Consider the following 57,671-nt stretch of genomic DNA (forward strand, 5'->3'; position numbering starts at 1 on the left):
ACGAAATGTCTTGTGAAAAAATAGATGCACCCAAGATTCCTTGCTCTTGTGCTTCTTTCAGCTTGTCTATATCTTCTTGTTTAATTCCGCTATTTGTTGCTTTCCCGCTACCTGCGAGTTTTAACAGTAAATCAATCCACATAACTTATTCCCTTTTCCGTTACAATATAGTAAAGTGCTTTTTGGTAACATGTTAATCGGCGTAATCATGCGGTATATTTAACTTTTTTAGTGTTTTTTGCTGTTTTTTTAACAAAACTTTACAACAATGCTAGTTTTCGTATTTGAAGAAAAGTGTATTTCCCGGTTTTAGTTCAATTTGCCATCCTGTATCAAATATTGAATCTTTTATCATTTCTTTTTTTAAAAAATCTACAGGACTTGTGCTTTCTTTCATGAGCGTAATGTCATGTGGTGAAAACTCTGTTGCCCATCCATTATTGCCTTCTACGCTAAAAGTTGAACGTTCGAAATTTGGTCGCATTTGTTGTTTGTATTTGAGAATAATAGGTTGGGCTAATGTTTGTTTAATTCCATTTGCTTTTTTATATTCGGTTAATTGAAATGAGAAGGTTGCATTTTTGCCGTATTTTTGTGGTTGCACAATGTCAATCATGTTGCCATATAATATCGTTCCTTTTGGCAAAAATAAATCTGTAGGTAAGGTTGCATCTGCTAAGGTCGTTACATTTATATAGGGGGTTGGGGTTTTTGTTGAGATGTAAGATATTGCTTTTACTTTTATTTGCATTGGTTCTGCAAATGCAGGAAGTGTCATCAAAGTTAAAATAGTTAATGCAGTTAATAATTTTTTCATTCTTACCCCTTTTTTGTATTTTAATATATTATGATAAAATATCCTTTATTATTATAAAGGATTTTTTATGTATTTGAAATCACAAATTTCTTATCTTTTGTTATTGCAACATTTTCGAGAAATGACTAATGGAATTTTAGACCATTTTTTTCTTATTGTGACGATGTTCGGTGAGTTTTTGATACCATTGCTTTTTGTTTCGTGCATATATTGGTGTGTAAACAAAAAAGACGGTGTGTTTTTGTTGTTCACTGTTGCTATTTCGTTTTGGATAACCCAAATGTTGAAAATGACCGCTTGCATATATCGTCCTTGGATTTTGAATTCTGAAGTGCATCCGATAAAGTCTGCTATGAAAATGGCATATGGGTACTCTTTCCCAAGTGGACATACTGCCAACTCTATGGCTGTTTGGGGTGGTTATGCTTTTTTGAAATGGGATAAAAAAGTAATAAGAAATATATTTTTTGCTATGGTTGTTTTGGTTGCTTTTTCTCGTAATTATATCGGGGTTCACACTCCTCAAGATGTTATCGTTTCAATAATTGTGGGTGTCGGGGTTTGGTTTATTGCAAAATATTTAATAAATTGGATAAATAATGGCAAAAATCGTGATGTTATAGCTTATTGTGTAGCGATGGCTCTTACTTGTTTATATGAAAGATATGTTTTGGTTAAAAATTTTCCGATAGATTATTTGAATGGCAAAATCCTAGTTGACCCTGCATGGATTAAAGATGGCTCTTTTGTTTGCTTTGGATATTTGCTCGGATTTTTTACGGGGTGGATTGTTGAAAGAAAATTTATAAATTTTGTGCCTGAAAACGGAACTGTTTTACGTAAGATTTTTAGATTTTTAACAGGTGCTTTGGTTATTGGACTTGTACTCGGAGTTGGCGAAAAGTATTTAATAGATATTTTGGGCTACGCAAAGGCAACTTGCTTTTTATTGATGTTTTTAGGACTTTTTATAACAGCAATTTATCCGTTTATAATTAAAAAAATGAATTTATAAATTAAGATAGATAAAACAGACACGCAACCTTACCTGCTATTATAGTGTGCCATTTGGCAAGAGCTTAAGTCCTTGAACTTCTTTTGGAAGATTTTTAAAATAGATTTTATTCGGTTTTGAATTGTGCTGCTTGAGTATTTGCTTACTCTTGAAGATATTTGCTCCATTTTCAAGAAAATACCTCAACAAAAAGAAAATCAATCATTACACTTAACCATAGTTGTAAAATCAAATAATCACAAGCTTTTATATTCTAAATTTAAATCATTTATTTCAACAAATTTTTTATATACATAAGGAATCTCAAAATGCTTTTCGCTCATACCTTCAATTGTTTCTAATGAATAGTCTTCAATAAATGAGTTATCAAGTTTAACCGTATATTTACCCGGTTTTATTCCTGAAAAATAATAGCTTCCGTCATTATTAACAGTAGTATAAGCTATTTCATTGCCGTCATTATCATCAACAACAATTATAAAGTCTTTTATAGGCAAATCCCTATCGAAATCATCTTTGATAACTAATTTGCCGGTTATATTTCCGACAGAACTTTCAATCGGAATTTCAATATTAGTATTTTTTTCAGCATCTATTTTTACAATATTTGATTCTTTACACTCCTTTGAAAGAGATAGTATAGTAGGAAGCGATTCCGTATCAACGCTTATTTGATATACACCTTGATTAATTGCCTGTACAGGAATAGTACCTTTTGAATTTGTATATATAATCTCATTTTTCCAACTACATTTTATTGGAACACCTTTAACTTTTACATCACTTTTATCAAATTTACCATTTTCATTTTTGTCTAAATAAGCCACGACATTAACAAACCCCTTATTCCTATCAGTAATTCCAACTGAGCGTAAGCCATTTAAAACAGCAAAATTATCATTAACCGAAAGGTTAATCGAATGTCGATTGCTCCCCGGAATGAACATATTATCAACCATATAGCCATTAAGCTTGCTATATTGATAATTCAAAAAATATGTCCTTCCTGACTTAGTCGAATAGCCTAATTTCACGAGATACTCAAACCCGGGGATATCACCTGTATAACGATAACCTGTACCAATAGATAAATTGATTCTTTTTAACATTGGAAATGTATATTCGATTCTTGCTATTTGATAATCATTAATAAAATTATTTCCACCGATTTTCACGCCTTCATTCGCAATTTGAAGACCGCCTTTTCCACTGGGAATCTGCCAATTTAATTTTGTATATTGCATTTTATATTCTGAAGATGTGTCAGAGTAAGACGATTGGGGGATAAAAGATTCAGTCTTTAAATTGCTGACATTTTGCCCAATTGTAAGATACAAATTTCTGCCAATATTCTTATTATACTCAACGTTGTAATATGTGTTATTTACCATTGTTGTATCATTTTCACCTTGGCGAATATTTGTATTGATATTTACGTTTCCATATTTACTCAAAGAAAGAGAATATCTAAAATTCAATTCATTGAATTTCATAATTCCATTTTCGAATTTATGATTCAAATTAGAATAATAATGGTTAAGACTAAATCCGATATTTCCGACTTTTGTATCACCTGAAGCATTTATCCCAACTCCAAGTCTGTCTGTCACAGTACCAAACTCCGTTGCTGCAAGATAAAATGAAGGAGAATAATTGTATGCTCTTGCATTAATTTCATATTTTTCAGTTTTAAATCGTGGCGAAATTTCTGCTTTATAACCTGCACCTAATTGAGATATCGATTTATCATTACTAGCACTGAGTGCTAAGGTTGAAAAAAGTGAAAGATTTTTATTAAAACGATATTCTGCATCTGTTGAACAAGTTACTCCTTCCAAATTGTTAGAATTAATATAAGTACCGGAATACAAACTAGGTGCCTTTGAATAAGACATTCCCCAAATATTATAATCAGGTGCTTTCACTATTTTGTCAGCTGTTATTTTGTTTTCAATTTGTAACTTATCTGTAATAACCCTTGTATCACTTAGTCCAATAACTAATTTCTTAGCATTTGCGGCATATAAAGCCCCATTTTCAGCCCACAACCTATTATTAAAGCCGTTTGCACCAATTAAAAAAACATTCTTGGGCTTTCTTTTTTTGAACCTATAATCAGATGTATCATATTTTTCATCAAAAAATGTGTTTTTTTCACCAGTTTCTTTTTCTTCCTCAAGTTTTATACTTAATAAATTTTTAGGAAGATGTGCCTCTTTTAAAGAATAGTAGCCGTTATAAGTATTTAAAGATTCTAAAAAATCACCATTTACGTAGACATTTACGATACTTCCGGCGGATACATATCCGTTTTTATCTTCTATTTTTTTTTCATTTTCATTGTAATTTTTAATATTTATGCCAAACGTATTTTCACCAATTGAGTTTTCAGCCCCAATTCCAGAAACTTTTCCTACTTGATAATAATTGTTTTTATACTCATTTTCATACCTTAATCCTAACCCTCCAAAAGAGAATAGCTTATCAGTGTAATTAAAAGTGTTATAATCAATGGTATATTTACCGCCATAAGCTTGCCCATTCATAGCTATTTGAGTGTTATTATTAAACATGAAATTGGAATTCATTTGGTTATATAACATTTGTGCATACGAATCTGAAGTCGTATTATTATTAAATGAAACCCTATCAAGAGAGATTTTTCTCTTTTCATCAGGCAAGACAATTTGCGTATAGCCTTTAATTTGTTTAGAATTACCTGATGAATCTATTAATTCTTCTTTTTTTAAAGCTGATAAATTTCGTTCAGTCGTTGCCTCTACCGATAAATCATCAGATTTTGGATTAAAAGCGACTCCAAAAAGGTCGCCTAAAACTTGAGGAGGGACAAAAATCTCATCTTTTATATCTGCCATTATTCCGGATTTTAAATAATAATTTTTAGCAGTGGAAATAACTTTGTTGTCGAGTTTAATATTGCTAAGAGAAACGACCCCTTTTTGGTGGTCAGGAGTTTCAAAACAGATTTCATTAGCCCCATGATTAACTTTAAAGGGGATATCAAACAAAACTGCCATTTGTTTAAAAGGAAGATAAATTTGAGAATTTGGAAGATACAAGATTTCAACATCAAAAGTATCTTGGTCATTAATGACAATATAAGAAATTGTATTTTCGGGATTGGCACAAGCCGCAAATACTGGCAAAGAAAATAAACCTATTAAAAATAGGATTAGTAATTTAATCAAACTTTTTATCATTAATTTTTAAATCTATTTATATTGATAATTAATCAAACTTTTACAATTCATATGCTGAAACAGTAACTATTGCCTGATAAGTACCTGCTGAATCGCTACCAAAAAGATAAGTTCCAGAAGCAGGAGCTCCGGAAATGTTGAGTCTCACGCTCCCATTCAAAACTCCTCCACCAGTCTTAGCTATTGAAAAATATTTTCCAGAGCCAAAGGGACTTCTTGCATTTGAAAAAGTCATAGTTAAAGACCCTGTATTGGGACCGGTTGTAACAGGATAAGAAATAACATTCGGATTAGAAGAGGCTGAAGCACCTGAGTGTTGTGCTGAAATTATACTAGAATCAGAAGGGATAAATCCCATCGAAGTATTTGCAAAGGTAAGGCAAGGGACCCCGTCAATTTCACAAAATGCCGTTCTGGTCGTTTTGCCTTGTACAGATGCCGTCATTCCTATTTTCGCACAGTTACAATTACTTTTTAGCGAAAATTGAGGACTCACAAGTGTCATATTTCCACTATTACAATCGATAGATGTAACTTCTTTTGAATTTAATGCTTTTATCTGAATACTTGATGAAACATTAACTTTTAAAGTTGCGGAGATATTAGTAGCCCCAAAAGAACAAGGAGCTACTAATTCAACCAATATCAAAGATAAAATAATATATTTTGTAAACTTCATAATTCGCCACTTACAATGAAACGGAACTGAGTGTTACAATGGATTGATAATTTCCAGCCAAATCAGTTTCATATCCCCACGTTCCTGCTCTATTCGTAGTAGCTAAAGCAACTGTAAAAGGTATTCCTGTTGAAGAAGTTATTATCGTTGGAGCAAATGTGTATTGACCTTTGGTATTCTCAAATGAAGTTGGCGACACTACTGCAGAATTATAATTAAACTCACTGATGCCAAATGCTATTGCATTAGGATTACTTCCCGGAGAAGGTGCTGGAGTGATAGACTTACAATTTGTTACAGCTGATGTGTTTGCTTGATTAGTTCCTGTATTTGTTAAAACTATATAATTATTTGATGCTCCATCTTGAAAAAAAGAATTTGCAGAGCCATTACTACATATATTCTTTGCTGAAAGATACAATTTTACTGTTTTATCATTCGTTTTTACTGAATAACTTGCAATTGGTGCAGCGCTTGAAAATTTACCTGTTTGGCAATCCAAATTACCTGAAACCAATGGTGCAGTAGCTGTAATACAAATACAAGATGGCATTACTGCTTGAACCGTACAATCTGCACTCTTTGAACACCCACTACTACTGCTACTTTCCTCGGCATAGCTCATTGTTGCAGTTGAAATCATTGTTGCTACTAATAGCAACCCAGTTAAACTTTTTAATCTCATTTAATTAATTCCTCCCTTAATTTTAAGATTATTTAATAAATAATTGTTATATATAATAACTATTGATAGTTTTCTATTTTTTGAGCGGTTGTATTTTTCTCTGTTGTTATATTGTCTTGGTTTATTTGAGAAGTTTTAACCGAACTGACCTCAAATATTTGTTCTTTGTACATCTTTCTCAATTTATTTTTTCCATCTTGATAAGAAATTGTTAATCGTAAATTATATTTTCCGGCGGAAGTTATGTCTTTCAAAGGTATTTCGCCCGAATTAAAATAGTTACTTGATTGAGCCAACACCATCGGATTAAGATTATATTCAGAGACCAATTGACCGTCTTTTATTATCTGAGCCTTGCCTGAACATCTTATTCTACTGTTTCCCTTTGATGATAATTTAACATTGTAAGTTAGATTCTTATCACCATTATTTTTAATAGATAAATCATCAAAATTAGCGGCTCTAGCTATATTTCCTTTATCAAAATAAATCGGAACACCTATTCTTGTTTTTACAATTAATTTTGTTGTCATATTTGGATTAGGATTTGATAATAAAAGTTCTTTTGTTGCCACATCCTCAAAGAACACAACCATTCTTGATTCTCCAACAGGAAGCTGTTTTAGATTTGTAACTGTAATTCTTACTTTTTGAGGCTTCCCGTCTTTTAGAGTAAATTCATTAGGAACATATTTTGCATTTCGAATTAACGAATCAGGTGAATCTTTCAAATCTATAATATTCATATCGCCTTTTTCTGAAATTCTAAAAAACTCCGGATAAATTTTGTATCTGACGGTTTCATTTTTGTCAGCTTCCACGTTTATCGAAGCTGTCACAAAATCATTTCTACTATTATTAGATTTCAATTCTACGAATAAAGGACTTACTTTTATGGAAGCATCGGCCATTGAACTAAATTGCATAAGACAAATTAAAGATAAAAATATATTTTTTATGTTCATTTTATTTCCTCTACTGCTTTTCTATCTGATAATTTATATGCTTATCGTAAGTTCCACTTTGAGGGGCTACCGTTGCAGATTTCTTTGAAATTCTATACCTAACGGTAATGGGTTTTTCTACAAGATTATTGTTCGAGTCAATTGTGGAAGTACCTGATGCAATTTTGTATTTTTGGTTCAACGTAATTGGTTGAGAATTTTGATACAACGTAACTCCAGAACTAGCTGCTGTTGATAAATCATAATAACTATCACAAGTATCTCCGGAATAATCAGAAGATGTTATCAAATATAAGTTCCAAGGCATATTGGCTTTTATTTTTAAAACAGTATCCAAGTCATTGTATTTTATAAATGAAGGATTAAAAATATCAGCTTCCTCAATTTTAATTTGAGGATTAACTGTTGAGGCTGTAATTTCTAAGACCTCATTACTATTCAAGACTAAATTATAATCGATACTAGCTGTTTGCTCATTCCCACTTACTATAACGATTCTGATTGGAACTGTATGAATTCCTGCGGTATATGAGCCATATCCATTTATTTGCATTTGCATAGTCTTTATATTGGAAGTATTTGTTGTCAAAAAATCAACAAAATAAGATGTATTTATATTTGTGACATTTGTCCACCCTCCGAAAGATGGTCTATATAAAGATATATTAGTCGTAGGAATAGCAACAGGCCCGCTAATTGTTGAATTTGGAAACAAAACGTAATAAGAATATCTATTATTCAAAGTCCCTGTCGTTAAAGTAATTGGAATCGACAAATTTAAAGTAGTCCCGCTCATAGTTTGAACTATTCCTGCTGTATTCAGACTTATTCCATCTGCTTGTGCGGGCAAATTTGTCATTATATATATCATTATTAAAGGTAATATCAATTTCTTAAACATTAATTTCCTCAATCTCAAAAGCAACTTAAACGATTTCTAAAATAAATTAATTAGCAACTTGTATAATCTAAAAATATATTCTTGATTTTCACCATTTAGATATATAGAAAAACCTATTTCATTGATAGACTCAGTTGTAGAGGAGTAAAGTAGGAAATGAAACATTATTATATAAAAATATTTTTCATATTATATGTATTAAGTTTTGGAACATTTGTTTTTGCACAAGATGAAAATAACGCAGCCGTAACAGTACAGGGTGCTCTTGATGAGAAGTTCGGTTTTGACAAAATATTATATTCAGAATTTAATATCCCATTCAATTCGGGAGATAAAATCCCCCATGTTGCAATAAATAAAGATAAAAGCAATCCTTACAGGTATAAGATAACTTACGATAGTGTTAAATTTAAATACAAAGTAAATACACCAATGTCAATAAAGGTAATACCTACATTTGACAGTTTAGAACATACAACAACTCATTACACTTTTGACCCTGGTGATTTATCTATAACTCCGAGTTACGACATCATAAATGCCACACCGGGGGGAGATAATACATCTCAAATTTTTAACCCAATTGTATATACAAAGAATGGTGTAAATACTGGTGTTTACAATGGAGTAATGACTATAACGGCGGTCGGAATATGATAAATAAAAATTATTTATGTAGCTTTATATTAATATTATCTTGTTTTTTTCATTCTAATTATGGATTTTGCAGTTCAAGTTGTGGTGAAGATGGAAATTATATCCCTGAAATTTTTCTTGATGAATCTGTAATTCCACCAACTCCAACGCCGACACCTACTCCCGATGATGATAAAAAAATAATCCCACCGGAATTGCAGTCGGGGTAGGAGCAGGTTCTGCAGCCATAGTTGCAGCAGGAGGTGCTGCTTTAGCACCATTTCTATTACCGGGGATGATTCTCGGTTGTGCTGCCGGTATTGACTGTCCAATCGAAGCAATTAGTCTTTGCGATGCAAAAATAATTAATGATTTGAAAGCTTGTACAAATCAAACTAAATATATATTAAAAGCAATTGAAGAAAATTGTATTCACAATCCTTGTACATCTAAATATGTACTGATTGTTGATACAAAAATTACCCCCGGAAATTATAATATTGTAACTTTTGAACTTCCTAAAGAAATTCTAAACAACACAAAAACAATGTCTGTAAAAATAACTCAAATATCAGATGCTTTTAAAATATACAGAGAAAGACCTGAAATAAATTCAAAACTTTATATAGGCACCACACAAAATGAATTGGAAAAGCTATATAAACATCAACGATACTGGGGTAATAGGAAAAATATTGGAGAAATAAAACTTTCAAAGATAAGCATACAACCCGAAAAAGGTATAATAATTGAAGTTGGGGAAATGGATTTTTCAAAACAAGAGATTCCAAAAACAGCGACCATTGTTACTACGTACAATAAATTCGGTAGAAAAAGCATGCTTCCTAAAGGTGTAAAATCACGAAGTATAAGATACGCAATACTTATTGAACTAAGTAATTTACCAAAAACAAATCTAATAAAATAAAAATGGTTAAACTGCTTCTTTTTCAAAGAAACATCAAGTCATTCATCTAAATCTCAACGCTAAAGACTAGCCTCAATTAGCCTAAATGTGGCACTCTTGCCACTCAAACTCCCATCAAAAGGTCCTAGAAAGGTTATAGTTATAGCAAGCACAAACAAAAAAGACCCTTAAAAAGGGTCAATTTGTAAATGGCGGGAACGACGCTGTTACAATCGAACTTTCTCGAAATCCTGTAAATAATGTTGCTTATTGCATTTTAAACTTTTTACAGAGCAAAGAATCAAACAAAATTCTTTATATTTTGAAACATAAAAAAATTGCATAAAAAAATCCCCACTCTTTCGAGTGAGGAAAATGAACATTAAAACAATGGCATTATGCCAAGAATAGTTCTTTTTCTGCGTGCCGTCTTTTGACAAGTCCGGGGAGAATTTTATTTCCTGCATACACCCATCTGTCAAATTGACTTGCTGCACTTTTATAATTTTTTGAATTAAGCATTTTCAATAATGTTGAACTTGCAAGATTACCATATCCGATATTGTATTCGAGGCAAACAAGTGCATCAAATTGATTTTGATTTAATGAAACTTTAACAAGTTTTGATACATTATTTTCATGGATTATTAAATCTTCTTTTAATAATCTATCTGCATCGGCTTGAGTTATTACATCGTCCATGTGAACTTTGTTAGTATGACCATATCCGATTGTTGCAATTCCTGCAGGGCATTTATATGCTTTAAGTCTGCAGCCCTCAAAATTTTTTATTAATTTTATACCTTTTTCTGTAATCTTCATTCTAGCTCCTTTTTGATTAAGATGTCTAATTTTTTGTTTATTGATTTCATCATTCCAGTTAGGTTGTCGTGCTGCATGTTGCAATATTTACACTCAACATAATTCTGTAATTCCGTTCTAATCAAATCTTTAATTGCTAATCTTGCGAATATCCAACCAATGCCACCAGAACCAAATATTGAAATAATCAACACTTGCCAATCTATTTGCCAGTTCATATTATCCCTCCATACTTATAATTTCGTTCACTTCTAAATAATTTTGGAAGTGAGCAGGAGTGATGCAATAAGCAGGTAAATTGTAGAACTTGCAAATTGTAGGATAACAAAGAGCGATATATTCACTACAAATCAAACCTTGTCTATCTTTTTGTTTTCCGTTATTTCTGAATATAGATGCTCTCAATAGACTTTTTATATCTCCGATTCCGTAAGGCATTCCGATATAATGTTCTAAATTTTCAAAATCAATATCAAGTGGGAATGCTTTAAATTCATTTAAAGATTTCTCCTCGATATGATTCCAGATATTTAATTTGTATCTTCGCACTCCCTCTGGAACTCCAAGGGCTTTATATCCTTTTGCGTGAGATTCATATATCCACCAAGAGTTAAGTCTGTAAACAAAGGCAAGTGTGTGTGTTGGTATATCTTTTGAGTTAGGTGCATAGCATTTTGAGAATCTGCGAATCTCTTTTGCTATGATACTATTCTGACCATATTGCAGACCAAGATATATTCTGCTTTTATCAAGATTTTCGAAATCAATCACCTTGCACCTCCCCATGTCTTTTTAAATATGCTTTTGATTTTTTATTAAGTTTGTCTTGCAGTTTTTTATTTAGTTTTTTGAAAACTTTTGCACTTTGTTCGGCAATTTGGTTTTTGACATCATCCGTAAGTGCAGGCATTCCATAAGTTGCAGCATAAGCAGAAACTGCATTTACAACTGCAAGTGCTGCTGCTTTGCGTAAATCATCGGCATTTTTAAATTCATCAAATCCTTTTAAAATGTCATTTGCTAAAAAAGTTTTTAATTTTTCTTCACGACAATCATCAATTTTAATATATATTGTTTTAAGCTTGTTGATAATTCTTCCCATACATTTCCCCTTTCAGCTTTTAAATAAGCCTTTAATACGTTCTCAATCGGTCTATTCATGAGAACTCCTAATAAACTATTTCTATTTGTTCAAGTGCATCTATTGTTGCAGCTGCATTTATGTTTGTTTTGTAACCTACAAACTTTGTATCAAGTTCAGCGACAAGAGTTGTGAACTCAAAATATAATGCTTGAACTTGTGCTTGTGTCATTGCAGGAACTGCAGTCCCATCAGCAAGCCTCAATTTTCCTGCAGGGATTCCTGTTGGTAAATCTTTCAATGCCATCAAGCAAAAAATAAAATCATATGTTGGAGTTTTAATTGAAAAATCTCCAATGCTTGTTGTAATAGTTTTTTTTGCAGCAAGTGTATTTTCATTTTCTTCCTGGACTAAAATTTTAAAATCATCAAGCAGTTTAGCTTTATATTCTTCTGTATCAAGAATGTCATATCTGTAATCATTTGATAACAAAACTTCTTTATAGGTATATTTACCATCTGATTCTGTTATATCTTTTCTCAAATAAATACCACTTTGAGTTGTTATTGCATCAACTTCAAGTGGTTCTACAAGACTTTCTACATTTCTCCAATTTAATTTCATTTTTAATCTCCTTACGTTTGTCATAATTACTCACGATTTTTTTACAGTTTCCAAAGTTCACAAGTTTACACACAACATCTTTAAAGATTCTGTATGAATCTGTATGCTTGTAATATCCTTTGTAACAAAGTGCTTGCCTTGCAGAATGAACATCAATAACTTTTAATTTTGAAACCTTGACAAATTTACGCATTGATTTCAAAAAAGTTTTTCTGCGAATCGTTGTTTTATCTCTGTAAAATTTAAAGCCCATAAAATCAATGGGTCTGCCACATCTTTTACCATTTTTATCAATATAATCAAATCTGAATACTTGATGATTAGATTTCAATTTTAAATCTATTGCAGCAAGATATTTTGATATTTCAAACATTGTTTTGTGCAATTCTTTTTTATTTCTTCCAAACATTATAAAATCATCAACATAGCGAACGTAGCATTTTATATGCATTTTTTCTTTTAGAAAATGGTCTAACCCCTGCAGATAAAAGTTTGCAAAATATTGTGATGTGTAAAAACCGATAGGCAAACCGACATTAATCATTTTGCCTTTATATTCAACCATATTGCAATCAAGAATCATATTTATTACCCAGAGCATATTTTCATCTCTGATAATTGATTTGAACATTTCTTTTAATCTTCCAATATCAACTGATTCAAAGAAATGATAAATATCACCTTTTGCTGCATATTTAATTTTATCCGGATTTCTTTTTATGTATTTGACAATATATTTTTTGCCATAAACACCACCTCGACGTGCTATCGAACCGCAAGACCATTCATACATACCTTTCATTATTATTGGCAACAGAACTTGTATTACTGCCCATTGTAAAATCAAATCATACACGTAATATGGTTTTACAATTATTCTTTTCTTTTGTTCAATGCCATCGTTTATATCTTCGCCTTTGTGTTTTGGCATAACAAATTTTTTAGATTTTAAAAGATATTGTAGTCTGCGAATAACTTTGTCTTTGTGTGCGACTGCACGTCTTATTTTACTTCTGTCGAGTTTGTGTTCAGATGAATTGATAACAGCTTTTTCTAAATTTTCATAACTGATAAGTTTTTCAAATAGAGGTTTTTGTATGTTTTCATTAGTTTCTTAAATACCTCACCGTCTTTCACCCTACATTCATATGCTACTAAACAGTGCCTCTTGTTCGGTTTATTTTCACCAAGGGGTGAGGAAAGTAGCTGCCATTAGAAATTTTTATTTTTAAGAAATGGACGAGCCGATATTCCAGTTCGCATTCGAGGCAGCATTATTCAAGTTAGAGCAAGACACTCCACAAATAGCACCGTTGTTCGAATTACCTCCACGAATAGCAACCATAGCGACAACTAAATCCCTAATTTTTTTTATCATTTAAAAGTTCTTCTGGGGGAGAAATCCCCCAAACCCCCTTAAAGAGGTTTGTAGGAAACGGACGAGCCGATATCCCAGTACGCAAACGAGGCAGCAACATGCAAGGAAGAGCAAGACACTCCACAAATAGCACCGTCGCGCGAAGCACCTCCACGAAGAGCAACCACAGCTCCTGCATTGTTATACCACATACCATCACATTCATTTGTGCTACTTGAACCAGAAACAACAGTAGGGAATGTTCCGACATCATCAACTGTTTGCATTTGTGAAATATATCCTCCAGATGTTCCAGATAGTGTTGGTAATTCAGTTAATGCAATATAACCCTCACCAGTAAAGTTAAAATCAGACACGCTTGAACCGTCAGAAGTTCCCTGGCATCGTTTCACCTTTTGAACTCCATCGACCATAACCCAACCGAGAACACGTTCCCATTGAGAAGCCCATCTGTTTTCCATTCCAAGGAATTTAACTCCAACAGATGTTGAAGTTGAACCAAAGAAATAGCCTTTGTCGTCCATTGTTCCAGAAACAAGACAAGCTGCAACTGAATTACCACCATCAGATTTACCTTGACCTAAAGCCGATTGAGAATCTGTTGTTTTATATAATAGATGAAATAAATCTCTAATCATTTCCCAAGATTCACTCGTAATCATATCATGACCTGCACCGTTAGCTTGGCAATATGTTCTTTCGCTTTGTGCAGTTTGACCGCTCATTGGAGTAAGTCCACCACTCATTGAACGGGCTTTTCCACTTACAAGAGAACCTCTATAAATCGGCAAATATACATATTCTCTCAATGTTCCGTCTGATTTTACAAAATCCCCATATGGTTTGTAATTATCATTTACTTTTACGTTTGAAATATCTACGAGTTCATTCCCACTTGCATCTTTTCTTTTCCACCTATACATCAATTTAATACGCATAAATGCATTCATTGGTTTTGATGTATCTGTTACATCGGAAGTTGTTCCATCTTCTTTTTTCTTGTAATTGTTTTTATCCAAAAAATATGCAACTTCACCACAATTTGCACTATCAGTGTTATAAACCATACAAGGAGTAAGTCTGTCTTTTAATAAGAATGGTGCATCTTTCCAATCCCCCTCATTGTTTATACCAGAGGTAAAGTTCATTTTCATTTCTTCGTAATGTTCGTTTGAACCTCTGTAAATAATTTTTTTAGATGGAACAGATTCAGCTTTGATTTTTGTAAATGAATAAATCCAAGCCCCAAATTTGTTATCATCATGTAAAGAATAAACACCGTTGATGGAACAAGGGAAAGCCCTGTATTTATAATCTTTAGTGTTGTCAACCTCGTCTATATATGGAGTTTCTGCATATTGATTTCTTACATCGGAAGTTATTACAACATCGCCATCAAAAGGAGATTCGGGATAAGAATTTTCTTTTCTTACAATGACTGTATTATCCCAGTTACAATAAACATTATTTTCATAAGCTGAATCATCTGGGTCAACCCAATAAAGTTCAAATCCCTCATCAACTTTTTTTATTTCTTTATGTTTAATTTGCATCGGTGCAATGCCGCCAAAATCGTTTCTAAATTCGTGTTTTATGCCGTTTGTATCGAAATAAAACAATCTGCCATTTTCCATATAAATGCCAAGTGCTTGAATGTTTGTTTTTGTAGCATTGCCAAGATTTGTGATTGCAGTTTGTTGATTAGTTGACAATGTTTCTATTGCAGCTTTTTCTGTTGCTACAGTTGAAACAACTTCATTATATTTTGAAACAGTATTATTGTAAGTTGTTTCTGCATTAGCCTCTGCAGTTTCTGCGTTTGTTTCTGCCGTTTCTGCAGCAGTCGCAGATGTAGCAGCAGATGTTGCAGAATTTTGAGCAGCAAGTGCCTTTGTATTGATTATTTCTAGTAAAGCATCTGGAGTTGCAGATGAACCCTCTTGAACTTTAATTGCTCTATCTGTTTTTCTTGATAGTATTTGACATATTCTTGTCAATTTATCGAATGATAATTCCATTGATTTTAAATTCATTTTTGAAGATGTGCCAAACTCTGATTCTTGACTGATAGGTAAAGTAAGGCAAATTGATATTTTTTCTGCATCACCTGCACCTTGAGATGATTCAGCTTTTAAAATCGGATATGTCGAACCTGCAAGAGGGAATGTGATATAACTACCATTTTCATTACCTACGGCATGGATTGAATAATCTGTGTCTTTTGTTAATATCGTTTGAACTCCGTCTTTATCGGTATGATATACAACGATTTGATTTTCATTTTCAATATAGAAATTAAAATCAAATATTGTTGTGCTATCGTTACCTGAATAGGTATTGACTGGTGTAATTTCTGGTATCATTTTTATCTCCTTTATTCTTCATCGCCTGTAACTCTTTTTGCTCTGTAATCGGTATAACCACCTACTTTTAACAGACCTTTTTCCACTTTTCCTTGAGCAATATCACCAATACCTGCTACTGCATTTCCGATTGTAGAAATCGGTATTCCTGTTATTGCCTCACTAAACAACGCAATAGCAGTAAATATATCAATAGGTGTTATTTCTCCACTTTTAATATGTCTTGCTATCTTATTGGTTTTTACTGCTGCAGTTGAGAACCAATCGCCACTTGACAACATATCGCCGTTGAATCCTGTAAATATTGCATTGATGAATGAACCTGCAATCGGTATGAATGTAAATCCACCTATACAACTTCTCCAAACATCTTTGAAAATATCTTCCGGGTCTCCAGAACCCATAAAAGTTCTGATTGATAATGACGATGCCATATTAAAAATTAGAGGAAATATATATAAATACAACCCACAAAGTTTTGCCATATCCATACCTGTTTGTTTGTTAGGGTTTTGCTTAAATCTTATAACTGAATTGTATGCAGTTCTAAAATATTGCCAAGGTGTGTTTTGATAAGCAAAAAACATCTTTATTAGTGGATGTTTTGCTGCATTTCTTTGCATATTTGACAACGTGGATGGTATGCTCGATTGTTGGTCGTTTACTGTTTTTTCAATAAATATCTGAAAGGCTTGTTCTTTTGAATATCCCTTTTTCATCAAAATATCTATGTATGGCTTGCCACCAAGAATGATTGCACCAATATCACCATATCTTATTGGTGCAGAAAATATCTCATCAAACAAATTTATTTTTGCAAATATTTTTGTTTCAAGTTGAGTTTTTAAAGCATCTGTTGAACCACCTCTTGAATATCTGTCTTTTAGATAATCATTTGACAACATGAACTCAATATTCTTTTTCCATTCTTGAGGAGAGAATGTTTGTTTCGCAAATTCCTTTAACCATTCTGCAGTTGAAACATATTCATCACCTACTCCATAGTTCATGAAAGATAAGACCTGTTTTAATCCGACTTGAGGTTTTGCAAAAATTTGTGATTTAATTACATTATTCATGATCGTGTTATATTCTTTTTCTGCCTCTGAAATCATAGATACTTGACCACCATAAAGGTTTCCTGCTATTTGATTTTTAAATTCGTGTTGAACTTTTTCGCCCCAGATATTTGTTATCTTCTTTTGCAAATCTGAATCATTTCCGAATACTCTATTCATTAGGTCAAGTTGTTTACCCATGATAATTAAGGTGTTTGCATTTTCCATGTGGGAGAAAAGAACTTCAAGAGGGTTTGCAGGTGCTATTCTTACACCTGCCCCTGCAGTTCTTTGCTTTTGGAATTTTTGAGTAGAAAGTTGTTGAACATAATCATTGAATGGTTCATATATTTTTTCGTTGTTTGTTTCAGATTTTCGAGGAAAATAACCTTGGCATTTGCCAAGTTCTGTATGATATTTTTCAATATGATATTTGTTCAATCCATCATAATATTTTTCTGCAGTGAGTTGCAGAATATCACCCATTAATTTTTCTTGAGGTGTTAGATTATCAAGTAATTGTTCAAATTCAAATCTATCAAATTGACCTTTTGGAGGTGTTGATTCATCTCCCATGTTGGTTAGCATATCATATGAAGTAGGGTTTTTTGCTTGAATATAATAATAAAGCACTTGCATTTTTGATAAGCTTACAGGCTCATCATCCCATTCTTTATATGCAGCATCTCCATCTGGTCGTATTTGTATTGTTTGTTCTGTATAAGTTTTTCCAGTTGCTTTATCTTCTGTTGTTATTCTGTATGTGCCATTGACTTTATCTGGAGTGTATCTTTGTCTGATTTTAAATTCTGGTTTTGTCATATCAATGAACATATTGTATAATTTGATGTTTTTAGTTGCACCCTCAAATCCAAACAATTCGGCAATTTTATTCAAAAGTTCATCTCTATCTTTTCCGACTTTGGCATCTTTTTGAGCATATAAATAATCAAGACTGAATTTATTTTTTACAGTCTTGTTGAATATCATTTCTAATGAACTGTTTAGATTGAAGAATTTTGAGTATTCAACTTCTATTTTTGAAACTTTTCCTCGATGTTCATTAAGTGCTTTTGCACATTCATCAACTAGATTAATTTGTTGCATTTTTCGTTCGTAGTCAATATTATCTCTGGCAACTTTTGCAGTGAATTTTGCCTGTTGAATTCTTTGAAGTAGGTTTGACAAGAATTCTGTTGAATTGTAATATGAACCATTTGCTCTGAATTCAATATACATTTTTTCTATTGATTCATAATAATCATCTGTATTTACACCATCTGCAACATATGAAATTGCAACCTCATCATTTACTTGTGCATCATACATATCTTGTACTTGTTCAAGTGGCATTTTTGCAATGGCTCTTAATCTTTCAAAAAGTTTATTCGCAGGAAATGTATATTTTGTTCGTTTTATTCCGTTTTTCCATTCGTGAATTGTTTGCTTAACTTCTCTATCAATATCGTTAGCCATCTTTTTACGTTCAGTTACGGCATCTAAAGTTTCAGCATAATCCATAACAAAATCAAGATTACGTTCAATTTCTCTAAAAGAATTATAATCTTTAAGAGAACTGAATATTTTTTCTTTGTCATATTCAGTCATAAAATCAAGACGTTTTAAAACTGCTCTGGCGAATTCAGCAAATTGTGTTGAATAATCTCCATAGCCTTTTAGCTTTGCAGCATATATTTTTAAATCTTCTTTCGCTTGTTGAAATTTAGAAAGATTTTCATATCTGTCAATTTCGTTTGTTTCTGATTCCCATCTTTTTAAATAATCTTCTTGAAGAAAATCTGGAATGGTTTCAACCCAATCCCAGAACGCAATCATAGAAATAGTTCTATCATGGTTTTCTTTATAAGAATCTATGATGTAATCATATTCATATGATAATCTTGTTATATCTTCATCAGAGAATTGTTCTTCATCTTCTCCCCAATAAAGATATTTTTTATCCATAATGACATCATACGCAGCTTGTGCAAGTTCATAATCTGCACCAGTTTCAGCATTGTCATAACTTACTCCGGGGTCGCTAAAAAACTCACCCCATTCTGGCAAAAAACCGTTACCAGAAGAATATGGGTCATCAATATTATTTACTCTTTCTTGAATATTTTCAGCTTGTTTTGTAAGGGATTTTGATTTCTTTGCACCTAAAGTCATTTGCAAATATTTTCGGTCTAAACCAAGCCCTGTTGCAAGAATATCATATGCGGTATCTCTATATCTGATTTGTGCATCAGTCAAAGTTTGAGGCTTGATAAAATGTTCTTTTACTTCCTCATCATAATTTATTTTCAGTGCAGCATTATTTCTTGCTTTGCTTATTAAATCTTCTGCAAGTTCTTTCTGGTTTGTATATGATTTATCTCCAAGAAGTTCGTCAAAAACTTTTTTTGTTTCATCATCAAGCTCTAATTCTTGCTGCATATCTCCAATGGTTATGCTTTTGTAAACATCGTGTAACCAATTCCTAAAATTTTCAAAGGCTTTTTTAAGAGAATATGTTGGAGCTTTACCGCTCATAACATATGCCTCAAAACCTCTTGCGAATTTTTCTTGTTGTTGCCGTGTGTATTCTTTGCCGTTGAATCTTAACCATTTGTTTAATGTGTTCAAGTGGGATGCAGATTTTGCATCAACCTTTGCAAGTTGATTCAAGGTCATCAAATATACATGGGCAAATTCGTGCAGCAAAGTTGACTTATCAGCTTTGTTTTTCAAAAGTACGATAAGATTTTCTTTTACTGTTCCATCAAATTCTGTGCGTTGAGTTGAAAAACCTCTGGCATTGTCTATGTCGTTTTTGTCTTGAAAATATATTTTATCTTCTGAATCTTTTATCCCTTGCAACATTTCTTTAATTGTTATCGTATTAGGGTTGAAATTTGGAGTTACATCGTTTATACTGTTATCAGATGCCGATTTCATAAGGTTGCCCTGTTCTACAGGTGAAGTACTGGAAATCGGTGTCTTTTTGTCTATAATGACATCATAAACATTTGCAGATTTTATATTGAACAAATTTTCTTTTTCGTTGTTTTCTGCAGAAATTCTGATTGTATATATCATATTATTTATTTTTACTGGAACATAAAATCTGAAATAATTATCTACATTCGGCTTTCCGTTAGGGTCATTATTAGGTTCACTATCAATCAGAACTGCATTTTCAAGCAGCTTTGTTATACTATCTACTGCCGTTATTCTTGCAGCTTTGTTTTTTATTTCAACTTTACTTGAGCCTGCAATGTGGTCTGGAACTAATACGTCATTTTTGCCAACTCTTTTTGAACGTGCAATAAATTTAAAGATAGCTTTTTTGTCTTTAGATTTAATTGCCGTTTTTCCAACTAAAGACCAAATGTAATTTTTCAAGTCTTTTTTTGTTAAATTTTGAGCAGCAGAAAAATTTGATGTCAAATCAACAACATCAATTTTTTGATTCGGATTAATACCTGCAATCATTGCAGATTGATAATAAGTTTTCAAAATATTTACGGCTTTATCATCAAAAACAACATAACATTCACCATCGACTTTGCCATCATATTTTATACCTTTAATATTACTCTCGTTCAATTCCATAGATGCATCTTGATAACTTCCTGCATCTTCTGATAAATATTGATATATTTCTTTGCCTGTTTGATTATTATCAATAGCACTTTTTAAACGTGGATAATCATCTGCGAGTTCTTTCAAATTTGTTTTAACATTTTCAGATTGTTCGCTAAATGTTTTATCTTCATCAAGCATCAAATTATCTTCTGGTATGTCAACCTCAAATAATTGCCCCTCATCAATTTCAATTCCATCTATATTTATGCTATCAATTTCATAATCAATAACATTCTTGAAATTATCTGCTTCTTTTTCCCACCATTGTGGATTGTTAGAAATTTTTGCTTGATTTCTAAATTCATTTTCTTTTTCTTTATAAAATTTGATAGTATCTTTTTTGCCATATTTTTTCAATCTATAAAGCAATGTAAAAAAGTTGCCGTCCTCATTTGTGTAAATTTCACCTTTATAATTGACCTTTGCCTCATTTTTCGTAAGGCTTTTTCTATATATCTCTGATACTTCTTTATTGCCCGCAAAATATAACCCCCAACCATGAGCTTGAGCACCCTCTCCAGTTCCGATATTTTCTGTAGAAAATTCATCAAACTTGTGAGGTGTTCCATGATATGCTGATTGATAATAAACGTTGTTATCATATTCTTTATTTGAACGTGCAAGATATTCATCTATTGTTCCGGATTTTTCTGCCTTGATAGGATTAAAATCTATTGTCCTTTCAATTCCATTATTATCGGTCAATTTTATTGCAGCAGAATTAAGCATATTGAACGCATCATCTTCACGCATAGAACCTGAATATTGTATCAATACATCTAAATCAGAACTTTCTTTGTTAGTTCCTTTTGTGTAACTGCCGTATAATTTCAAATCTTCGAGGTTGAACTCATCTTCTGAAACGGAATTCTCTGATAAAATGCTTTTAACATCGCCTAAAAACATTGATTCCATTTCTTCTTTAGAAGAACCAAAATCTTTTGAAATATTATTGTTATCAAGTTGATAATAGATATTAGGATTTTCACTGTCAAAAGTTCCTTGATTGTTTACAGATTTTATTTGTTCGGGGTTAAATACTACATATTCAGAATGGCTGCCATCAACTATTACTCCGTCATAACCAAGTTCTTTTAAATTATTTGTGAATTGCTCTGTATTTTCAGAGATATAAAATAACGCATTATCAGCTACGGTTGCCCCACCAATATCCGAATAATCATTGCTAGAACCACATAGCTTTTTAATTTCTTCTATGCTAGTTTTATTATTTACAACAAAAGGATTTTTTAAATTCAAATAATAAGAACTAACATTATTACCATATTCATTTGAATATTCAATCTCTTTCGTAAAATAAAAACCTTTTCCAAAAAATGACTTATGATTTTTTTCTATTTTAGATTTATCAAAAGTATCAAATTCAGCATTTGTTCCGTGGTAAACCGCTAACGGCTTACCACTTTTATCAACAACCTTTGAATCACCAAACCAATTTTTGAAGTATTTGCTATCTGTGCCTTTTTCTTGCCATTCTTTTGCTGCATCTGCCTCTTGTCCTTTTTCTGCCCCTGCAGTTTCGATTGCATCTTGATTATATTGAACTCCACCTTTTAAGAATTTTTTAGCAGAATCTACGTCCATTGATTGGATATTTAATTTCATCAAGTCCTCAATATCGTCAATACTTTTGCCAGTAATGCGAGCCATTGAAACCATTGCTTGTGTCATTATTTCTGATTCTGATTTTGCAACTTCTTTTTCTCTGCCAACATTCAAAGATTGAGTAAATAATCTGTTTCTTAATGTAGCAATCTTTTGAGAATCTGCGGCACTGATTCTTTGATTTTCGTTTTCTTTAAAATTCTTTAAAGCATTTCTGATTTCAAGTTCAGATGCAGAATTAAAAAACTCATCACTTGTTGCACTATCAATTCCGTTCGCCTCGAATTTTTCTCGCAAAATTTGTTCAGCAAGAGATTGAGAACCCATAATTCTTACAAGACCTTGGTCAAGATAAAATTCTTCTGGAGAGTACAATCTTTTATTTGCCCTATCTGCAAGTTTGTGTAATTCTCTTTTTTGTGATTGTTTTTCAAATTCTTTAGCAGTTTTTGATGCAGAACCCATAACTGCATGAGTTCCTGCACTTGTTGCAGCAAAAGACAATGCCTCGCTTGCCCATTGACTTGGGTCATTAGCATACAAGACATTATTTAAAAATCCATCAATATTATATTCTTCAAGACCATTTATGCCGAATGTTTGGCATAAAAATCTGTTTAAGAGTTCTTCTCCCATTTCTTCGACTACGCCGTCATAGCCGTATTTCTTTAAGACTTCACCTGCAGGTCTACCGAATTGAGATGAAACAAGTTTATCAAAACTTTTGAAAAAACTTTCTGGTAATTTATTTCTAATTGGTTTTGCAAAATATTTTGAAATTGGTGCAAACATCCATCCTGCAGTTTCTGTCATGATATCGAATGTTGTATCACATAGTGCTTTCATTATTGATAGCCCAATATTTTCAGAATCAAGAAAAGTTGCATCTCCTGCATCTGTAACATATACACCAGTTGATAATTGTCTATCGGCAATATTTCTTACAAACTGTTGAGGCATTCTTGTTAAAGCTGCTTTTGCAGAAGTTCCAACAATCTTTGGAGTAGCTTTCAAACCCTCTTTTAATATTGTTTTTGTTCCAAGATTTTTGATGGCATTCGTTGTTCCGGATTTCAAAACATTTTCAAATTCTGTTTTGCCTATTTCTTTCAATGCTGCTTTTGATAATTCTTTTTTTACTCCTGTCATTGTGGATTTTACTGCAGCATCTTTTATTGCTTTTTCTGTTGCAATTTTTGCAGCTTTTTTTGCCCCCATTGTTGATAATGTTTTTGCTAATACCCCAAAACCCATACCCTCTGGCATCGTTGCAATAGCACCTGCAAACTCTCCCATATAAGGGATTGATGACATAAGAATATCAAGTCCACTGCCTGCTATTGTATGACCACCACGAACTTCTAACTCTTTAGTATCCCTAAGAAAATCAACAAGCAATTCTTTTTCTACATCTGAAACTTGCTCACCATTTTTTATTTTACGCAAAGTGTTGGCATTTCTTACTGCTATTGTTGCCTCTGCAGAAGAACCTGCGTATGGAATCATTTCCCATTTCTTCTTTTTTTGCCACGTTTCAGCAATACCCATTTTGCCCATGGATTTCCATCTTTCAATTTCGTCTGGAGTTGCCACATTTAATTGAGAAAACCATTCTGGCATTTTTGAATATTCGTTATATTCATTCATCGCAAAATCTGGAACGGTAGGAATGTTATTTATTGCATTTTGATTCACATTTTTTATTTTTTGTTTTTTGGATTCATTATCTAAATAAATCTCATAGTCTGATTTGATTTCATCTAAATCGCTTTCAATATTTTTATTACTTTGCTCGTAGTGAGCAAAAGTGGGCTGATTGTATTTTTCTTCTAAATATGCCATTGTTTTTGTCCTTATTATTTTTTTGCCGTCATATATGTAGGTCTGTTGATTGCAGGGTGAGAACCATTTCCTTGAGTTGTACCACCAAATCTTGTATCAAGAACAATATCAAGATGGTTCTCATGATTAGTTCCATGCTTCCTGTCGTATTCTCTTAAATCAACTATTTTGGGATTACGGTCTGCATAATTCAATTTAGGAGTTCCACCGAATTTTTTTAATAGAATAGGGTCTGATGTTCCTATTTTAGCAACTTGAGGTAATTTTAATATTTCGGTTGTTGCCATTGTTCTTTTTTCTGGGATTTTATGTTCAGACATTGACACATCAAGTTTATACCCTTTTCCATGTCCACCGGGATTTCCTGCTCTGTATCGTGCACCATCAACATAAGTGAATTTCATTCCCAATCTTCTGCCCAGTTCTGGAAGTGCAACATCAGCAGTATAAGTCAATACTTTTGTTTCACCTTTTTTCGGAATAGTTGCATTTATTTCATATGTGATATTTGTAGTATTATTAATTCGTTCCCAAGCTTTTTGTTTGTATTCATTTTCGATAGAGTTATATATTTTTTTACACATACTGTGTATTTCTTCTTGCTTTGGTTCTCGTTTTTCTTGTTGCTTGAAAATAGTATATTCTTTTGCCAACATGCTATATGCTTGATATTCTTTTTTCTTATCATTGTACAGTTTTGCAAGTTCTTTACTTCTTATGCCGGCACGTCCTAATAATTCTTTTGATTCATCAATATTTTTATTTTTAGCATTAGCATCTTTGTAATTCATTGCATTTATAAAATCACCAATTTGTTTATCGGTTATGTTCTTTACATTAAAAGCAGAACCTTGTCTGCGTTCAATTTCTGACAAAGTTTTTACCAATCCATCTTGAATATCGCTAGAGTGCAATCCACCGGGAGCTTGAGTGCCAAAAGGAATGAAAAACTTTTTTATTGCTTTTTTTAATCCAGCCTCTGGCGTATATTGAACATCTGCACCTGTCCTTTGCATTTCTTTTATTTTCTGATATTGCTCTTTGTTTAACATATAAAGAGCAGGATTTTCTTTTAAAAACTCCTCATGATTAGTTGCTGCCATATCTAGCAAATAGTTATAATCAGCCCAGTTATCGCCTGCTCCATTAAGTTCTTGAGCCGTTTTTAAGTTATTATAAATCTTTATTTTTGCATCAAACGATAAATCTGAACGATTAACTGCAGCCATAACATCACCTATTTGCTGACCGTTATCCAATCGGGTAAACACTTCCTGCATAATCTGATCGCCAACAATTCTATCGTTTTCATCCTTAACGGCTGTATTCTGTCTTTTTAATCTTGTGTATTCTCCTTCTACTGCATTACGAGTTTGAGGATCTTTTATATCATTTATTTTTTTATATGCATCAGCCATTGGCAAGCCTACAAGTGCCGATGCAGTTGTTCTTGCTGTGTATGATAATTGGTTATCTTTTACTGCATTTATAAAATTTGGTAATCTTTCCGGGTTGATTTCAGCTTTGTGTTTGTTTAGATAATCTGTTGCTTTTAATGAACCCTCTGCAAGATATGCTGATAAAACCTCCTCATGAACATTTGATAAGAATTCTTTTTTCTCAAGTGCAACTGTTGCAGCATCTTTGTGCTGAATTTCTGCTTGCCAATCAATCAACTGATAACCTGTTGTAATTTGTTTATCAACATCAGCAGGTGTGTTTCTTGAATTAACGGCAGATGTTACAGCATTTGTTAGTCCGTTTTTTGCCTCTGCGTTAGAATAGTTTATACCCTCTTGAAAATCGTGTCTATTTACTTGTGCTTGAACACGTTCACGCATTCTTTGCATATCTGCTCTGAATCTATTTGCATTTGCAGGGTTTAATCCTGCCGTTGCAATTTTATCATTCATTTCTTTATCAAAGTCTGCAAGAATATTTGCCGATTGACCGTATGCATCTTTACCTTTTTTATAGAAATATCCTTTTTCTTTATCATACAATTTGTCTTGTTCCCATTGTGATTCAAGATTTGATATTTCTACCATTTTTGTTTGGTCAATCATATTCTTTATTTCAAGAACGGCATCACCAGTATTTTGAACTGCAGCAGCAAGTTTATTCCCTGCTTGTGCAATATTGCCACCAAACATATTTATATCAGTTTGCACTTGTTCATATGGAGTGTCAACAGGTTGTGCTTTTACTTCTCTTTGATATTGTGGAACTGTTACCATTAATTCAATCCTCTCGTTTCTCTCAATCTGTAAAATATTTCATAATTTTCTGGAACATTTACGGATTTAAGGATGTTTTTGTCAATTACTGTTTTGTTTATTTCGCTTGATGGAAATCTATATCCGAATTTCTTTAGCCAATTTTTTGCAATATAATTTTCTTTGTGCATAAAGTTGTATGTTAGCCAATATTTTTGGTCGAATTTATTTATTTCAAGTTTTAAATTTTTGAGCAAACATATTTGATGTTTTGTTATTTCTGGAGTTGACAACATCCAGACAACACCTATACCTTGACCCATATCAACAATTCCGCCCATTACTGCAGGGATATTTTGGTTTTTTGTACAACCGATAACAAAATAATCTTTTCTTTCAAAAAGTTCTTTCAAAAAATTTTGTTTAAAATCTACACCTCTTGATTCAATGACTTCGTGCAAATCTTCTGGTCGCAAATTGTCTAAAATATATTCAATCTTTTTTTTTGTTTTTACTTTTCTATATAGCATTTTATCCCTCTAAATTTACAACTGCTGCCAAAGATAGAATTGTAATCGGTAATGGATATGGTTGTTTTATATGAACGGTTGCATCAACTGTTGGAATAGCAAAAGGAGTTGCATCAATACTTGTCGATACTAAAAGTCCAGAATCATTAATACTATCCATGGAACGTGCATTTTGAAATGCTGTACCATTTGCACCTACAATCTGAAAATCTTCTCTTGATTCGTGAATTCGGATTGAAACACTATTAATTATCTTTTTTATACCTTGAGTATTTTCGCCCTCTATATTCAATGTTTCAAGTTCAAATTCGTAAGGTAAACCAACAATAACTTTATTTGCTGCAACTGGTAATGTGATTTTTCCGCCTGCTACGGTCAAATTATTGACGATTCCGCCATCTGCATTGACAATAACTTTTTTACCCTCAAGATGGTTTAATCCAGAAATTTCTGTTGCTGCAGTTGCAAAATCTGCAGATAATCCACAATCAACAAGAAACGCATCTTTTACATTTGTTATAATTCTTGTTGCAAATCTTTCAACATATCTTTTTTCAGAACCATTGATAACTCTTTTTACAATGAAATAGGCAATATCTTCTTGATTTTCTCTTACTACTGCAACTGATTCAAACAATCCGTCCGTTTCGTGTCTGTGCCATCCACACAATTTTTGTTTCTTGTTGTAGGTCAATCCCAAAAGATTTCCATCATTCATAACTACCCAAACCAAACGATAAGGTTCTTTTGCGTAATCAATATATTTAACTTGTTTGCCACTAAACAGATGATTTGCAAATAGGCTTAATTCATCACCATCGTATTTGTCGGACAAATAATCATAGCCTAAATCTCTGACAACACTTCCCCCAGACTGAACAAATATAACCATGCTGCCAGATATTATTGGTTGAACATTAGATGAACCATAGCAACTTTGAATAAGTGCAAGTGGTGATGGGTTTGCCTCGAATACTCCATCAGAACCATTGATTTTCCATTCTGAATTTTGACATAAGACAATCAAATCTTTGAATGGAATCAAGTGTCTGATTTCATTCCCTTGAATATCCGACATGGGAATTGTTATTGCATCAGTTGCAATCAAAGGTCTTGAGATGTTGAAATTATTTGATGTTGCAGTTTGGCTTGCCCATAAAACTTGAGGATTATTTATTGAATTTGCATAAACTTTTCTTTGTTGAAAATAACCGACACATCCGGGGTTGTTTCCATCCTCGAATGGATTTTGTGCAAGTGGTGCTGATTCTTTTAAATCAGGTTCAATATTATCATCATTGAAAGATGTTTCAGTTGATGTTCCGACATAGCCAAAGATACCATTAACTGAACGATAGATGTTATATTCACATGCACCTGCGACTGCATTCCAAGATATTGTAAAGTATTCACTTGTAGTCCAATAAGCCTCTCTGTGTCCTGTAACAGTAACTGTATCTGACCTTACGCTTTCTTCTTTTGTTTTATCATCAACTGCAGTAACAAGATATGTATAACTTCTTGTGTTTGAGGTAGAATCTCCATGCCACGTTGCAGCAATATTTGTAGGTGCAGTTATGCAAGGTTCAAACAAAATATCTTTTAATTCCCAATCATAATGAGAATATCTTGATAATTCTTTCGGTGTGTACGATTGATGAACCAATGTAAGAACATCTCCAGATTGAGTTTTTTTAATCAATGGTAAATCAATAGTTTCATAAGGTGTTTCTATTTCGACAATTTCACCACGTTTTTCAATTTTGTCATTATTTTCATCAATTCCGATAGTTAGTTCAGTTGTATCAATAGAAGTTACTTTACCTTTTGAAAGAGCTTTACTTGAACCATTTTGATATACTTTTGATAGGTTTTCATCTTGGTAGCAAATTATATCTGCTGCTATTGCTGCAGATGTATAAACTACATCATCATTTCCTAATTTATATTTATAATATGTATCATCATTATCATTTGTTCCTGTCGATACATATTCATATGTACCAACGTATGTAATTCCGTAATCGCTTGGGTAAATGATATATCCACCATCTTTGATGAATCTGAAATAATGAGAACCTGCCTCAATTACATATGTTTGCTCAGAATTGAAAGTAAATGGAATCAATCGAGATTCTTTTGAACTATCTTTAATTTCCCCGATAAATTCTAAACCGGGGCGATTTGATACGCATCCCTCTTGATGTACAAATCCATTTTTTAAATTTTTTAACCCTAAAGAATATTGTTCAATATCTGTTCTTGAATATAATACAGGACTTATCTCTCCCCTTGTAAAACTTATTTGTGATACTCTTGTTCCCATTTTTAATACCTACTATCAACGTATGTTGATTCATCTTCGTCTTTGTCTGTACCCTCTGTGGCGTTTTGAACTTTACCTTTAGCAATAAACATTTCATATTTTTTTAACGCATTATTTCCTTTATCCATAGAACCTGTAATAACTTCGCCTGTAAGAGAGGCAAGGAATTGACCAAGTGCCATAACAAATTCTGGAGTGAAATATGTTTCTTGTTCTACAAGTCTTGTGTATTTAAGAATTGCAGGATTTGTATTTGTCAAAATAGTTCTTTCATTGTTTTCGCTTGTTGCAATCAAGAACTTTTTTTCTTTTCCGTTTTCATCCAATAATTTTCTTGCAGAAATACAATCATTCGGATATGCAAATTCATATAGATAGTTTGGATTTGGTGATTTATTTGCCGTAAGTGCAAGATTTTTGTGCCTCATTGCAAAGTTCCAATCATAATCTTTTAAGACTGTATCTCTAGCGAGTTCATATTGGTTATCAAGCAAAATTGCTCTTGTATCGGTTGTTTCATTTCCGTTTTGAATTGGTGCAGATACACCAAGTATATTCAATGTAAGATTGAATATATTTGTTTTTGAATATGCCATTTTTTTAAATTCCTATTTATACCAATATCCCGCAACACTTTTTGCAGAACTGCCAAGACCGTTAAAACCTGTAGCTGCTGCATTCATAATTCCTGCAGAATATGCATTTTTACCTGCAATAGAATCCATTGCAGCTTGATTTGTAAAATTATTTGATTTTTGATAATAAGCTCTAGCCTTTTCCTCGTAGTTATATTGAGTATTCAAAGCATCTAATTCACCCATTGCTGCAGTATCTTCAATCACATCAAGTGGAGTTCCTTGAGTAACATCAAGACCGTTTGCTGCCATTGCAGCTTGTTGAGAACCTACGGCTTGCATTGTTTTTATTCTCTGCATACGAGATTCTTCTATGCCTTGTTGTCTTTGTGCAGCTGCATTATTTTCTGCAATTTTTGCATTATTTGCAGCTACTTGTGTTTGGTAATCATATTGTGCCTGTTGTGCTTTACCTTGCTCAACTGAACTTACAACACCTAATGTCGTACTTGCAGCAGTTGCAGCTAAAGATACAGCTAAGATAATTTCTGATATTCCAAAGTCGCACATTTTTAAATCCTTTCGCTTTTCAATGGGTGAATAATGCTTTACTTTTTATTTCGCATCTGCGATTGCTTTTTCAAGTTCGTCGATTTGTTCCTGTATTGTTTTGTTTTCTGGATCAAAATTAATTTGTTTTTCGATTGCAGTAGTAATTAAAGCATCGAGTTTTCCGATTTTATCGGCATTGTTTTCATCTGGGTCATTATTTTTATCTGGAGTATTTTCTCCGTCTGGGATTTCCCCATCTGCTTTTGGTTCAGTAGGAGGTGCAGGTGTTTTGTCTGCAGCTATTTCTGCCTCTTTTGCTTCGATTTTTTCTTTTAATTTTGGAATACCACATGCTGCAATATTTCCACCTATACCTAATTCTGCACATCGTTGCAATAATTTTTCTTTTTCTACTTTCTGGGTTTTATCTGGAGTATTTTCTCCGTCTGCTAATGTTGCCCAAGATGGTATTTTTTTACCATCAAAATCAACAACCTCTCCGGGTCTGATAATTGTTCCGTTAAAAAATGCTTTGATATTAGCTTTAATTTTCATTAGTTTTCTCCTTTGTCTTTGGTGTGCCGTAAAGGATTTCAGCAACTGACGATGCTCTATCTACTGCAGCTTTTTGTTTATCAAGCATTGGTAGAACGTATTTCATTTTTTCAGTATCAAGTTTTATCTGTTCAGCTTCAATAATTGTTCTTACAGCACTTTCAATATCCCATCTGCCAAATTTTCCAAATTCCTTATCTTCTTGTTTTTTTTCTGGTATTAATTCTTCTGACATTTTTGTTTTCTCCATGGTTAAAAAGGCTGACTAGAAGAACTAATCAGCCTTTTGACTAACTACAAATCTTGATATGATGCATCATCACCTGCGGTAAATCCTGCAGTTACTTTACCTTTTGTTGGTGCAGTTGTGCCTGTTATATCAAAATAACCTTTGAGATACCTTTTACAACCTTTTGGCAAGAAGTTGATAGGAAATCTGTATCCTGCTTTTAAACTGGCTAAGGCAATATCTCCAGATGTATAAATATCTGTATAAGTACCAGATTCTGTTGCACAAGTTTGAAGTTTAAAAGCCATTGATGTAAGGTTATCAAAATCTTCGATTACTTGAGCGAAGAAAGGTTTTGGTGTACCAAATCCTTTATCTCCGGGTGTTCCTTTACCTAAGTCGATTGTGTTTGTTGTTGCTGCATCAGCAGTAATGGCTTGCCCATCACAAAGCAAATTTTCTTTATCTAATTGCATTTTTGTTTCTCCTTTTTTGTTATGTAATAATAGAGGCTTTCAGAGAGGACAGCCTCAAAACTCTATACATTTAGAAGATATTTTATTAAGATATTGCAGATTCTGTGTTAAGAATTTGGTCACAACATTTAATAGGAATACCCAAGAATTTCACAATCGGTTTTCCTGCGAATTCATCAACTGTTAAATTAACATTTGATTTACTCATTGCTTGCAAGTGCAAGTATGTTTCGATTGTTTCGTTTGCATAGATAACCAATTTACCTGTTTTTGCATATCTTTTAACCTTGTGATATGCAGTTACCATCAATTTAATTAAATCTGCAGCACTAGAACCATCAAGATTTGAAACATCAATATTGCAAATACGACAAGTTGAACGATAATCTCTTACCGTCAAACCTAAATCCCATCTAAAATGGTCTCTATAAACTTCATACATTTTTCCGTTTGAATCTGTTGCAGTTTGTTGACCTTTATTTTCGTGTTGCAAACCTGCTTTTGAACCTTTTGGGTATAACATATGTGTATGTAAATCACCCCAAGTTACAAACCAGATTGAAGTATTATCAGAACCAGAACCACCACCATTGATGACCCAATTACCAATAGACTTTCCATCTGTTGATAGTTTGTTATAACGAGATGCCAAACCATCGAATGCAGCAGGGTTTGTTTTCTTGTTGCCGTAGAATAAGTTTTCTTGTACGGTTTGATTCATTGCTTCCAAGAAACCTTGAGATTCGTTCAATCTGAATTGATTTACATCACCGTTCAAATCTGCAAGTGCTTTATCGACTTGTGAGTATACTTCAAGCATACCTGTTGCATCTGTTACTTGTGTGTAATCGCCTTTTGAACAATTAACACCCTCGTAAAATTTTCTGAACTCAACATCTGGCAATCCGTTTCTTACTGTTGTTTTATGAGTTGAACCCTCGTTACATTCTTTTACCACCGCATCCTCAAGCAATACATTTGATTGTGATAACAAATCAATAATTGTGCTTGTTACTTTTCCAGCCTCTGTTTGAGAGTATTTGTCTTTCAAAGTTAAATAAGTATTTCCTACTGTAGCCATTTTAATTCTCCTTTTTTGTTCTTCTACCTACATTTTTATTTCCGATTATTCGTCAGCAGTTGAGCCATAAAGGATTTCTGCAGCAGATTGTTCTTTCCCTGTAGGAAAGTTTGCGTTAGGCAATTTGTCATCATTGCAGAGAGAACCGATACGGTGAAACATTTTAACGATTTCTGGGTGGAAATTAAGCCCAGATTCAGCCAATAAACCTTTTACTGTTTCGTTTGCAAAAGCCTTATAGCCAATATCAGCGACATCAATATAAGCATCCATTTGTGCCTTATCGCCATTTCCGATTTCTTTATCTGTATTCAAAAGTTGTTTATATTGAGCCATTTTATCTTGTTGTATTTGTTGGACAGCCTCAACAACCTTATTTGATTGTTTTCCTACCAACTTAACTGCAAGGTTTACAAACTCATTTGCTTGCTCTTGAGATAAATTCATCTTTTTTGCAATAGGTTCAAACTCGCCTAATACTTCGTTGTCGAGTTGCATTCCGTCTGGAAGTTTAACAGCAGAGTAATCATAAGAATCTGGTGCAGCAATTTCTTTTGATTTATCATCATCTTTTTCTGATTCTTGATTTTCTTTGTCTTTTGTTTTTGTTTCATCAGTTTCTTTTGATTTATCAGATGTTTTATCATCTTGATTTTCTGTTGCTTGTTCCTGTGTTGTTTCTGTTTTTGTTGTTTCTTCTTGGTTTACTGGTGTTTCTACCGTTGTTTCAATTTGTTCATCCATTTTCATTGTTCCTTTCGCTAATTATTTTTGTGTAAATTTCTATATTCGATTTGGCAATCAAGTCCAATAGCCATAAGCCTTGTTCTCTTTTGCCTCTTGAGTAGAATTCTTTTCTCTCGTTTTCTGTGTTGCATCCTCTTTCAAATGCTCCGAGATGGTCTAAGAGAATGCATAAAAATTTATAGCCATCGGAATCTACTGCAACATTGTTTACAATGATTTGCAGTTCTTTATCTGTTGGTGTTTTCATTAGCCAACTCCCATTCTTGAGAGCATATCCCCACCGAATGAATCAACTCCACCGATGTTTTTAATCATTTCTGAACCTTGTTGGAGAGCAGCCATTTGTTTTTGTTCTTCTTGCTGCTTTTGTATTTCTTGTCGTTTTTTATTAACTTCATCAGATGGCACAATGTGTTCTGGGTTTATGTTTGCAACTGCTGCATAATCGTCAACAATCTTATCTCCGTTTAGTTTGTAGCAAAGTGTAGGGTCGATTGCTTGAGCAAGGTTGACTGTAAATGTTGTAAATCTTTCAAGACTTGCAAGACCTTTTGTCTTTTGTGCTTGAGCAAGAGTTGAAACGAATTCCATTTCAAGTTCTTCGCCTTTGATAATTTCTGGAGGAGTTTTCAATATTTGAACTCTAATTTCTTCATAGAAAATCCATTCAAGAATGTATCTCAATGCTTTATGGACTTGGTCAAGAAGTGGTGATAACAAGACCATTTTTTCTTCTTTTATTTCGTTTACTTCTGTTGCAGTTCTTCCACGTTCTGCAGTGTTCAAAATAACTGCAAAAAGGTCATTATAAAAATGTTCTTTTACTGTTTGTTTTAATTCGTTGATTTCCTCTTTTAATTCCAAAATTCTTATGTTTACTTCATATACTGGTGAAATCCCATTACCTTGGTCATCAGTTGGAATAAACATTCCAGGAGCATCAGAAATCTTTGTACCTTTCATACTTGCAGGACCTTTGTATGCAGGAGATACAATTTTCTTAACTGCCTTTGCGTATTCTTTAGTCATTGACATAAGTTGACGAACATCCGGAAGTGCATCAATTCCGGGGCAAGAGTTTGGATAAGTATCTTCTCCGTTTGTTTCAGATTCAAACACTACATAAGGGAATCTTTCAAATCCAGATTTATTAAGGATTTTCCCACTTGCAACTTCATAAGTTACAGAAATAAATTGTTTATGGAATGCAAAAGGTGAATCTGTTTTTCTCTCTTTGTTTGGTTCAACAAAGTGAACAAGTTCAAATAGCTTTTCTGGCGAGTTTTCAGCAGCACTTAAAACATCATCTGAACAATTTGCTTTGCCGAATTTTTCTACGATATTTTTTGCTTTTTCTTTGAAATTTCTGCAAACTGTATCAACTTCACCTCTAAAATCTTTTGAATAACGATATGAGCCGATTGGTAACAGTTTGAAATTAACAACTGTATTGAAATCGGATTCCATTGATAGGCAAGAGAATCCGAATACAGCCAACTGCTTATACGCACCTAAAAGCCGTTGATAAAAATTTGATTTTTGTAAAATTGTTCTGGTCAATTCTTCATGTTTGTTGCACCAAAGTCTTACTTCATAATCTTGCATCAAGTCTTGATTTTTGATTTGCGATTTGAACCATCTTGTTGCAGCAGATGTTGCACCTGATTGCATACCTGCAGCAAAGTTCTTTACTGAAATCAAAGGGCAAGAATCAAGTATCTTTTTAGATTTTTTGATAGGTTTATTGACATCATTCACAAGAAATCTGCTCATTCTGGGTTGAAGATAATCAGATAATTCTTGCAAATCTGGTTTAATCTGGTTGAATTCTTCATCCAGTTCTGCACGTCTTTTTTCAAAATATGTTTTGTTGTAAGCAAATTCTGCCATTTTATGCCCCTAATAATTCTTTTTTACTTGTTGCTGCATCATCTCCAAGACCTCTTGCAGATGTTTTAATATCTCTACCTGCAAGTGCTGCAGTTTTATTTCTGGTTGATGTTGACGATTTTGAAACACTTGCATCAGCATATGTTGGTGCTGCTACTTGTTCCTTATCTGCAGTTGATGCAACAGCAGGTGTAGATGGTGTTGAACACATGGTTTATCTCCTTTATTTATGGCTTTGAAATTTTTCAATTCGCGTAAAATTAATCAGCGAATGGGTCAAAGTCTGTATCTACTTTCATTTGTGGTTGTGCTTGTTGGTCTGCAAATAGGTGAGAGTGGTAAACTATTGAATAGATTGCCATCATCACCGTATCTGCAAAGTCAGGACTTTCCGATTGTTCTTTACGAATATCTTTCTTATCCTGTATAAATATGATTCCACTTGGTTTATAAACCTTTTTGATATATTCAAGTTGGCGAATAGCATTATCACAAGTTAGTTTTAACCAACCATTTTCAAGAAAATCTTTTATTGCTAGATAACCATCTGCTCTTGCGTTTCCTGCATTTGGATTTTTGTGCGAACCTGCACCCCTAAACCCTATTGCATGAGGTATTGATTTTTTGACTGAATTCCATATAGGATAACCAAGTCCATCAGCATCTATTGTCAATATGTCGGGTTTTTCCCATCTTGAATAAAGTTCAATAATTTTACCTTTAGTAATGTCAGTATCTGGTTCTGACCAAGTTACTGTTTCTGTTTCTTCCCATCCTGTTATGGATTTTTGAGTAAACAATTTTGCTACACATAAATCTCCACCAGATGCAGATAAATCCACTGCCATAACTTTTCTTGTGATATGTGTTTCTTGATTGAATACGAGGGATTTTGCTCTATCGAGTTGTGATGCACTGACAAGAAAATCATTAGCTTGATCGAGTGGATGACCTAACCAGATGTGATTGTAATCTTTTAAATTCTTATGCTTACAGATTTCAGCCTCTTTGAACATTTGCTCTGTTAGAAACGGATTATCAAAATAGTTAATGGTTATGTGCAAACAATCATCACGACCTGCACAAAATTTATAAACTGCATCGTTTCTTACAAATCTATTCATCGTAAAAAATATTTTTGCATTTTTCTTACGCACGATAGTCGGCACAATTACATCGAGAGTTGGTTTTGATATAGCCTCTGCCTCATCAATCCAAAGAATATCAATATCTGCAAGACCTTTGATATTTACTTTCCCCTGCTCTCTAAAGCCTTTAAAAGAAATGGTAGTTCCTGTTGAATTACTAACAATCTCTTTATCTCTGATTGTAAAATTCAGATTGAATTCATCTATTAATGTTTCAAAAACTGCTTTTACTGATTCATTTATGGTGTTTTGAATTTCACGACCACAACATATTTTAAGCTTTATTTTATCGGCAAGAAATAACAAGAACCTTGCAACACTTTGCGTTTTGGAACTTCCACGACCACCCTCACCAAGAAAATACGTGTAGTTATTAAACTCTGTTATCATCGGCATCATTTTTGGTGGAAGATTAAGCATCTGTGGAACTATCAGTGTCATCTTTCACCTCGCTGTTTTCTGACGATTCAGAACCAATATTGAAAGTTAGGTTTTTATCATCAACTTTTATTTCAGACATCTGAACAACTGCCCCACCATGTAGCTCTACTTGGTCTTTAAACTTTCCATGTAATTTTCCCTTGAGTTCAATAGCTTTTAAAATTGCAGATAAATTCGGATTTCCTTGTTTGTCAAGGCTTTCAAGAGCAGTCAAGAGAGCTGAATCCAAATCGTTCGCACAATCTTGTACCGTATATTCCATTTCTTTTTGTGCAAATTCTTCTGTTTTTGTTTTGTAATATTCAATCCATGGGGTAACCTTGGGGTTTTTCAATAATCTTGAAGATTCAACCCAAACTGTTCTCTCACTTGCTTTTGAATCATACGCATATCTGTACGCTTTTGATGCATTTCTTCCATTCTGGAAGTAATATTTTAAAAATTTATCCTGTTTTTCAGTTAATTCTGGTAAGTTTTCTTCCATAATGTTCCCCTTTGTTCAAAAAAGGGTGGGATAAAGAAAAGCCTTTATCCCTTGGTGTTTCACTTTATATAAGAAAGGAGGAGTCAGCTTTTTATGATTTCATTTTGTCCGTAAAAATCACATCGTCTACGGCGAATTTCAATCACTTCACCACGTTTGTTGTGAATTTCTTTGTTGCTGCAGTAACAAAGCCCAAACGGTTTACCTTTTTTGATTGTAATTTCCTGTTGGGTAATTTTTATTTGATGTTTAACTTTTTGACAAAGTCGTTCAACTTGCTTAAATCCTGTTGCTTTATCTTGAAATACTTTTCCATCAGATATTCTTTTTTCATCAAGTCTGGCAATATCTTTTAAACAAACAGGACATCTGCCCAGATAAAGTTTTCTTTCTGAAAATTGTTTGGTATCATCAAGAAACCAAATATCATATTCTTTAAAATTTTTGCAATGATTAAGCAAGTGAACACCTCAAAATAGGCTTTACTATTAGCCTACAACTACCCCTGTAAATTTACGTTTTGAAAGTTCTTTTTGTTATCTCTCCCGAGTTTGTGTCCCCACAAAAAACTATTCAGCTTTTCAAAACAATTTACATTTTGAACTTTAAGCGAGTATTCAAATTATCTCTAGTTTAACTAACTAACTAACAGAATATTTTTTATGTTCAAGATTCAGTTTTTGTATAAGAAAAACAGGAAAATAAATTCGTGTTTACATTTTGTAATAAATGGCGGCGGAAAAATTCCCTTTTGTTTCTAAATAGCTTGCCTATTCATTGTTTTGCTGCTTTTCTTTGTTTGTTTATTTTAATTTTCACCCCTTTTCTGAACCGTTTTTGTTTGGTTTTTCGCATCCTGACCTTATTTTAAAGGAAAATTTTAAAAATCCTTTTTGTATAAAAGATAAATTATTTATTTATAAATAATTTATTATTTTATTTTATTTTATTTTATTTTATTTTATTTTATGGCATTGCGATGCATAATTTTATGCATACCTTTTTGCAATGCACAATTTTATGCAACGCATATGCGTATGCAATGCAAGTGCAATGCGTGTGCAATGCGTGTGCAATGCAAGTGCATATGCACTTGCATAATTTTGCATAGGTTTTTGCATATGCATAAATGTATGCACTGCATATTTTTGCATAAAAAAAGAGGTTACTTTTAGTAACCTCTAAATCCTAAATTTAATCTTGTGTTAATTTTATCTACTTTTCTGTTCAAATCATATAATTCTTGTTCTGTATTGTTGTAATCATAATTACTTTTTACAGATGTTGAATATGAAAATATTGGATTTGGATTTTTTTCATCCGTTATGTATTTTGTAGTTTTTTCTTGTTTATTTTCTTTTTTTAAATTGTTTTCCATTTCCATTGATTCTAATTTGCTGCTGCACCTATAAAAATCATTCTGGTATGATTCCATTATTTTTTCAAGTTGTGTGATTTTGGTTTTGAGTTCTGCATTTTCATCTTTCAATTTGTTTGATTTATGAATATAAAATACTGCAGTAGCTGCAGATATAAACATTGCAACTGACAAGATGATTATAAAAACTTTTGATTTGATATTCATACCTGTATTATTTACTGTTCAGACATATATTTCAACCCTTTTGTTAAGGAACTTCATGAAATTTTGTTACTTTTTTCTTGTTACAAATTTTTCTAATTTAGGGAAACAAACAAATAAAATAAGAAAAACAAGTGAACATAATAAAGTTTTACCTGTTTCTTGAATAAATGCAATTACAATATTTGCTATATCAGTATCTAGCCATACACAAATTGATATAAATCCGATTATGCAAAATATGACCCAAACTTTTTCTTTCATTTTGTCCTCCGGTACGACTTTTTATATACAGAAAGGAGTTAATAATGACACTAGCTGAATTATCTCAAATATTATTCGCTCTTGAATCTGTATATGATTCAGAAACTGCAAGAATGATATTTGTAAAAATCTTAAAAACTGTCGGCGACATTACTTTATAAGCCCCTCATCTTTTAAGATTTCTTTCACTTTTTGGGCAAATTCATCTTGAACTTGCTCAAATTGTGTTGTGTTAAACATATTTCCTTTGCCACAAATAAGCCAATTTAGATTCACGTCATAGTACATCATTAGTTTACTCAACAATTCTATTGATGGGTTTGATAAATTGTTTTCTACATTTGAAACAGCTTGTTTTGACACACCAATATTTTTCCCGAAGTCTGCTTGTGTTAAGTTCTTCTGGTTTCTAATGGATTTTAATCTTTCATTAATTTCAGACATTTTGACCTCACATATAAATTTTTGTAAATAAAATAAATTTAATTTACTTGACTTTTGATTTAATTTGGTGTACCATTTATTTTGTTAGTTAGTTTAACTAACTAACTATATTAAAACATAAACACGCAAAAACGGCAAAAATTGCTGTTTACTTTGTGTGAATTTGTATGCCAAAAAATAGGAGATTTAAAGTGGTAGAAAAAAAAAGAAAGTTTAGCCAATCTGTTGGTTTTACGGAGAGCCATCTTAATGGATTGGAAAAACTTATCAAAAAAGAAAACGGAAGTATTTCAAGTCACACTAGAGCAGCTTTAGATATGTATTTAAAAGCTAAAGGAATTATTGAATAACTTCAAATTTAGGAGGATAAAAATGTTTAATGTGTTTAAAAAATTTCAGAGCAAAGGTTTAAATTATTCAGAAAAATTAATTTTTCTGGTTGACCAAACGTACAAATATTATTGTACAGCACACAAAAAAAGAATTTCCGATAAGGTGGATTTTCACCATACTGTATATGCAAGAAAATCAACACTTGAAGCCCTTAAACCCGTAATTGCAGAAAAAAGAGTTGAGAAATGTTTTGCTAATTGTGTTTCAGAAATGAAACAACAAGGACAAACAGAAGAACTCTCATTATATGGAGTTGCGTAGTGATAGGATTTAGAGGTAGAAATATTGCAACTCCAACTAAATGGACTTCTGCTGCAGTTCAATGTTATCAAATCGGATGTATCTGCAAAAACTGTGATATGTACGAAATAATAGGTGATAAATGCAGTATGAAAGATTCTGTTGTAGAGCTCGTTAAAAAAATCGGCATTCCCGGGGAGGACAATGTCGAGAATGGTTAAAGAGAAAAAAACAAATTTAGTAGAGAGATTCTTTTCCCACGATTTGTACGCAAGAGAAGATATAAAAATCAAAAGAATGCTTTATTTTTTTAGAAAAGAAAGTGAAGATAAAGCAAAGGCTGCAATATGTGTTTTCTGGTGGATTATCGAGGATATGCATAAAGACAGTTATAAAATAGCTGAACTTGATATGCATGCAGATGATTACAGATGTGATATTGAATTCCTGAAATCTATTCTTGAAGATTTTGAACTTTTTAGAATTGAAGATGATTGTTATGTTTCAGATAGAGTAATGCGAAATCTTGAATATCAAACAGAACAAGCTGACAAAAATTCAAAAGCAGCAGAAGTTAGATGGCTATTATCTGACTTCAACAAGGCATACAAAGACGAATTTGGAGAAGAACCGATTCTCGAAACAGAAGAAATCGAGGCTTTGAAAAAATATAATGGAAAAATTAAAGATTTACGCAAAAAATTCCCAGATATTTTATATTCATTGAAAAGTTTAAAATTTGATACGGATATTAATTTCAAACCTTGTGCAAATTGGTTGCTTGCAAAAAATAATCTATCACGTTTAGTGAATGGTGAATTTGGAAAATTAAAACATCGCAAGACTGCCAAAGAAATAAAAGCAGAGCAGGTTGCTGCGGCAGAACAAGCTGCAAAACAAGCTGCAATAGAAAACCAACCATCTGAAATTGATATTGCTTGCGAAACTATGAGCAGTAAGGCATCAGCTATAAGTTTGGTTACTGAAAAATATTTATTGCAAAAAGATGGCGAAGTATTGATGGCAGCAGGAGGCAAAATCTTAATCAATCCTGTTGCAAGACCATTGATGGAAAAATTTGATATTACGGAAAAAGAGATTTTAGAGGAGGCAAGAAAGATTTATGCCTAAACTTCCACCAAAAATAATGAATAACGAGATAAATAAATATCCGATTTTTGCTCTAACACCAGAGGGAACATTGGAGGATGTATCATCAATAATAAATTCAACAGATGATTACAATCATTATCTTGCAGAATTACATCATTTTGTACCATATACCGACTGGGAAATGAATACAAAAAATGTAAAAAATATTGTAGAACAAAAATTAATTTTATTACCAAAGGCTTGCCATCAACATCTTGAAAATTCTGATTTCAGAATGCCAAAAGATGAATTTGAAAAAGTATATAAGATTAACCCAGAACATCTTTTATTTGATATAAACCGTAAAGATTTTCAAGTTATTCCTGCAAAATTAAAAAAATACGAACTCGAATATGACGGTTGTTTTGATGACATTGATCATGATGAGGTGATGAAATGTCTCAATTAAATCTATTTCCGAAAACAGAATATAATTTTTTACATACATCAAAGGGTAAAAATGACGAATGTTATTCCAAAAGATATGCAGTTGAACCTTTATTGGAATTTTTAGAACCTTTTAGGGGTAAAACAATTTGGTGTCCGTTTGATACAGAAAAATCTGAATTTGTAAAAGTGTTCAAAGAAAAAGGGTTCAATGTTGTATTTTCTCATATTAAAAATGGTCAAGACTTCTATGATTATGAACCAGAAAAATGGGATTTATTGATTTCAAACCCACCATTTACAAATAAGAGATTTATTTTTGAACGTGCATTGAGTTTTAACAAACCATTTGCTTTGATAATGAATGTTGCTTGGCTTGTTGATTCTGCACCTGCACAATTATTCAAAAATAGGGATTTGCAACTTTTAATATTTGAAAACCGAATGGATTTCGATAGACCAGATAGCAAAAATGCAGACAAAATCAATTTTTCTGCAGGATATTTCTGTTGTGATTTTTTGCCAAAACAAATATTGATGAGAACTTTGAAAAAACCGGGGAGAAAAAGAATATGTTAAAAAGACGAAATAAATATGTATCTTGGGAATATCCGAATGATGCAGTTGTTATCCCAACAAAAATTGTATCAGTGGTTGATGTTATTGAATATTCCGAAATCAAAGTAAAAACAGTATTTGATTGTGAATCACAATCTGGAGTTCCTCAAAGATGCATTTGTTGGGAAAGATTAAGTATTTCTGTAGGTGATGAGGTTCAGTTAACAGGCAGATTCAAAGACAAGATATTTATCGCATGGAAAGTACTAATTACAAAACGAGGAGAAAAAAAAGATGAAAATTTCAAAAATGAAAATGTTGGTTAAGAGATTACCGAATGATGGGTTACTAGACTTACATGAAATTTTAATTGATGAAATGAACTTTCGCAAAGCTAACAGTATATATATAAAAAACACCTGTGCCTGCAGATATAGCAGATTTTTGTGAAAAAACATTGCCAAGCGAATTTCAGCAGAAAACAGAGAACAAGGAATTGATAAGTGGAACAAATACCAAAAATGATAATTAATCTTTATCGCAATGAAGAATATTATCGCAAAGCAGATTGTGAGCAGAGTGCGAAACGAAGTGTAGACACGTTTAATGCGAACAATCAAGGTAAAGATGGGGTAAAATCGTGCAAGCAGAAGAATTTGAAACAAGGCGAGAATTCAATAAAAGATTCCCAAGTCAAATCTATATCTGCAGCAAATGCCACAAGATGACAATAAATCCATATGTGTGCAGCAAGTGTGGAAATCAAGCAAACAATCTATTTGATGATTTTAGCGAGAGTTATCAATACAAGATTAAAGAAGAATCAGAACAAGTTTATAAAGTATTTAAACCAATAGAATTTGAAAAGGAGAATAATAATGACTAAAGACAGACTAACAAAAGAGGAATTAGAACAAAAACAGAAAGAATTAAAGGACGATATAGAACGTCTAAAAAAGATTATAAAAGCATCTGACAAAACGACCTTTGAAATCATTATCGAAGATTTAAAAAGACAAATGCACGAAAATGTAAATAATGAAGCTTGGGGCACTTTAAAGTCTTGCATCAAAGAGGTAGATAATATCAACGGAACTCAAGAATTTATTGAAAAGCAATCTACTCTTTTAAGCAAAAAAGAAACAGAACTTGAGGAAACAATCCAAAAAATAAACAATTATCAACCGTCAATATTTGAAATTAATTATGACAAAGATGCAAAAGCATTGCCGACAGGATACAAAAATGGTGATAGTTCAATAGTTTTTGGAGATATATACAAATCTGCCAAAGAATCAACAGAGCCAATTTATTATTTAGTGAGGGAATCTACAACATCAAAAGGTAAAGTTGCGGTTATAAGTTCTGCAGATGCCAAAAATGAAATGTTTTTAAATTCTCCAAAGACTTTGCAACTAATAACCGAATTCGACTATATCGGAAATATTTACATAAAAGATATTGACCACGACAACGCAGTATCAGCATTGAAATTGATTACTGGCGAATCGTAAAAAAGAGGAACCATTACTTTATCTATTTTACAGAGCAGACACAGAGGCATGGGAAAATAGGCGGTTTTATTGGATTTTTTGAAGAAAGAAAAAATCCACCTTGGTTCAAGGTATGAACAGCAGACAGATGCAAACGGTATGCTACAACCAGTTAGAAATTAATTACAGTAAATTAAAAATTCCTGTATGGCAGCTTGGAAAGACAAGCATTTTATTAGATAAAAAAGGAGAAGAAAATGCAAACATTACAATTTAAACCAGTTATGAGAAAACTAGACCCTATTGATGCAGTAGAACTTACGCGGGAAGTGTGGGAACAAATTGAAAGCAGTGAAAGTGGAATTTTATCTGTAAATAAATTACAGATTGGTGCGATTCAATTTGATGGTAGAAAGTATTTCTTGATTGAGAATACAGAAATGCAAGGTGCATTCACTAAAGCTGATATTGGCTCGATTATAATTTATGATAACCATTCATCTAGCATATTTATTTGCAACCGAGATTTATTTGATGGCGAATTTTCATACATCGGTTCAGAACTTGACAAACAACTTGCTGATTGCAGAAAAGTTTTTGAACAAGAAAAGGTATCTTAGGGTAAAGATACCCTCTAAAATAGCCCTATTTGAATATAGAGGGTGAGGTCAAGTCGTTTATGGGGTACGTGAAGACCACAATAACAAAAAAGAAAACCGTTGGCAGCTCGGAAAGACGAGCATTAAATAAAAATCCGAAACGGTGGAAGTCCTCCTCCACCGTCTGCAGATGATAGCTGCACTGATGAGGATTGAAAGGAAGTTGATATGGCAGATTTAACTGAAAATCAAAAAATTGAAAATGCGAATAAACAATACGAATTAGTAGTAAATCAAAACCGTTCATTGCAAAGAGAACTGCGACACGAAAAGATTTTGAGAAAAAAGACAGTTCAAGTTCTTAATTTATATCTGCAGGGAGGTTGCAGCGATTCTTTACTGCTTGGATTAATTAAGGAGTGCGAAAGATGAAAAAAGATTTAATTATCTGCGATATTGACGGAGTTATTGTTGACATTTCATGGATTTTTCAAGATGAACAATTCAATGCTCCAGATAAAACACCAGAAGAAAAATGGGATTTTTTCAATAGAAATGCAAACAACATGGATAACAAAATAAATTATGATGTTGTTGAAATAATAAACCGATTAAAATTCTTTGGTGGATACAAGATTGCTTTTGTAACAAGCCGTAGCGACATCATATATAAAAGCACTTTGAATATGTTGCATAGGATTTTTGTGTTTGATGACATTCTTTTATTGATGAGGAAAGAGGGAGATTTATCACCTAGTTCATTGGTAAAAGATAGAATTCTTGCAGACTTGAATAAAAAATACAAAATCATTTGTGCCATTGATGATGACCCGACAAATTGTGCAATGTTTAGAGGTAATGGAATAACAACAATGCAGGTAGTTTGATGAATAAAAAGCAGAAGTTTCTGGATATATACAAACATGCATATCTGCTTGAATGTTATGCGATAAAACAGGACATATATACCGAAAGTGAATTATACGATATTCGATATGAAATCAACAAAAAATTATATGAGGAAAAGAAAGAAAAATAATGCAATACAAAATAGATGATATAGCAGTTGAAATAAAAAAACCGACAGGCATTTCTAAAGATAATGCTAGTATTGCTGCAGCATTCATTTATAAAATTGCAGAGATTGAAATGAGAAATATTGGCAAAAGATTTGTACTACAAAAATAAAGGAGATAGTTATGTTAAAAGTAGAAGAATATTTAATCAATAGTGAAAGACAATTAGTTGCAGATGAAAATTACATAAGTGATGGAATCATTATTGTTGCTAAAGATAAAATTGAAAATCCTTTGTTGAAACAATATAAAAATATTGATGAAAATATTATGAGTACAATTCCTTTTGAAAAAGGCGAGCAATATGATTTACCTGCATTCTGCGAATTATTCCCTAGAAAAATTCTCGGATTTGTTTTTGATGAAAAATATTCATTTGACTATGATTTTTTTGATGTTTTTGCTTCATCTTTTTATGGTCTTGATTATTATACAGTTAGAGAAAGTGGAAATCGAGTTCCTATTCTAAAAGCATTTGATGAGGATGATGAATTTGTTGGCTGCTTTTTAGCTTTTAAGAGGGTTAATAATGAAAATTCTTAATCTGTATGCAGGTCTTGGAGGCAATAGAAAATTATGGGGTGATAAATACGATATAACTTCTGTAGAAATTAATCAGCAGATTGCAGATATTTATAAAGATTTATACCCAGAAGATACGATAATTGTTGGCGATGCTCACGAATATCTGTTAAGACATTTCAGAGAGTTTGATTTTATATGGGCAAGTCCACCATGTCAAACTCATTCAAGAGCAACTTTGGGTAATATCAACAAGGAGTGTTTTGATTATCCAGATATGAAATTATACCAAGAAATAATTTTGCTAAAAACTTTGTTTAAAGGTGATTGGGTAATCGAGAATGTAAGACCTTATTACAAACCTTTAATAGCACCATCATTCAAAATAAACAGACATCTTTTCTGGAGTAATAGATTTTTAATGACACCGGGTTTCGAGGTGCAATTAACTGAAATCTGGGAGAGTGTAAAGAAAATGGAAAATTATTACGGTTTTAATCTGGAATCATACAAACTTGAAACGAAATTCAGAAGAAAAATTTTGAGAAATTGTGTAACTCCAGAAATAGGAAAGTACATATTTGAACAAATAGTAGGAGGCATAAGTGAGCATTAAAAAGTTACTAAACAAGCTATTGTGTAAAATAGTAGGTCATAAAATGGATGAACATACATACAGGCAAGGTGGCAGTATGTGTGCCAGATGTGGTTTTTTCATGGAACATCCATCTTGGAAAGTAGAACGTGAAAATCTAAAAATCAAAGAAGAACAAGAAAACTCTTTGCTGAATTGCGAGTTGCGCAAAAAGGAAATTTTTGAAAATAAAAACTCTCAAAATAAAGGTATAGAGCTTAATACAATGGTTGCGCAACTCCAACGCAAAGAGGAAGAAATTAAAAAAAATAGTTTAAAAATCATAGAATTAACAGCATTAAACAAAACATTAACAGATGAGTGTCTAAATTGCAACAGGAATAATCAAAACAAAAAGCTGAAAGCGATATTAATAATAATTCAAGGTTTGTTGATAGGTGGACGACCTCTTTCTGCTCAAGAAGAAGTAACTAAAATATTAAAAGAATTGGAGGTTGAAAATGGGTAAATTAATTAAGTCTGTTTATTTTCAACTTGGAGTTATTGAAAACACTCCAGAGATTCTTCATTGTAGAGAAATAATGGGCAAGGTCGTGACTGATTTTGTTGTCAAAAAGGCTGAAATTATTGACGATTTTATTTATAAAAATCTTGAAACAAACATTCTTGAAATGATGAAATTAAAAATTGAAAACGAATTAATGACAAGAAGATTAAAAGGAGTGAAGAAATGAAAAATTTTCCAGAAAATTGTGAAGATTGCGACATCCATAAGTTTAGACAAAAACATCCGATTCTTTCTTGCTTTGATTCTATGCATACAGAGATATGTTACATGTGCTTAATTTCAAAATGTTGGGGTGCAGGAATGCAAGGAGAGAATAATGCTGATATTTAATCTTAAAAAAGAATGGTTTGACAAAATAAAACGTGGCGAAAAAACTCACGAATATAGAGATTTCAAAAGGTATTTTGAAGTGAGGTTAAACAATCTTATGCCTAATGAAGTAGTTTTATTTCGCAACGGATATGTGCCTAATCCAGATAAAGAATTGCTTACCAAAATAAAACATATATCAGTGATTCAAGATGGAATGCAAACAGATTTAAAGCATAATAATCCTGTCTATGATATTGAATTTGAATTGATAGACCCATTGACTGATTTATTAGATGCTTACAAGGAATTGAAAGGAATAATTAATGAGTAATTTTGTTAGTGAAAATTTAATAAAAAAAGCTAGAAAAGAACACAGGTGTGATTGTTGCAATTCTTCTGTGCAAGTTGGAGAAAGTTATGTGCATATTGCAGGAGTGTGGCAAGGAAACTTTTTTACTGAAAATATGTGTCCTCAATGTAGAGAAATTCTGGAAATATATTTGTCTGAAATAGAAAATGAATACGACATACACTTTTTATTGGATGAGGTTTTTGACTATGACGGTAAACGTGTTTACGATTTGCTAAAGCAAATTAAACATCCATCATCATTGGTGTTATCTTACATTGAAGATTATGAAGAAAAATTAGGGGTTGCTGATGAGTAAGGTTTATATCGTAACCGAGGGTGATTATTCAGATTATCATATTGAAAAAGTGTTCAGTAAAAAAGAAGATGCTGAACTTTATGTACAGCTTAATAAATCTGATTATTACAGTATGGAAGTTGAAGAATACGAGATTGATAATGTAAAACTGCCAGATGAAAAAGATGTCATCCATTATTATTTCTGTTCTACTGCTATTTATCATTCAGAAACGCACCATAAATATTATATTTTAGAGTGCAATATAAAACAAAGAGAAAAAATTCAATTAAGAACAGAGCCTAGCGGTTATAAAATATGTGAATTTTCAAGTTATTACACCAATAATGGAGATAAAAAAATTGCGACTATAGAATCATTTTCTCAAAAATCTCAAGTTCACGCATTCAAGATTTTAATTGAACAATTTCAAATATATTCTCAACAAGCATTCGAGGATGGCAAACTATGACTTGTGAGTTTGCAATCAAAAAAGATAGAGTGATTTGCTGCATGTGTGCAAATCTTGGCAAAGGTCTATTAACGGTAAGCCGACAAATATACATAGCAGCAAATGTGTAGAGAATCCAAACTGTTATTATAAATTATGGAAAAGGAGTATAAAGTGAAAAAGAATAGAAGATTTAAAAGAGATATGCAAAAACAACTTCGAGATATTTCATTCGAGAACAGTACATTGAAGATGGATAAAATTAGATTAATTGATTCCTATTATAAAAAATCTGCTAGGTTAATAGAGTTGGAAAATTTTATAAAACACCCGACTATAGAACATAAAATTTATAATGAAAATGTTATTGATATTTATGGTGCAGCCGACCATACGTTTCAAATGAATATTCCATTTAGTCAACCTCTACGTTATGTTACGAGGGTTGATAATAGGCTCTATGAATCAGATGAAAGGTTTAAAAGTTGTCTTTATGGAGATATGATTCGCAAATTTTCAGAAAAACTTTGTGAAAGATTTGTAATAAAGGAGGGTGAATAATGAAAGATAGATTTAAGTTCAGGGCTCATTTCCCTAACAAAGAAGGGATTATGCAGAGTAAACCAATACATTATTTAAAAAGATTGGGTGAAATTAATAGCGAGTTAGTTTGTTTTGAAACCATAGACGGCATTAGAACCTGTTGCAAAAACAACGAAATAGTTTTAATGCAATGCACAGGCTTAAAAGATAAGAACGGCAAGCTAATTTACGAGGGCGATATTATAAAAGACTGCAATGAAGATAATTATGGAGAACTCTATGAAGTTTGTTGGCTAGATGAATGTTGTGGATATTTTCTAAAATCAGGGGAAGATGAATACTATGACATCAATGATTATAGCATTCTAAAGGTTGTTGGTAGCATCTATGAAAACCCTGAACTATTAAAGGATGGTAAATAATAAGAAAAAGAACTGTTGTTATGATTGCTGGAATGATTAGGCAAGGGTTACATGAATATAATTGTAGTGCAGATGTGTTTCACTTCGTTAAGGCTATAGCCTTGATGATATTTTGTAATTTTATAAAGGACTTTAAAAAGAATAACAATTAACAAAACTTCATGCGTATGGCATCTAAAAATTTTTTGTTTTAATATTTAAAGTATGACATTAAAACAAAATTGTACGGCAGTAGAGTATAGACGTGTTTCTTCTAAAGAACAGGAAAAAGGCTATTCACTAGATGCACAAGATGAACTTATAAAAGATTATGCCAAGAAAAATGGCTATAATATTGTTATGGATTTTTGTGAGGCTGAAACTGCAAAAAAAGCAGGACGGCATCAATTTAATTCAATGATAAAATATCTGCGTAGCCATCCAGATGTAAAAATAATTCTTGCTGAAAAGACTGACAGAATATACAGGAATCTAAAGGATTATGTATTGTTAGATGATTTTGATAATCTGGAAGTACATTTAATAAAAGAAAACACTATAATTTCAGAGAAGTCATCTTCCCATGAAAAACTGATTCATGGAATAAAAGTTTTGATGGCAAAGAATTATATTGACAATTTGTCGGAGGAAGTAAACAAAGGGCAACTTAAAAAAGCAAAAGATAATATTTACCCAAGCACAGCACCCATTGGTTATTTGAATGTTCCGGATTCTATGACTAAAAAAAACATTATTGTTATTGATGAAACAAGAGCCGAATATATTAGAAAGGCTTTTGATATGTATGCATCCGGGGAATATTCTGCATTGTATATAAACAATCTTCTTTACAAAGAGGGGTTTAGAACACGCAAGGGCAATAAGTATTCAAAATCTGCACTAGAAAGAATGTTTAAAAACATATTTTATACAGGCAGATTTATTTATAAAGGAATCGTCTGCGATAATGCACAGCATGAGGCATTGGTAAGTGATGAAACTTTCAACATGATCCAGGAGCGATTGGGAACTTTGACAAGAGCAAGAACTCATTCTGTCGAATTTCCTTACCTTGGATTGATAAAATGTGGTGAGTGTGGTCATTTGATGGTTGCAGAACTCAAAAAAGGAAAGTATGTTTATTATCATTGCAACGATTACAATCGTGATGGCTGCAAGAAAACATCATATATAAACCAAGATAAGATAGATAAAGCGATTGCTGAGTTCTTAAAGCGACTAGAGTTCACAGATGAGTTTGTTCGTTCTGTTTTGGATGCAGTTGTTCAAGTTCACGAAAAGAAAAATAATTACAATCACGACATGGTGAAAACAATAAACAATCAAATACAGGTCATCCAGAAACGAATTGAGAGGGCTTATATTGATAAATTGGATGGAAATATACCAGAAGATTTTTGGGTTGCTCAAAATAGAACGTGGCATGCCGAAAAAGAAAATTTGTATGAGCAACTAAAAAAAGTAAATGAATTTGATAATCAATTTTATGATAATGCAGAAATGTTATTGAAATGGTGCAAAAATTCTTATAAAACTTTTATGGATGGAACAATCGAGGACAAAAAAACTATTGCAAAGATAGTTCTATCGAACTTGACGTATAAAGACAAGAAACTAGACATAGAGCCAGTTTCGCTATTTTATGACATGTTGAAACCTGCGACAGAAAAACCAACAATCGAACTCGCTGAAACACAGACTACACATAGCAAAAAGACCCTTAAAAAGGGTCAATTTGTAAATGGCGGGACCGACGAGGCTCGAACTCGCGACCTTCTGCGTGACAGGCAGACACTCTAACCAGACTGAGCTACGATCCCATTTATATTAAGTTGTAAAGGTATTATAAAACAAGGAATTTTTTTTTGCAATATCTTTTCTTAATTTTACAGCAAATCTATTTAAGGTATAATAATTTTATTAATTGTTATATTTGATAAAGAGGCAAATTATGAATAAATACTTGATTGAAATCGGAACCGAAGAACTCCCTTATAAGTTTATTGCTACTGCGGTTACTCAACTTAAAGACGGATTGGGAAAATCTTTAGAGGAAAATAAAATTAAGTTTGATTCAATCAAAACTTTTGCCACACCTCGTCGTATGACGCTTCTTGTTGAAAATATTGCTTTGAAACAAGATGATATTCAAAAAACAATAAAAGGACCTATTTCTAACATTGCTTATGATGAAAATCGCAATCTTACAAAGGCTGCTGAAGGTTTCGCTAAGAAAAATAATGTTGCTCCGGAAGCTTTGTTTGAAAAAGATAATTATGTTTGGGCAAATGTCGAGCAAAAAGGTAAAGAATCAAAAGCTATTTTGCAACAAGTTATTCCTGAACTCGTTATGAAGCTTAGAGGCTCTCACTTTATGCGTTGGGCGGATTTGGATGTCAAATTCCAACGTCCTATCAGGTGGATTGTTTCTATATTTAACAATGAAAAATTGGAAATTCAAATCGCAGATATCGTTTCCTCTAATGTTTCAAGAGGACATAGATTTAGTGACAAAACTTCTGTTGTTATTGACTCACCTGATAAATATGAAGCTGTTTTGGAATCAGCCCATGTAATTGTTGATGCTGAAAAAAGAAAAAAGAAAATTGTTGAATCTGCTACAAAAAAAGCTCAAGAAATCAGAGCTGACGTTGCTATCGAAGATGAACTTTTAGAAGAAGTTACATATCTTACCGAATGGCCGGTTCCTGTTGTTTGTGATTTTGAAGAAAAATATTTGAATATCCCTGATAAAGTAACAGTTACCGTCATGGCTACTCATCAAAGATATTTCCCTTTGTATAAAGATGGGAAATTGTTGAATAAATTTATCACCATGGCAAATTATGTAGGCGATGCTATTGACAATATTAAAGCTGGTAACGAAAGAGTCGTAACCGCTCGTCTTGAAGATGCTATTTTCTTTTTTGATGAAGATACGAAAAAATCTTTAGTCGATTACGTCGAAGATTTGAAAGGTGTTACATTCCAAAAAGGTTTGGGTTCTGTTTATGATAAAACGCAAAGAATTGTTAAACTTTCTAAATCTATAGCTGATGAATTAAAAATAAATTCTGATACAATCGCAAGAACGGCTTTGTTATGTAAAGCGGATTTAGTTACCAGCTTGGTTTTTGAATTTACAGAGCTTCAAGGCTTTATCGGCTCTGATTATGCTAAAATCTCAGGTGAAAAACAAGAAGTCGTAGATGGTATAAAAGAACATTATTACCCGCTAAATGCTGACGCTGAAATTGCTAAGAGTATTGAAGGTCAAGTTGTTGGTATTGCTGACAAAGTCGATACTGTCGTGGCCGTATTCTCTGAGGGGAAGAAAATTTCAGGCTCTCAAGACCCGCTTGGCGTAAGACGTGCAACTTTGGGTGTTTTAAAAACTATAATTTTAAATAATTTGGATATAAATCTTGATGAACTTATTAAAAAGTCTATAGACCTTATGCCTATTGAAATTGAAGATAAGGATAAGTTGTACAAAACTATCAAAGAATTCTTTGAGCAACGTTTGATTGTGCTTTATTCTGACAATTATAAGCATGACGTAATTGAATCTTGCTTAAACAAAAATGTTTTAGCTGATTTGAAAGATTTTGTTCAAAGACTTCAAATAGTTTCTGCTCTTGTAGAAAAAGAAAACTACGGCAGTTTCCATGAAGCAGTTAATCGTGTAATTAGAATTATCAAAGACAATGAGTCACATGAACTCCCCAATGAGTCATTATTTAATACCCAACAAGAGAATGCTTTATGGGAATATATAAAGTCTATTGATACTGATAAAATTTCATATAGTGAACTTACAGTTGCTTTAGAAAATTCAATAACTTCAATTAATGATTTCTTTGACAAGGTTCTTGTTATGGATAAAGATGAAAATATTAAGCAAAACAGAATTAATCTTTTGTCACAAACAAAGAAAAAATTTGCATCTATTGCCGATTTTTCTAAAATAGTTCACTAAGCTTACTATTTATAAAGGATGAGCATTGATTTGCTTCTTTATAATAAAAACAGAGGTTATATAGTGAATAATTTTAAATTTGTTTTGACGGCTTTATTGTTAATTGCGGTTTTAGGAGCGATTGATACTGCGTATGTAAATCAATCGCTTTCTAGATTTAAAATGTCCATGATATATAGAGATAGACCTGTGGTTATTGGCGTAGGTGTTGAGGAAACCGGGAATGCTCTCAAAATAAAAGATGTTGTCCACGGGACTCCTGCTCATCAAGCCGGCGTGCTCCACTCAGATACATTGGTAAGCGTTAATAATGTCAAAATATCTTCTGCTCGGAGGTTGCAAGACGTTTTGGGTAATCTGTCTAACGAAGAAAGAATTATCCTCGGTATCATCAGAGAAGGAAGCTCTGATATTACATATGTGCCTTTAAATATTGTAAGAGCCGAACTTTAAGGCATAATGCTGTTGATTATGGCTTTTATATTTTCGTCAGAAAGTTTGTTTAATATATTTTCTTTTTTTATTCCGTCTAATGAGTTTAGAATTTGAAGGGTTGAAACTGCCTCACAAACAACAATTTCGTTTTCGTATGTTAAAAGGGTTTTGACTTTTTCTGCTGCTGAAACAAGTTTTATTTCTTTTATTACTTCAAGAGCTCCGATTATTCTATGTTTGCAGTGTGAAAGTTCGTCAAGAATCGCCGTTTTTTGTTCATCCCAAAATGCTTTGTTTTGTCTTTCTAAAAGAGCCAGAATTTCAGTGAGTTCTTGTTTTGTATTTTTATCTTCGTCAAACGTATATTCATCACTTTGGCAAAGCATTTGGAATTTAGCCAATGCTTTTAATAAAATTTGAGCTATTTTGCTTTTATAATGATTGTCGGTTTTGTTGGTATCAATGAGTCTGGATAAAATATCGTACAATTCAAATTGAAAGATTTGAGATAAAGGCAATATTTCACCGAGTCCACCGATAATATTGTCAATTGTAATTAACACATTTTTTTTGTGGTCAGAGTCTAATATAGAAACAAGGTTTACAAGGTAGGGTATTTCTCCTGCAATGTTTTCAGGCATTGCAGAGGCTTTCATTGATTTAAAAACAGCTTCTAGGGGTGCATTTTTAGCGTATGCAACGAAGAATTTTACGGCTTTTAATTTTTCAAAATCATCTTTGTCTTCAAGCATTTCAAGAGCTTTTTGGTAAGATTTTTCGTCTTCCATTTTTCCTAAAGCTTGAGAAGCATTGAAAGCTAACGCTTCATCGTCACAAAAACAATACTCGTTAAGCGTTTCAAGAGCAATCGTATCAGGAATGAATGAAAAATATTTAGCCGAATACGTTTTTTGTTCTGGTGTACCGTTTTCAAGCAAATCAAATATTTCATCTGTTAAATTTTCAGATGCAAATTTTGCTAAAATAATAGCAAAAGTTTCATCAAAATCTTGAGAATATATATCAAAGAATTTTATTATGTTTTTATAATTATTTTCATCAGAGCTTTTTTCCAGTCTTTTTGCAAGATTTTGTTTTATAAAATCGAACATAAATTCTGTTTTATTAACTAAAGCTTTAAAAAATTCAACATCACCGTTATCCAAAAGATATTTTGCGGCGATTAATGCTTTTTTTTCGTCTTTAGCAGTTATATCGTTTAAGTATGGCTGAAAATTTGTCATAAATAAATTATATGCGACTTTAACAAAAAATAAAAGCCCGAATAAAAAAATCCTCCAAATGATTAAGGAGGATTTTTAAAATATATTATTTGTGAAAACTATAGTTGGTCTTTAGGTTCTTGACCTTCGTTGTATAAATTGCAATCAAGTTTAAGTTCAACGTAAACGTTTTCATTTGCTTTCGCTTTATAATTGACACCTTTGGTTAAAAATCCTGTTGCCAAGCCTACACCGGCTCCGACAGGAAGTCCGATGGCAAGCCCTGTAGATGTTTTACCTGTTCCGCCGCCAATTCCAAGCCCTACGCCGGTTCCGACTGCAGCACCTGCTGCTGTGTAGACTAAAGGTTTTTGCCAATAGTTTTCTTTTAACACGCCATCGTAATTATTTAAAACTCTTGCAACAAAAGGAATTTTCTTGCCTGATGGATATTGAACTTCTGTAAAATCCAAATAGACTTCTGCGTTTTTGTTTACCCAACCAGGTTTCTTTAATTCTTTGATTGTTGCATACAATTTTGTGTTTGCAGGGAAAATCAAGGTTCCCTCTTTAGTTTTGACATCTTGTTTGAAATATAGTTGAACAACATCGCCGACTTGGTGTTTCTTTGACATAAATGTGTCAAGGAAAGATACTTGGAATACATTTTTTGCAAGTAATATTTTACGGAAATTTGTAACTGTTACTTTATTAACGGCTGCATAGGGATATGTTTCCAAGTGTTCAGTGCCCAAGATGTATTCTTTTGGCGGTTCCGGTTTCTTTGCAGCAGCAGCTTCTTCTTCAGCTGCTTTTTGTTTTCTATATTGTTCATTCAAATATTCAAGTTTTTTCATTAATGTTGCTAATAAAATCGCAGCTTCAACTCTTTTTAATTGAGCATTCGGGTTCAATATTTTTGGGTTAGGAATATTGCAATATAAACCGTATTTAACAGCTTTTGCGTATGGCATAACTGCCCATTTCGGAATCATTTTATAATCGTTAAATTGTTCAAGAATTGTTTTGTCAATAACCGTATCTTTTGTTATGTGGCTCATAATAGAAGATGTTTCAGCTTTTGTGATAATTCTTTTGGGTTGGAAAGTACCGTCTTTGTATCCATAGACCAAGCCGATTTGTTCAGCTATTACGATATCTTTGTATCCCGTTGTTTTTTCGTTCACATCTTTGTAAGCAGTTTTAATGGTGATAGGAGTTTGGTCAAGCTCTAATGCTCTTAATAACATTCCTGTAAATTCTGCTCTGTTTACAACAACCCATGGGCGGAATGTATTGTCTTGGTAAGGAATTATTACCTTTCTGTCAACAACATTATTAATTTCTTCATTTGCAAAGAAATTAGGGTTAATGTCGTTTAAGTTTGCTGCTAAAACAGCCCCCACATTTGATAGCATTAACGAAAACGCTAAAAATGCTGATAAAATCTTCTTTTTCATCTATTATACCTCTCAGAAATAAAAATAAATTTCGTAAACTGTACTTGAGATTATAGAATAAATGAGTTGCTAAAGCAACGAAAAATGAAGATTTCCAAAGCACTAAATCGTTTATGGCAAAATAAATCTTTATAATTGTTTAAATAAGAGAATAATAAGTCGTATTTAATTTATAATCATATAGATATGAAAATAACCTCAATCAAGACATCTCAATACAGTAATATGCCATCAAATAAAACTTTTAAAGGTTCTTTAAACAACAAAAAACTTTTAAAAGGGCTGGAGTTTGCGGCTGAAAACGGAGCGTTGGTGACGACAGGAGTTACTTTATTGCTGTCTACTTTTGTTCGTCCTTTGGCTATTTTGATGACCCCGAAAAGCGAAAAAAAAGATAAACAAATAGCTTCTGCTAAATCTATTGCCTCCAGTCTTGTTGGCTTTGGGCTTACAGCTGCTATTTTTAACCCTGTTTCAAAAGCAATGAATAAAATAACGGATAAACCGGAACAATATTTAAAACCAATGACTATAAAAACATTGAAAAACGGAAGTGAAACATTAGACAAAGCTTCTGCTTTTAATTTTGTTAAACAAATCACAAAATTGAGTCCTGAGATGATTTCAGTTTTGCCTAAAGCAATTTTGACTACCGCCTTGATTACTCCTTTTGTGAAGCTTTTGTTTAATAAAACTGATAAATCTGACAAGCAAAATGTTCAAAAAGTTGACCCTAAAACATCTCAAGTAACTTTTAAAGGGGCTCTTAAATCTGACAAATTGGCTAAAGATGTATCAAAAATAATTAATAACAAAAAAGTTCAA

General features: G+C 32.5%; 66 protein-coding genes and 1 tRNA gene (1 of these 67 running past the window's edge). 30 read left to right on the forward strand and 37 right to left on the reverse strand.

Annotated features, from left to right (window positions below; all coding sequences use genetic code 11):
- Positions 1-271 precede the first annotated feature (271 nt).
- The gene (locus PHV37_08920) at positions 272-817 is read right to left on the reverse strand and encodes a hypothetical protein (protein MDD3238201.1); all 546 of its coding nucleotides are present in this window, start codon (positions 815-817) and stop codon (positions 272-274) included.
- A 67-nt stretch (positions 818-884) separates the two neighbouring features.
- On the opposite strand from PHV37_08920, the gene PHV37_08925 reads away from it, so the two are divergent.
- Positions 885-1,832, forward strand: a complete 948-nt coding sequence (locus PHV37_08925; GenBank protein MDD3238202.1) for a phosphatase PAP2 family protein — start codon at positions 885-887, stop codon at positions 1,830-1,832.
- Positions 1,833-2,068: 236 nt separating this feature from the next.
- Here PHV37_08925 and PHV37_08930 read toward each other — a convergent pair whose 3' ends face one another.
- The 5 genes from PHV37_08930 to PHV37_08950 all read right to left on the reverse strand — a co-directional run bounded on the left by PHV37_08930 (position 2,069) and on the right by PHV37_08950 (position 8,241).
- Positions 2,069-4,999, reverse strand: a complete 2,931-nt coding sequence (locus tag PHV37_08930; protein ID MDD3238203.1) for a carboxypeptidase-like regulatory domain-containing protein — start codon at positions 4,997-4,999, stop codon at positions 2,069-2,071.
- Between the two features lie 94 nt (positions 5,000-5,093).
- Positions 5,094-5,732, reverse strand: coding sequence for a hypothetical protein (locus PHV37_08935; protein ID MDD3238204.1), 639 nt, complete (start codon positions 5,730-5,732; stop codon positions 5,094-5,096).
- Between the two features lie 10 nt (positions 5,733-5,742).
- Entirely contained in the window at positions 5,743-6,417 is a 675-nt protein-coding gene (locus PHV37_08940) for a hypothetical protein (GenBank protein MDD3238205.1), read from the reverse strand.
- Between the two features lie 59 nt (positions 6,418-6,476).
- On the reverse strand, positions 6,477-7,382 hold the full coding sequence (locus tag PHV37_08945) for a hypothetical protein (protein MDD3238206.1): 906 nt from the start codon (positions 7,380-7,382) through the stop codon (positions 6,477-6,479).
- A gap of 10 nt (positions 7,383-7,392) precedes the next feature.
- Positions 7,393-8,241, reverse strand: coding sequence for a hypothetical protein (locus tag PHV37_08950; GenBank protein MDD3238207.1), 849 nt, complete (start codon positions 8,239-8,241; stop codon positions 7,393-7,395).
- Between the two features lie 198 nt (positions 8,242-8,439).
- Between PHV37_08950 and PHV37_08955 the strand changes: the two genes are divergently transcribed.
- From PHV37_08955 to PHV37_08965, 3 genes are all read left to right on the forward strand, one after another.
- Entirely contained in the window at positions 8,440-8,940 is a 501-nt protein-coding gene (locus PHV37_08955; protein ID MDD3238208.1) for a hypothetical protein, read from the forward strand.
- Complete coding sequence (locus tag PHV37_08960) at positions 8,937-9,149, forward strand: hypothetical protein (GenBank protein MDD3238209.1); 213 nt, start codon at positions 8,937-8,939, stop codon at positions 9,147-9,149. The genes PHV37_08955 and PHV37_08960 overlap by 4 nt, the downstream gene beginning before the upstream one ends.
- A gap of 65 nt (positions 9,150-9,214) precedes the next feature.
- The gene (locus PHV37_08965) at positions 9,215-9,847 is read left to right on the forward strand and encodes a hypothetical protein (protein ID MDD3238210.1); all 633 of its coding nucleotides are present in this window, start codon (positions 9,215-9,217) and stop codon (positions 9,845-9,847) included.
- 375 nt (positions 9,848-10,222) lie between these two features.
- Here the strand turns inward: PHV37_08965 and PHV37_08970 are convergent, their stop codons facing one another.
- The 28 genes from PHV37_08970 to PHV37_09105 form a co-directional block, all read right to left on the reverse strand.
- The gene (locus PHV37_08970; GenBank protein ID MDD3238211.1) at positions 10,223-10,648 is read right to left on the reverse strand and encodes a lysozyme; all 426 of its coding nucleotides are present in this window, start codon (positions 10,646-10,648) and stop codon (positions 10,223-10,225) included.
- Positions 10,645-10,866, reverse strand: coding sequence for a hypothetical protein (locus PHV37_08975; GenBank protein ID MDD3238212.1), 222 nt, complete (start codon positions 10,864-10,866; stop codon positions 10,645-10,647). Before PHV37_08975 ends, PHV37_08970 begins: the two co-directional genes overlap by 4 nt.
- A 1-nt stretch (position 10,867) precedes the next feature.
- Positions 10,868-11,419, reverse strand: coding sequence for a hypothetical protein (locus PHV37_08980; GenBank protein MDD3238213.1), 552 nt, complete (start codon positions 11,417-11,419; stop codon positions 10,868-10,870).
- Positions 11,412-11,750 carry a hypothetical protein gene (locus tag PHV37_08985; protein MDD3238214.1) on the reverse strand — a complete coding sequence of 113 codons (339 nt, stop codon included), beginning with the start codon at positions 11,748-11,750 and terminating at the stop codon, positions 11,412-11,414. Before PHV37_08985 ends, PHV37_08980 begins: the two co-directional genes overlap by 8 nt.
- Positions 11,751-11,817: 67 nt before the next feature.
- Positions 11,818-12,354, reverse strand: a complete 537-nt coding sequence (locus PHV37_08990) for a hypothetical protein (protein MDD3238215.1) — start codon at positions 12,352-12,354, stop codon at positions 11,818-11,820.
- Positions 12,308-13,285 carry an RNA-directed DNA polymerase gene (locus PHV37_08995; protein MDD3238216.1) on the reverse strand — a complete coding sequence of 326 codons (978 nt, stop codon included), beginning with the start codon at positions 13,283-13,285 and terminating at the stop codon, positions 12,308-12,310. The genes PHV37_08990 and PHV37_08995 overlap by 47 nt, the downstream gene beginning before the upstream one ends.
- A gap of 297 nt (positions 13,286-13,582) precedes the next feature.
- A complete protein-coding gene (locus tag PHV37_09000) occupies positions 13,583-13,732 on the reverse strand; it encodes a hypothetical protein (protein MDD3238217.1) in 150 nt (49 codons plus the stop codon).
- Positions 13,733-13,770: 38 nt separating this feature from the next.
- Positions 13,771-16,095, reverse strand: coding sequence for a hypothetical protein (locus PHV37_09005; GenBank protein MDD3238218.1), 2,325 nt, complete (start codon positions 16,093-16,095; stop codon positions 13,771-13,773).
- Between the two features lie 11 nt (positions 16,096-16,106).
- Complete coding sequence (locus tag PHV37_09010) at positions 16,107-24,251, reverse strand: hypothetical protein (GenBank protein MDD3238219.1); 8,145 nt, start codon at positions 24,249-24,251, stop codon at positions 16,107-16,109.
- Between the two features lie 14 nt (positions 24,252-24,265).
- Positions 24,266-26,488 carry a hypothetical protein gene (locus PHV37_09015; GenBank protein ID MDD3238220.1) on the reverse strand — a complete coding sequence of 741 codons (2,223 nt, stop codon included), beginning with the start codon at positions 26,486-26,488 and terminating at the stop codon, positions 24,266-24,268.
- On the reverse strand, positions 26,488-26,997 hold the full coding sequence (locus tag PHV37_09020) for a hypothetical protein (protein MDD3238221.1): 510 nt from the start codon (positions 26,995-26,997) through the stop codon (positions 26,488-26,490). The genes PHV37_09015 and PHV37_09020 overlap by 1 nt, the downstream gene beginning before the upstream one ends.
- A 1-nt stretch (position 26,998) precedes the next feature.
- A complete protein-coding gene (locus tag PHV37_09025) occupies positions 26,999-29,323 on the reverse strand; it encodes a hypothetical protein (GenBank protein ID MDD3238222.1) in 2,325 nt (774 codons plus the stop codon).
- 2 nt (positions 29,324-29,325) lie between these two features.
- On the reverse strand, positions 29,326-29,919 hold the full coding sequence (locus PHV37_09030; protein ID MDD3238223.1) for a hypothetical protein: 594 nt from the start codon (positions 29,917-29,919) through the stop codon (positions 29,326-29,328).
- A gap of 12 nt (positions 29,920-29,931) precedes the next feature.
- Positions 29,932-30,468: a hypothetical protein gene (locus tag PHV37_09035; protein ID MDD3238224.1), complete on the reverse strand. Its 537-nt coding sequence runs from the start codon at positions 30,466-30,468 to the stop codon at positions 29,932-29,934.
- 45 nt (positions 30,469-30,513) lie between these two features.
- Positions 30,514-31,005: a hypothetical protein gene (locus tag PHV37_09040; protein ID MDD3238225.1), complete on the reverse strand. Its 492-nt coding sequence runs from the start codon at positions 31,003-31,005 to the stop codon at positions 30,514-30,516.
- Positions 30,995-31,240, reverse strand: a complete 246-nt coding sequence (locus PHV37_09045; GenBank protein MDD3238226.1) for a hypothetical protein — start codon at positions 31,238-31,240, stop codon at positions 30,995-30,997. Before PHV37_09045 ends, PHV37_09040 begins: the two co-directional genes overlap by 11 nt.
- Before the next feature lie 59 nt (positions 31,241-31,299).
- Positions 31,300-31,710, reverse strand: coding sequence for a hypothetical protein (locus PHV37_09050; protein MDD3238227.1), 411 nt, complete (start codon positions 31,708-31,710; stop codon positions 31,300-31,302).
- A gap of 85 nt (positions 31,711-31,795) precedes the next feature.
- Positions 31,796-32,791: a hypothetical protein gene (locus PHV37_09055; protein ID MDD3238228.1), complete on the reverse strand. Its 996-nt coding sequence runs from the start codon at positions 32,789-32,791 to the stop codon at positions 31,796-31,798.
- A 45-nt stretch (positions 32,792-32,836) separates the two neighbouring features.
- Positions 32,837-33,535 carry a hypothetical protein gene (locus PHV37_09060; protein ID MDD3238229.1) on the reverse strand — a complete coding sequence of 233 codons (699 nt, stop codon included), beginning with the start codon at positions 33,533-33,535 and terminating at the stop codon, positions 32,837-32,839.
- Positions 33,528-33,785: a hypothetical protein gene (locus PHV37_09065; GenBank protein MDD3238230.1), complete on the reverse strand. Its 258-nt coding sequence runs from the start codon at positions 33,783-33,785 to the stop codon at positions 33,528-33,530. Before PHV37_09065 ends, PHV37_09060 begins: the two co-directional genes overlap by 8 nt.
- Entirely contained in the window at positions 33,785-35,428 is a 1,644-nt protein-coding gene (locus PHV37_09070) for a portal protein (GenBank protein ID MDD3238231.1), read from the reverse strand. The genes PHV37_09065 and PHV37_09070 overlap by 1 nt, the downstream gene beginning before the upstream one ends.
- Before the next feature lies 1 nt (position 35,429).
- Positions 35,430-35,639 carry a hypothetical protein gene (locus PHV37_09075; GenBank protein ID MDD3238232.1) on the reverse strand — a complete coding sequence of 70 codons (210 nt, stop codon included), beginning with the start codon at positions 35,637-35,639 and terminating at the stop codon, positions 35,430-35,432.
- A 49-nt stretch (positions 35,640-35,688) separates the two neighbouring features.
- Positions 35,689-37,017 carry a PBSX family phage terminase large subunit gene (locus tag PHV37_09080; protein MDD3238233.1) on the reverse strand — a complete coding sequence of 443 codons (1,329 nt, stop codon included), beginning with the start codon at positions 37,015-37,017 and terminating at the stop codon, positions 35,689-35,691.
- A complete protein-coding gene (locus PHV37_09085; GenBank protein ID MDD3238234.1) occupies positions 36,989-37,501 on the reverse strand; it encodes a terminase small subunit in 513 nt (170 codons plus the stop codon). The genes PHV37_09080 and PHV37_09085 overlap by 29 nt, the downstream gene beginning before the upstream one ends.
- 83 nt (positions 37,502-37,584) lie before the next feature.
- Positions 37,585-37,962 carry a hypothetical protein gene (locus tag PHV37_09090; GenBank protein ID MDD3238235.1) on the reverse strand — a complete coding sequence of 126 codons (378 nt, stop codon included), beginning with the start codon at positions 37,960-37,962 and terminating at the stop codon, positions 37,585-37,587.
- 710 nt (positions 37,963-38,672) lie between these two features.
- A complete protein-coding gene (locus PHV37_09095; protein ID MDD3238236.1) occupies positions 38,673-39,086 on the reverse strand; it encodes a hypothetical protein in 414 nt (137 codons plus the stop codon).
- A gap of 66 nt (positions 39,087-39,152) precedes the next feature.
- Positions 39,153-39,347 (reverse strand): hypothetical protein, encoded by a 195-nt coding sequence (locus PHV37_09100; protein ID MDD3238237.1) that lies wholly within the window; start codon positions 39,345-39,347, stop codon positions 39,153-39,155.
- A 150-nt stretch (positions 39,348-39,497) separates the two neighbouring features.
- On the reverse strand, positions 39,498-39,791 hold the full coding sequence (locus PHV37_09105) for a helix-turn-helix transcriptional regulator (GenBank protein MDD3238238.1): 294 nt from the start codon (positions 39,789-39,791) through the stop codon (positions 39,498-39,500).
- 191 nt (positions 39,792-39,982) lie between these two features.
- Here PHV37_09105 and PHV37_09110 point away from each other — a divergent pair, with 191 nt between their 5' ends.
- The 23 genes from PHV37_09110 to PHV37_09220 all read left to right on the forward strand — a co-directional run bounded on the left by PHV37_09110 (position 39,983) and on the right by PHV37_09220 (position 49,749).
- A complete protein-coding gene (locus tag PHV37_09110; protein MDD3238239.1) occupies positions 39,983-40,141 on the forward strand; it encodes a hypothetical protein in 159 nt (52 codons plus the stop codon).
- 22 nt (positions 40,142-40,163) lie between these two features.
- Positions 40,164-40,445 (forward strand): hypothetical protein, encoded by a 282-nt coding sequence (locus PHV37_09115; GenBank protein MDD3238240.1) that lies wholly within the window; start codon positions 40,164-40,166, stop codon positions 40,443-40,445.
- Positions 40,445-40,645, forward strand: coding sequence for a hypothetical protein (locus PHV37_09120; GenBank protein ID MDD3238241.1), 201 nt, complete (start codon positions 40,445-40,447; stop codon positions 40,643-40,645). Before PHV37_09115 ends, PHV37_09120 begins: the two co-directional genes overlap by 1 nt.
- Positions 40,638-41,555, forward strand: coding sequence for a hypothetical protein (locus tag PHV37_09125; protein ID MDD3238242.1), 918 nt, complete (start codon positions 40,638-40,640; stop codon positions 41,553-41,555). The genes PHV37_09120 and PHV37_09125 overlap by 8 nt, the downstream gene beginning before the upstream one ends.
- On the forward strand, positions 41,548-41,985 hold the full coding sequence (locus PHV37_09130; protein ID MDD3238243.1) for a hypothetical protein: 438 nt from the start codon (positions 41,548-41,550) through the stop codon (positions 41,983-41,985). The genes PHV37_09125 and PHV37_09130 overlap by 8 nt, the downstream gene beginning before the upstream one ends.
- A complete protein-coding gene (locus PHV37_09135) occupies positions 41,973-42,542 on the forward strand; it encodes a hypothetical protein (GenBank protein ID MDD3238244.1) in 570 nt (189 codons plus the stop codon). Before PHV37_09130 ends, PHV37_09135 begins: the two co-directional genes overlap by 13 nt.
- Positions 42,536-42,847, forward strand: coding sequence for a hypothetical protein (locus tag PHV37_09140; GenBank protein ID MDD3238245.1), 312 nt, complete (start codon positions 42,536-42,538; stop codon positions 42,845-42,847). The genes PHV37_09135 and PHV37_09140 overlap by 7 nt, the downstream gene beginning before the upstream one ends.
- A gap of 314 nt (positions 42,848-43,161) precedes the next feature.
- The gene (locus PHV37_09145) at positions 43,162-43,407 is read left to right on the forward strand and encodes a hypothetical protein (GenBank protein MDD3238246.1); all 246 of its coding nucleotides are present in this window, start codon (positions 43,162-43,164) and stop codon (positions 43,405-43,407) included.
- A complete protein-coding gene (locus tag PHV37_09150) occupies positions 43,400-44,035 on the forward strand; it encodes a hypothetical protein (GenBank protein ID MDD3238247.1) in 636 nt (211 codons plus the stop codon). Before PHV37_09145 ends, PHV37_09150 begins: the two co-directional genes overlap by 8 nt.
- Before the next feature lie 263 nt (positions 44,036-44,298).
- On the forward strand, positions 44,299-44,634 hold the full coding sequence (locus PHV37_09155) for a hypothetical protein (GenBank protein ID MDD3238248.1): 336 nt from the start codon (positions 44,299-44,301) through the stop codon (positions 44,632-44,634).
- Between the two features lie 207 nt (positions 44,635-44,841).
- Positions 44,842-45,045, forward strand: a complete 204-nt coding sequence (locus PHV37_09160) for a hypothetical protein (protein MDD3238249.1) — start codon at positions 44,842-44,844, stop codon at positions 45,043-45,045.
- Entirely contained in the window at positions 45,042-45,500 is a 459-nt protein-coding gene (locus PHV37_09165; protein MDD3238250.1) for an HAD family acid phosphatase, read from the forward strand. Before PHV37_09160 ends, PHV37_09165 begins: the two co-directional genes overlap by 4 nt.
- A 151-nt stretch (positions 45,501-45,651) precedes the next feature.
- Entirely contained in the window at positions 45,652-45,801 is a 150-nt protein-coding gene (locus tag PHV37_09170; GenBank protein MDD3238251.1) for a hypothetical protein, read from the forward strand.
- 11 nt (positions 45,802-45,812) lie between these two features.
- Complete coding sequence (locus tag PHV37_09175; protein ID MDD3238252.1) at positions 45,813-46,232, forward strand: hypothetical protein; 420 nt, start codon at positions 45,813-45,815, stop codon at positions 46,230-46,232.
- Complete coding sequence (locus PHV37_09180; GenBank protein ID MDD3238253.1) at positions 46,219-46,827, forward strand: DNA cytosine methyltransferase; 609 nt, start codon at positions 46,219-46,221, stop codon at positions 46,825-46,827. The genes PHV37_09175 and PHV37_09180 overlap by 14 nt, the downstream gene beginning before the upstream one ends.
- On the forward strand, positions 46,817-47,314 hold the full coding sequence (locus tag PHV37_09185; GenBank protein MDD3238254.1) for a DUF1660 family phage protein: 498 nt from the start codon (positions 46,817-46,819) through the stop codon (positions 47,312-47,314). The genes PHV37_09180 and PHV37_09185 overlap by 11 nt, the downstream gene beginning before the upstream one ends.
- Entirely contained in the window at positions 47,307-47,540 is a 234-nt protein-coding gene (locus PHV37_09190) for a hypothetical protein (protein ID MDD3238255.1), read from the forward strand. Before PHV37_09185 ends, PHV37_09190 begins: the two co-directional genes overlap by 8 nt.
- On the forward strand, positions 47,537-47,704 hold the full coding sequence (locus PHV37_09195) for a hypothetical protein (GenBank protein ID MDD3238256.1): 168 nt from the start codon (positions 47,537-47,539) through the stop codon (positions 47,702-47,704). The genes PHV37_09190 and PHV37_09195 overlap by 4 nt, the downstream gene beginning before the upstream one ends.
- Positions 47,691-48,017, forward strand: a complete 327-nt coding sequence (locus PHV37_09200; GenBank protein MDD3238257.1) for an ASCH domain-containing protein — start codon at positions 47,691-47,693, stop codon at positions 48,015-48,017. Before PHV37_09195 ends, PHV37_09200 begins: the two co-directional genes overlap by 14 nt.
- On the forward strand, positions 48,010-48,354 hold the full coding sequence (locus tag PHV37_09205; GenBank protein MDD3238258.1) for a hypothetical protein: 345 nt from the start codon (positions 48,010-48,012) through the stop codon (positions 48,352-48,354). Before PHV37_09200 ends, PHV37_09205 begins: the two co-directional genes overlap by 8 nt.
- On the forward strand, positions 48,347-48,805 hold the full coding sequence (locus tag PHV37_09210) for a hypothetical protein (protein MDD3238259.1): 459 nt from the start codon (positions 48,347-48,349) through the stop codon (positions 48,803-48,805). The genes PHV37_09205 and PHV37_09210 overlap by 8 nt, the downstream gene beginning before the upstream one ends.
- 153 nt (positions 48,806-48,958) lie before the next feature.
- A complete protein-coding gene (locus PHV37_09215; GenBank protein ID MDD3238260.1) occupies positions 48,959-49,345 on the forward strand; it encodes a hypothetical protein in 387 nt (128 codons plus the stop codon).
- The gene (locus tag PHV37_09220) at positions 49,345-49,749 is read left to right on the forward strand and encodes a YopX family protein (GenBank protein ID MDD3238261.1); all 405 of its coding nucleotides are present in this window, start codon (positions 49,345-49,347) and stop codon (positions 49,747-49,749) included. The genes PHV37_09215 and PHV37_09220 overlap by 1 nt, the downstream gene beginning before the upstream one ends.
- Before the next feature lie 1,742 nt (positions 49,750-51,491).
- Here the strand turns inward: PHV37_09220 and PHV37_09225 are convergent.
- A tRNA-Asp gene (locus PHV37_09225) sits at positions 51,492-51,569 on the reverse strand.
- A gap of 131 nt (positions 51,570-51,700) precedes the next feature.
- On the opposite strand from PHV37_09225, the gene glyS reads away from it, so the two are divergent.
- Positions 51,701-53,728, forward strand: a complete 2,028-nt coding sequence (gene glyS / locus PHV37_09230) for a glycine--tRNA ligase subunit beta (protein ID MDD3238262.1) — start codon at positions 51,701-51,703, stop codon at positions 53,726-53,728.
- 63 nt (positions 53,729-53,791) lie between these two features.
- The gene (locus PHV37_09235; protein MDD3238263.1) at positions 53,792-54,181 is read left to right on the forward strand and encodes a PDZ domain-containing protein; all 390 of its coding nucleotides are present in this window, start codon (positions 53,792-53,794) and stop codon (positions 54,179-54,181) included.
- On the opposite strand, the gene PHV37_09240 is transcribed toward PHV37_09235, so the two are convergent.
- Positions 54,178-55,407, reverse strand: a complete 1,230-nt coding sequence (locus PHV37_09240; GenBank protein MDD3238264.1) for a hypothetical protein — start codon at positions 55,405-55,407, stop codon at positions 54,178-54,180. The genes PHV37_09235 and PHV37_09240 overlap by 4 nt on opposite strands.
- Before the next feature lie 98 nt (positions 55,408-55,505).
- Positions 55,506-56,846, reverse strand: coding sequence for an S-layer homology domain-containing protein (locus PHV37_09245; GenBank protein ID MDD3238265.1), 1,341 nt, complete (start codon positions 56,844-56,846; stop codon positions 55,506-55,508).
- Between the two features lie 186 nt (positions 56,847-57,032).
- Between PHV37_09245 and PHV37_09250 the strand changes: the two genes are divergently transcribed.
- Positions 57,033-57,671 carry the 5' portion of a hypothetical protein gene (locus PHV37_09250; protein ID MDD3238266.1) on the forward strand. Its footprint extends 411 nt past the window's final position, so the window shows 639 of its 1,050 coding nt (coding positions 1-639); the start codon lies at positions 57,033-57,035; its stop codon lies beyond the right edge, outside the window.

The sequence above is a fragment of the Candidatus Gastranaerophilales bacterium genome (genome assembly GCA_028693235.1).
Lineage (GTDB): Bacteria > Cyanobacteriota > Vampirovibrionia > Gastranaerophilales > Gastranaerophilaceae > JAQUVW01.

Excerpts from the sequence above, each read along its gene's own strand:
- PHV37_09190 (MDD3238255.1), top strand. The coding sequence starts at position 47,307 with ATGGGTAAATTAATTAAGTCTGTTTATTTTCAACTTGGAGTTATTGAA.
- PHV37_09160 (MDD3238249.1), top strand. The coding sequence starts at position 44,842 with ATGGCAGATTTAACTGAAAATCAAAAAATTGAAAATGCGAATAAACAA.
- PHV37_09025 (MDD3238222.1), bottom strand. The coding sequence starts at position 29,323 with ATGGGAACAAGAGTATCACAAATAAGTTTTACAAGGGGAGAGATAAGT.
- PHV37_09065 (MDD3238230.1), bottom strand. The coding sequence starts at position 33,785 with ATGAAAACACCAACAGATAAAGAACTGCAAATCATTGTAAACAATGTT.
- PHV37_09240 (MDD3238264.1), bottom strand. The coding sequence starts at position 55,407 with ATGACAAATTTTCAGCCATACTTAAACGATATAACTGCTAAAGACGAA.
- PHV37_09115 (MDD3238240.1), top strand. The coding sequence starts at position 40,164 with ATGTTTAATGTGTTTAAAAAATTTCAGAGCAAAGGTTTAAATTATTCA.
- PHV37_08920 (MDD3238201.1), bottom strand. The coding sequence starts at position 817 with ATGAAAAAATTATTAACTGCATTAACTATTTTAACTTTGATGACACTT.
- PHV37_09245 (MDD3238265.1), bottom strand. The coding sequence starts at position 56,846 with ATGAAAAAGAAGATTTTATCAGCATTTTTAGCGTTTTCGTTAATGCTA.
- PHV37_08955 (MDD3238208.1), top strand. The coding sequence starts at position 8,440 with ATGAAACATTATTATATAAAAATATTTTTCATATTATATGTATTAAGT.
- PHV37_09150 (MDD3238247.1), top strand. The coding sequence starts at position 43,400 with ATGACTAAAGACAGACTAACAAAAGAGGAATTAGAACAAAAACAGAAA.
- PHV37_09005 (MDD3238218.1), bottom strand. The coding sequence starts at position 16,095 with ATGATACCAGAAATTACACCAGTCAATACCTATTCAGGTAACGATAGC.
- PHV37_08990 (MDD3238215.1), bottom strand. The coding sequence starts at position 12,354 with ATGAAATTAAATTGGAGAAATGTAGAAAGTCTTGTAGAACCACTTGAA.
- PHV37_09100 (MDD3238237.1), bottom strand. The coding sequence starts at position 39,347 with ATGAAAGAAAAAGTTTGGGTCATATTTTGCATAATCGGATTTATATCA.
- PHV37_08950 (MDD3238207.1), bottom strand. The coding sequence starts at position 8,241 with ATGACAAATTTGCCCGCACAAGCAGATGGAATAAGTCTGAATACAGCA.
- PHV37_09130 (MDD3238243.1), top strand. The coding sequence starts at position 41,548 with ATGCCTAAACTTCCACCAAAAATAATGAATAACGAGATAAATAAATAT.
- PHV37_09015 (MDD3238220.1), bottom strand. The coding sequence starts at position 26,488 with ATGGTAACAGTTCCACAATATCAAAGAGAAGTAAAAGCACAACCTGTT.
- PHV37_09175 (MDD3238252.1), top strand. The coding sequence starts at position 45,813 with ATGTTAAAAGTAGAAGAATATTTAATCAATAGTGAAAGACAATTAGTT.
- PHV37_09060 (MDD3238229.1), bottom strand. The coding sequence starts at position 33,535 with ATGGATGAACAAATTGAAACAACGGTAGAAACACCAGTAAACCAAGAA.
- PHV37_09205 (MDD3238258.1), top strand. The coding sequence starts at position 48,010 with ATGAGTAATTTTGTTAGTGAAAATTTAATAAAAAAAGCTAGAAAAGAA.
- PHV37_09055 (MDD3238228.1), bottom strand. The coding sequence starts at position 32,791 with ATGGCTACAGTAGGAAATACTTATTTAACTTTGAAAGACAAATACTCT.
- PHV37_09030 (MDD3238223.1), bottom strand. The coding sequence starts at position 29,919 with ATGGCATATTCAAAAACAAATATATTCAATCTTACATTGAATATACTT.
- PHV37_09195 (MDD3238256.1), top strand. The coding sequence starts at position 47,537 with ATGAAAAATTTTCCAGAAAATTGTGAAGATTGCGACATCCATAAGTTT.
- PHV37_09050 (MDD3238227.1), bottom strand. The coding sequence starts at position 31,710 with ATGCAATTAGATAAAGAAAATTTGCTTTGTGATGGGCAAGCCATTACT.
- PHV37_09095 (MDD3238236.1), bottom strand. The coding sequence starts at position 39,086 with ATGAATATCAAATCAAAAGTTTTTATAATCATCTTGTCAGTTGCAATG.
- PHV37_08935 (MDD3238204.1), bottom strand. The coding sequence starts at position 5,732 with ATGAAGTTTACAAAATATATTATTTTATCTTTGATATTGGTTGAATTA.
- PHV37_09075 (MDD3238232.1), bottom strand. The coding sequence starts at position 35,639 with ATGTGTTCAACACCATCTACACCTGCTGTTGCATCAACTGCAGATAAG.
- PHV37_09080 (MDD3238233.1), bottom strand. The coding sequence starts at position 37,017 with ATGACACTGATAGTTCCACAGATGCTTAATCTTCCACCAAAAATGATG.
- PHV37_09170 (MDD3238251.1), top strand. The coding sequence starts at position 45,652 with ATGCAATACAAAATAGATGATATAGCAGTTGAAATAAAAAAACCGACA.
- PHV37_09155 (MDD3238248.1), top strand. The coding sequence starts at position 44,299 with ATGAGAAAACTAGACCCTATTGATGCAGTAGAACTTACGCGGGAAGTG.
- PHV37_09040 (MDD3238225.1), bottom strand. The coding sequence starts at position 31,005 with ATGAAAATTAAAGCTAATATCAAAGCATTTTTTAACGGAACAATTATC.
- PHV37_09135 (MDD3238244.1), top strand. The coding sequence starts at position 41,973 with ATGTCTCAATTAAATCTATTTCCGAAAACAGAATATAATTTTTTACAT.
- PHV37_08940 (MDD3238205.1), bottom strand. The coding sequence starts at position 6,417 with ATGAGATTAAAAAGTTTAACTGGGTTGCTATTAGTAGCAACAATGATT.
- PHV37_08995 (MDD3238216.1), bottom strand. The coding sequence starts at position 13,285 with ATGCCAAAACACAAAGGCGAAGATATAAACGATGGCATTGAACAAAAG.
- PHV37_08925 (MDD3238202.1), top strand. The coding sequence starts at position 885 with ATGTATTTGAAATCACAAATTTCTTATCTTTTGTTATTGCAACATTTT.
- PHV37_08965 (MDD3238210.1), top strand. The coding sequence starts at position 9,215 with ATGATTCTCGGTTGTGCTGCCGGTATTGACTGTCCAATCGAAGCAATT.
- PHV37_09105 (MDD3238238.1), bottom strand. The coding sequence starts at position 39,791 with ATGTCTGAAATTAATGAAAGATTAAAATCCATTAGAAACCAGAAGAAC.
- PHV37_08975 (MDD3238212.1), bottom strand. The coding sequence starts at position 10,866 with ATGAACTGGCAAATAGATTGGCAAGTGTTGATTATTTCAATATTTGGT.
- PHV37_09220 (MDD3238261.1), top strand. The coding sequence starts at position 49,345 with ATGAAAGATAGATTTAAGTTCAGGGCTCATTTCCCTAACAAAGAAGGG.
- PHV37_09140 (MDD3238245.1), top strand. The coding sequence starts at position 42,536 with ATGTTAAAAAGACGAAATAAATATGTATCTTGGGAATATCCGAATGAT.
- glyS (MDD3238262.1), top strand. The coding sequence starts at position 51,701 with ATGAATAAATACTTGATTGAAATCGGAACCGAAGAACTCCCTTATAAG.
- PHV37_08970 (MDD3238211.1), bottom strand. The coding sequence starts at position 10,648 with ATGAAGATTACAGAAAAAGGTATAAAATTAATAAAAAATTTTGAGGGC.
- PHV37_09070 (MDD3238231.1), bottom strand. The coding sequence starts at position 35,428 with ATGGCAGAATTTGCTTACAACAAAACATATTTTGAAAAAAGACGTGCA.
- PHV37_08960 (MDD3238209.1), top strand. The coding sequence starts at position 8,937 with ATGATAAATAAAAATTATTTATGTAGCTTTATATTAATATTATCTTGT.
- PHV37_09125 (MDD3238242.1), top strand. The coding sequence starts at position 40,638 with ATGGTTAAAGAGAAAAAAACAAATTTAGTAGAGAGATTCTTTTCCCAC.
- PHV37_09085 (MDD3238234.1), bottom strand. The coding sequence starts at position 37,501 with ATGGAAGAAAACTTACCAGAATTAACTGAAAAACAGGATAAATTTTTA.
- PHV37_09165 (MDD3238250.1), top strand. The coding sequence starts at position 45,042 with ATGAAAAAAGATTTAATTATCTGCGATATTGACGGAGTTATTGTTGAC.
- PHV37_09000 (MDD3238217.1), bottom strand. The coding sequence starts at position 13,732 with ATGATAAAAAAAATTAGGGATTTAGTTGTCGCTATGGTTGCTATTCGT.
- PHV37_09210 (MDD3238259.1), top strand. The coding sequence starts at position 48,347 with ATGAGTAAGGTTTATATCGTAACCGAGGGTGATTATTCAGATTATCAT.
- PHV37_08945 (MDD3238206.1), bottom strand. The coding sequence starts at position 7,382 with ATGAACATAAAAAATATATTTTTATCTTTAATTTGTCTTATGCAATTT.
- PHV37_08985 (MDD3238214.1), bottom strand. The coding sequence starts at position 11,750 with ATGGGAAGAATTATCAACAAGCTTAAAACAATATATATTAAAATTGAT.
- PHV37_09045 (MDD3238226.1), bottom strand. The coding sequence starts at position 31,240 with ATGTCAGAAGAATTAATACCAGAAAAAAAACAAGAAGATAAGGAATTT.
- PHV37_09200 (MDD3238257.1), top strand. The coding sequence starts at position 47,691 with ATGCTGATATTTAATCTTAAAAAAGAATGGTTTGACAAAATAAAACGT.
- PHV37_09020 (MDD3238221.1), bottom strand. The coding sequence starts at position 26,997 with ATGCTATATAGAAAAGTAAAAACAAAAAAAAAGATTGAATATATTTTA.
- PHV37_09035 (MDD3238224.1), bottom strand. The coding sequence starts at position 30,468 with ATGTGCGACTTTGGAATATCAGAAATTATCTTAGCTGTATCTTTAGCT.
- PHV37_09180 (MDD3238253.1), top strand. The coding sequence starts at position 46,219 with ATGAAAATTCTTAATCTGTATGCAGGTCTTGGAGGCAATAGAAAATTA.
- PHV37_09010 (MDD3238219.1), bottom strand. The coding sequence starts at position 24,251 with ATGGCATATTTAGAAGAAAAATACAATCAGCCCACTTTTGCTCACTAC.